Source organism: Pseudomonas sp. TSRC2-2, assembly GCF_049897785.1.
Taxonomy (GTDB): domain Bacteria; phylum Pseudomonadota; class Gammaproteobacteria; order Pseudomonadales; family Pseudomonadaceae; genus Aquipseudomonas.
This window is the reverse complement of the sequence record NZ_JAFCWZ010000003.1, coordinates 338,366-395,811: the sequence shown is the minus strand read 5'-3', so window position 1 is coordinate 395,811 and position 57,446 is coordinate 338,366. Positions and strand designations below refer to the sequence as shown.

Annotated in this window: 49 protein-coding genes and 1 pseudogene (2 of these 50 running past the window's edge); 29 read left to right on the top strand and 21 right to left on the bottom strand. The window is 60.7% G+C overall.

What is annotated here, in order from left to right; genetic code table 11:
* The 4 genes from dgcB to ACP7D9_RS07815 all read right to left on the bottom strand — a co-directional run.
* Positions 1 to 1,257, bottom strand: partial view of a dimethylglycine demethylation protein DgcB gene (gene dgcB, locus ACP7D9_RS07830; protein ID WP_426156546.1) — the 5' portion only. 693 nt of this gene lie to the left of the window's left edge; only the first 1,257 of its 1,950 coding nucleotides appear in the window; its start codon is at positions 1,255 to 1,257; its stop codon lies off the left edge, out of view.
* Positions 1,258 to 1,415: 158 nt separating this feature from the next.
* The gene (gene dgcA / locus ACP7D9_RS07825) at positions 1,416 to 3,476 is read right to left on the bottom strand and encodes a dimethylglycine demethylation protein DgcA (protein ID WP_064365321.1); all 2,061 of its coding nucleotides are present in this window, start codon (positions 3,474 to 3,476) and stop codon (positions 1,416 to 1,418) included.
* A gap of 15 nt (positions 3,477 to 3,491) precedes the next feature.
* Complete coding sequence (locus tag ACP7D9_RS07820) at positions 3,492 to 4,022, bottom strand: DUF5943 domain-containing protein (RefSeq protein WP_005792152.1); 531 nt, start codon at positions 4,020 to 4,022, stop codon at positions 3,492 to 3,494.
* Between the two features lie 78 nt (positions 4,023 to 4,100).
* Positions 4,101 to 5,078, bottom strand: coding sequence for a dipeptidase (locus ACP7D9_RS07815; protein WP_007962626.1), 978 nt, complete (start codon positions 5,076 to 5,078; stop codon positions 4,101 to 4,103).
* 231 nt (positions 5,079 to 5,309) lie between these two features.
* Here ACP7D9_RS07815 and ACP7D9_RS07810 point away from each other — a divergent pair, with 231 nt between their 5' ends.
* Together ACP7D9_RS07810 and ACP7D9_RS07805 are read left to right on the top strand one after the other, a co-directional pair.
* On the top strand, positions 5,310 to 5,711 hold the full coding sequence (locus ACP7D9_RS07810; protein WP_341638071.1) for a lysozyme inhibitor LprI family protein: 402 nt from the start codon (positions 5,310 to 5,312) through the stop codon (positions 5,709 to 5,711).
* 47 nt (positions 5,712 to 5,758) lie between these two features.
* Positions 5,759 to 6,175 carry a DUF3010 family protein gene (locus ACP7D9_RS07805; RefSeq protein WP_016772815.1) on the top strand — a complete coding sequence of 139 codons (417 nt, stop codon included), beginning with the start codon at positions 5,759 to 5,761 and terminating at the stop codon, positions 6,173 to 6,175.
* A gap of 12 nt (positions 6,176 to 6,187) precedes the next feature.
* Here the strand turns inward: ACP7D9_RS07805 and ACP7D9_RS07800 are convergent.
* A pseudogene (locus ACP7D9_RS07800) lies at positions 6,188 to 7,215 on the bottom strand (GlxA family transcriptional regulator).
* A gap of 191 nt (positions 7,216 to 7,406) precedes the next feature.
* Here ACP7D9_RS07800 and ACP7D9_RS07795 point away from each other — a divergent pair.
* The 6 genes from ACP7D9_RS07795 to ACP7D9_RS07770 all read left to right on the top strand — a co-directional run bounded on the left by ACP7D9_RS07795 (position 7,407) and on the right by ACP7D9_RS07770 (position 12,836).
* Positions 7,407 to 8,351: a choline ABC transporter substrate-binding protein gene (locus tag ACP7D9_RS07795; protein WP_101161054.1), complete on the top strand. Its 945-nt coding sequence runs from the start codon at positions 7,407 to 7,409 to the stop codon at positions 8,349 to 8,351.
* A gap of 121 nt (positions 8,352 to 8,472) precedes the next feature.
* Complete coding sequence (locus ACP7D9_RS07790; RefSeq protein ID WP_101161058.1) at positions 8,473 to 9,360, top strand: 3-keto-5-aminohexanoate cleavage protein; 888 nt, start codon at positions 8,473 to 8,475, stop codon at positions 9,358 to 9,360.
* Between the two features lie 130 nt (positions 9,361 to 9,490).
* Positions 9,491 to 10,456 (top strand): L-carnitine dehydrogenase, encoded by a 966-nt coding sequence (locus ACP7D9_RS07785; protein ID WP_426156542.1) that lies wholly within the window; start codon positions 9,491 to 9,493, stop codon positions 10,454 to 10,456.
* A 134-nt stretch (positions 10,457 to 10,590) separates the two neighbouring features.
* A complete protein-coding gene (locus ACP7D9_RS07780) occupies positions 10,591 to 11,067 on the top strand; it encodes a thioesterase family protein (protein WP_426156540.1) in 477 nt (158 codons plus the stop codon).
* 21 nt (positions 11,068 to 11,088) lie between these two features.
* On the top strand, positions 11,089 to 12,252 hold the full coding sequence (locus tag ACP7D9_RS07775; protein ID WP_426156538.1) for a gamma-butyrobetaine dioxygenase: 1,164 nt from the start codon (positions 11,089 to 11,091) through the stop codon (positions 12,250 to 12,252).
* 320 nt (positions 12,253 to 12,572) lie between these two features.
* Positions 12,573 to 12,836, top strand: coding sequence for a hypothetical protein (locus ACP7D9_RS07770; RefSeq protein WP_008083190.1), 264 nt, complete (start codon positions 12,573 to 12,575; stop codon positions 12,834 to 12,836).
* Positions 12,837 to 12,925: 89 nt separating this feature from the next.
* Here ACP7D9_RS07770 and ACP7D9_RS07765 read toward each other — a convergent pair whose 3' ends face one another.
* Together ACP7D9_RS07765 and ACP7D9_RS07760 are read right to left on the bottom strand one after the other, a co-directional pair.
* On the bottom strand, positions 12,926 to 14,029 hold the full coding sequence (locus ACP7D9_RS07765; RefSeq protein ID WP_312999553.1) for a GlxA family transcriptional regulator: 1,104 nt from the start codon (positions 14,027 to 14,029) through the stop codon (positions 12,926 to 12,928).
* Positions 14,030 to 14,578: 549 nt separating this feature from the next.
* The gene (locus tag ACP7D9_RS07760; protein WP_426156536.1) at positions 14,579 to 15,955 is read right to left on the bottom strand and encodes an L-serine ammonia-lyase; all 1,377 of its coding nucleotides are present in this window, start codon (positions 15,953 to 15,955) and stop codon (positions 14,579 to 14,581) included.
* A gap of 435 nt (positions 15,956 to 16,390) precedes the next feature.
* Here ACP7D9_RS07760 and ACP7D9_RS07755 point away from each other — a divergent pair, with 435 nt between their 5' ends.
* From ACP7D9_RS07755 to choV, 3 genes are all read left to right on the top strand, one after another.
* The gene (locus ACP7D9_RS07755) at positions 16,391 to 17,338 is read left to right on the top strand and encodes a choline ABC transporter substrate-binding protein (RefSeq protein ID WP_426156534.1); all 948 of its coding nucleotides are present in this window, start codon (positions 16,391 to 16,393) and stop codon (positions 17,336 to 17,338) included.
* Positions 17,339 to 17,415: 77 nt separating this feature from the next.
* Positions 17,416 to 18,261 (top strand): choline ABC transporter permease subunit, encoded by an 846-nt coding sequence (choW, locus tag ACP7D9_RS07750; protein WP_426156532.1) that lies wholly within the window; start codon positions 17,416 to 17,418, stop codon positions 18,259 to 18,261.
* Entirely contained in the window at positions 18,258 to 19,436 is a 1,179-nt protein-coding gene (gene choV / locus ACP7D9_RS07745) for a choline ABC transporter ATP-binding protein (protein ID WP_034153601.1), read from the top strand. Before choW ends, choV begins: the two co-directional genes overlap by 4 nt.
* A 173-nt stretch (positions 19,437 to 19,609) precedes the next feature.
* Here the strand turns inward: choV and betT are convergent, their stop codons facing one another.
* Entirely contained in the window at positions 19,610 to 21,607 is a 1,998-nt protein-coding gene (betT, locus tag ACP7D9_RS07740; protein ID WP_101161077.1) for a choline BCCT transporter BetT, read from the bottom strand.
* Positions 21,608 to 22,034: 427 nt separating this feature from the next.
* Here betT and betI point away from each other — a divergent pair, with 427 nt between their 5' ends.
* From betI to yccS, 9 genes are all read left to right on the top strand, one after another.
* A complete protein-coding gene (gene betI / locus ACP7D9_RS07735; protein WP_203419794.1) occupies positions 22,035 to 22,655 on the top strand; it encodes a transcriptional regulator BetI in 621 nt (206 codons plus the stop codon).
* Positions 22,656 to 22,716: 61 nt separating this feature from the next.
* On the top strand, positions 22,717 to 24,189 hold the full coding sequence (betB, locus tag ACP7D9_RS07730; RefSeq protein WP_093097563.1) for a betaine-aldehyde dehydrogenase: 1,473 nt from the start codon (positions 22,717 to 22,719) through the stop codon (positions 24,187 to 24,189).
* A 177-nt stretch (positions 24,190 to 24,366) separates the two neighbouring features.
* Positions 24,367 to 26,070 carry a choline dehydrogenase gene (gene betA, locus ACP7D9_RS07725; protein WP_426156528.1) on the top strand — a complete coding sequence of 568 codons (1,704 nt, stop codon included), beginning with the start codon at positions 24,367 to 24,369 and terminating at the stop codon, positions 26,068 to 26,070.
* A gap of 280 nt (positions 26,071 to 26,350) precedes the next feature.
* The gene (locus ACP7D9_RS07720) at positions 26,351 to 27,793 is read left to right on the top strand and encodes a TldD/PmbA family protein (RefSeq protein WP_426156526.1); all 1,443 of its coding nucleotides are present in this window, start codon (positions 26,351 to 26,353) and stop codon (positions 27,791 to 27,793) included.
* Positions 27,793 to 29,130, top strand: a complete 1,338-nt coding sequence (locus tag ACP7D9_RS07715) for a TldD/PmbA family protein (RefSeq protein WP_426156525.1) — start codon at positions 27,793 to 27,795, stop codon at positions 29,128 to 29,130. Before ACP7D9_RS07720 ends, ACP7D9_RS07715 begins: the two co-directional genes overlap by 1 nt.
* 150 nt (positions 29,131 to 29,280) lie before the next feature.
* Entirely contained in the window at positions 29,281 to 30,708 is a 1,428-nt protein-coding gene (gene mdtD, locus ACP7D9_RS07710; RefSeq protein WP_101161095.1) for a multidrug transporter subunit MdtD, read from the top strand.
* A gap of 80 nt (positions 30,709 to 30,788) precedes the next feature.
* The gene (dbpA, locus tag ACP7D9_RS07705) at positions 30,789 to 32,174 is read left to right on the top strand and encodes an ATP-dependent RNA helicase DbpA (RefSeq protein WP_024014613.1); all 1,386 of its coding nucleotides are present in this window, start codon (positions 30,789 to 30,791) and stop codon (positions 32,172 to 32,174) included.
* A gap of 137 nt (positions 32,175 to 32,311) precedes the next feature.
* Entirely contained in the window at positions 32,312 to 33,490 is a 1,179-nt protein-coding gene (locus tag ACP7D9_RS07700; protein WP_426156522.1) for an NAD(P)/FAD-dependent oxidoreductase, read from the top strand.
* Between the two features lie 226 nt (positions 33,491 to 33,716).
* Positions 33,717 to 35,909 carry a YccS family putative transporter gene (yccS, locus tag ACP7D9_RS07695; RefSeq protein WP_101161099.1) on the top strand — a complete coding sequence of 731 codons (2,193 nt, stop codon included), beginning with the start codon at positions 33,717 to 33,719 and terminating at the stop codon, positions 35,907 to 35,909.
* Positions 35,910 to 35,978: 69 nt separating this feature from the next.
* On the opposite strand, the gene ACP7D9_RS07690 is transcribed toward yccS, so the two are convergent.
* Positions 35,979 to 36,716, bottom strand: coding sequence for a substrate-binding periplasmic protein (locus tag ACP7D9_RS07690; RefSeq protein WP_101161102.1), 738 nt, complete (start codon positions 36,714 to 36,716; stop codon positions 35,979 to 35,981).
* Between the two features lie 255 nt (positions 36,717 to 36,971).
* On the opposite strand from ACP7D9_RS07690, the gene ACP7D9_RS07685 reads away from it, so the two are divergent.
* Complete coding sequence (locus ACP7D9_RS07685) at positions 36,972 to 37,424, top strand: GNAT family N-acetyltransferase (RefSeq protein ID WP_101161104.1); 453 nt, start codon at positions 36,972 to 36,974, stop codon at positions 37,422 to 37,424.
* Between the two features lie 113 nt (positions 37,425 to 37,537).
* On the opposite strand, the gene ACP7D9_RS07680 is transcribed toward ACP7D9_RS07685, so the two are convergent.
* Genes ACP7D9_RS07680 through ACP7D9_RS07670 form a run of 3 tightly spaced genes read right to left on the bottom strand, consistent with a single transcriptional unit; the run spans position 37,538 to position 40,517 of the window.
* Positions 37,538 to 37,834: a winged helix-turn-helix domain-containing protein gene (locus tag ACP7D9_RS07680; protein ID WP_101161107.1), complete on the bottom strand. Its 297-nt coding sequence runs from the start codon at positions 37,832 to 37,834 to the stop codon at positions 37,538 to 37,540.
* An 18-nt stretch (positions 37,835 to 37,852) separates the two neighbouring features.
* On the bottom strand, positions 37,853 to 38,347 hold the full coding sequence (locus ACP7D9_RS07675) for a M48 metallopeptidase family protein (RefSeq protein WP_312999573.1): 495 nt from the start codon (positions 38,345 to 38,347) through the stop codon (positions 37,853 to 37,855).
* Between the two features lie 46 nt (positions 38,348 to 38,393).
* The gene (locus ACP7D9_RS07670) at positions 38,394 to 40,517 is read right to left on the bottom strand and encodes a putative bifunctional diguanylate cyclase/phosphodiesterase (protein WP_101161112.1); all 2,124 of its coding nucleotides are present in this window, start codon (positions 40,515 to 40,517) and stop codon (positions 38,394 to 38,396) included.
* A gap of 315 nt (positions 40,518 to 40,832) precedes the next feature.
* On the opposite strand from ACP7D9_RS07670, the gene ACP7D9_RS07665 reads away from it, so the two are divergent.
* Both ACP7D9_RS07665 and ACP7D9_RS07660 read left to right on the top strand, forming a co-directional pair.
* Positions 40,833 to 41,501, top strand: a complete 669-nt coding sequence (locus ACP7D9_RS07665; protein ID WP_101161114.1) for a polysaccharide lyase family 7 protein — start codon at positions 40,833 to 40,835, stop codon at positions 41,499 to 41,501.
* 267 nt (positions 41,502 to 41,768) lie between these two features.
* Positions 41,769 to 42,131 (top strand): DUF6124 family protein, encoded by a 363-nt coding sequence (locus ACP7D9_RS07660; protein WP_426156518.1) that lies wholly within the window; start codon positions 41,769 to 41,771, stop codon positions 42,129 to 42,131.
* 150 nt (positions 42,132 to 42,281) lie between these two features.
* Here ACP7D9_RS07660 and fba read toward each other — a convergent pair whose 3' ends face one another.
* The 6 genes from fba to tkt all read right to left on the bottom strand — a co-directional run bounded on the left by fba (position 42,282) and on the right by tkt (position 48,648).
* Entirely contained in the window at positions 42,282 to 43,346 is a 1,065-nt protein-coding gene (fba, locus tag ACP7D9_RS07655) for a class II fructose-bisphosphate aldolase (protein WP_008081027.1), read from the bottom strand.
* Between the two features lie 264 nt (positions 43,347 to 43,610).
* Complete coding sequence (locus tag ACP7D9_RS07650) at positions 43,611 to 43,943, bottom strand: MliC family protein (protein ID WP_426156516.1); 333 nt, start codon at positions 43,941 to 43,943, stop codon at positions 43,611 to 43,613.
* Between the two features lie 56 nt (positions 43,944 to 43,999).
* Positions 44,000 to 44,221 carry a hypothetical protein gene (locus ACP7D9_RS07645; RefSeq protein WP_312999582.1) on the bottom strand — a complete coding sequence of 74 codons (222 nt, stop codon included), beginning with the start codon at positions 44,219 to 44,221 and terminating at the stop codon, positions 44,000 to 44,002.
* 34 nt (positions 44,222 to 44,255) lie between these two features.
* A complete protein-coding gene (locus tag ACP7D9_RS07640) occupies positions 44,256 to 45,419 on the bottom strand; it encodes a phosphoglycerate kinase (protein ID WP_426156513.1) in 1,164 nt (387 codons plus the stop codon).
* Between the two features lie 12 nt (positions 45,420 to 45,431).
* Positions 45,432 to 46,484, bottom strand: coding sequence for an erythrose-4-phosphate dehydrogenase (gene epd / locus ACP7D9_RS07635; RefSeq protein ID WP_426156511.1), 1,053 nt, complete (start codon positions 46,482 to 46,484; stop codon positions 45,432 to 45,434).
* A 166-nt stretch (positions 46,485 to 46,650) separates the two neighbouring features.
* Positions 46,651 to 48,648: a transketolase gene (gene tkt / locus ACP7D9_RS07630; protein WP_101161124.1), complete on the bottom strand. Its 1,998-nt coding sequence runs from the start codon at positions 48,646 to 48,648 to the stop codon at positions 46,651 to 46,653.
* Positions 48,649 to 48,908: 260 nt separating this feature from the next.
* On the opposite strand from tkt, the gene ACP7D9_RS07625 reads away from it, so the two are divergent.
* The 4 genes from ACP7D9_RS07625 to ACP7D9_RS07610 all read left to right on the top strand — a co-directional run bounded on the left by ACP7D9_RS07625 (position 48,909) and on the right by ACP7D9_RS07610 (position 53,460).
* Positions 48,909 to 49,904, top strand: a complete 996-nt coding sequence (locus tag ACP7D9_RS07625; RefSeq protein WP_426156509.1) for an ArsR/SmtB family transcription factor — start codon at positions 48,909 to 48,911, stop codon at positions 49,902 to 49,904.
* A gap of 18 nt (positions 49,905 to 49,922) precedes the next feature.
* Positions 49,923 to 51,113: a methionine adenosyltransferase gene (gene metK / locus ACP7D9_RS07620; RefSeq protein WP_024014624.1), complete on the top strand. Its 1,191-nt coding sequence runs from the start codon at positions 49,923 to 49,925 to the stop codon at positions 51,111 to 51,113.
* Between the two features lie 189 nt (positions 51,114 to 51,302).
* Complete coding sequence (ligB, locus tag ACP7D9_RS07615) at positions 51,303 to 52,967, top strand: NAD-dependent DNA ligase LigB (protein ID WP_426156506.1); 1,665 nt, start codon at positions 51,303 to 51,305, stop codon at positions 52,965 to 52,967.
* A gap of 97 nt (positions 52,968 to 53,064) precedes the next feature.
* Positions 53,065 to 53,460: a DUF1090 domain-containing protein gene (locus ACP7D9_RS07610; protein WP_016772779.1), complete on the top strand. Its 396-nt coding sequence runs from the start codon at positions 53,065 to 53,067 to the stop codon at positions 53,458 to 53,460.
* Positions 53,461 to 53,580: 120 nt separating this feature from the next.
* Here the strand turns inward: ACP7D9_RS07610 and ACP7D9_RS07605 are convergent, their stop codons facing one another.
* The gene (locus ACP7D9_RS07605) at positions 53,581 to 54,030 is read right to left on the bottom strand and encodes a c-type cytochrome (protein WP_426156504.1); all 450 of its coding nucleotides are present in this window, start codon (positions 54,028 to 54,030) and stop codon (positions 53,581 to 53,583) included.
* 128 nt (positions 54,031 to 54,158) lie between these two features.
* Here ACP7D9_RS07605 and mltA point away from each other — a divergent pair, with 128 nt between their 5' ends.
* Positions 54,159 to 55,331 (top strand): murein transglycosylase A, encoded by a 1,173-nt coding sequence (gene mltA, locus ACP7D9_RS07600; RefSeq protein WP_426156502.1) that lies wholly within the window; start codon positions 54,159 to 54,161, stop codon positions 55,329 to 55,331.
* 90 nt (positions 55,332 to 55,421) lie between these two features.
* Here mltA and ACP7D9_RS07595 read toward each other — a convergent pair whose 3' ends face one another.
* Entirely contained in the window at positions 55,422 to 55,805 is a 384-nt protein-coding gene (locus tag ACP7D9_RS07595) for an MAPEG family protein (protein ID WP_426156500.1), read from the bottom strand.
* A gap of 40 nt (positions 55,806 to 55,845) precedes the next feature.
* Positions 55,846 to 56,679 (bottom strand): EamA family transporter, encoded by an 834-nt coding sequence (locus ACP7D9_RS07590; RefSeq protein ID WP_426156498.1) that lies wholly within the window; start codon positions 56,677 to 56,679, stop codon positions 55,846 to 55,848.
* A gap of 318 nt (positions 56,680 to 56,997) precedes the next feature.
* On the opposite strand from ACP7D9_RS07590, the gene ACP7D9_RS07585 reads away from it, so the two are divergent.
* Positions 56,998 to 57,446 carry the 5' portion of an MFS transporter gene (locus ACP7D9_RS07585; protein ID WP_101161143.1) on the top strand. The gene runs 721 nt beyond the window's last position, so 449 of the gene's 1,170 nt are visible here — the first part of the coding sequence; its start codon is at positions 56,998 to 57,000; its stop codon lies off the right edge, out of view.

Sequence of the window (57,446 nt, the reverse complement as noted above, 5' to 3'; positions counted from 1 at the left end):
GACGAAGGCACGCAAGGTGCGCTGGTTGCGCATGTCGAAGGCGCCGTCGCCGACCCAGAACAGCACGTCGGTGGATTGCTTCTCGCTGAGCAGATTGAGGTTCAGGTCCGCTGCCCAGTTCATCCGCCCGCCCGGGGCGAAACCGCCGGGGTTGTCGGTGGCGATGAGGTTTTCGAGCACTTCGGCGCCCTTGTTCGGCGTCGCGCCTTTTTCCAGGGTCAGATGCCGGCGCATGTCGACGATCGCATCGACGTGCTCGATCATCATCGGGCATTCTTCAACGCAGGCGCGGCACGTGGTGCACGACCACAGGGTTTCGGCATCGACCAGGCCGTTGACGATCGGTTGATGCGGATTGCCGCCGTGTTCGCCGATCGGTTTGCCTGGATACGGGCTACCGGCGAATTTGGCATCGGTGCCGCCCGCGAGGCCGACGACCATATCCTGGATCAGTTTTTTCGGGTTCAACGGCTGGCCGGCGGCGAACGCCGGGCACGCCGCTTCGCACTTGCCGCACTGCACGCAGGCGTCGAAACCGAGCAACTGGTTCCAGGTGAAATCCTTGGGTTTTTCAACGCCCAGCGGCGCATCGGGATTGTTCAGATCCAGCGGCTTCAAACCGGTCGAGCGCCCGCCACCGAAACGTTCCGGGCGGCGGTGCCAGGCCAGATGCAGGGCACCGGCGAAGGCGTGTTTCATTGGCCCGCCCCAGGTCATGCCGAAGAACAGTTCCGACACGCCCCACAACACGCCAATACCGAGAATGGCGGCGAGCACCCAACCGCCGAAGTTTTCCGGCAGGATCCCGGCCACCGGCAGGGTCACCAGGAAAAACGACGCGGAGAAGGCCAGCAGGCTTTTCGGCAGGCGCATCCAAGGGCCTTTCGACAGACGTGCAGGCGGATTGACGCGGCGCAGGTACATGAAGATCGCGCCGACGAACATTACTGCCGACATCAGCAACAAGGCGTAACCGAGGATGCGGTTATGCAGGCCGAAACCGTGCACCAGAATCGCCAGCACGATCGACGCCACCGCACCGCCCGCCGTGGCGACGTGGGTGTTGGCAATGTATTTGTCCCGCGCCACGACGTGGTGCAGGTCGACCATGTAGCGCTTGGGCATGGCCAGCAGACCGCCGAGCAGATCGACCTTCGCCGCCCGCCCCAGGCGCCACATGTTCATCCGCCGCAACGCGCCGAGGACAGCAAGGCCCAAGGCTGCGAACAACAGGATTGGAAGAAGGGTGTTCAACATGGTGAAGCTCCCAAAGACCACACAGGTCTACCGTCAAACTGGCCCGTAATGTGGGAGCGGGCTTGCTCGCGAAGGCGGCGTGTCAGTCGATGCATCCAGTGCCTGGTACATCGCTTTCGCGAGCAAGCCCGCTCCCACATTTGACCGAGTTCACCTCGTTAGAAATCCTTGCAGAGTCGCAGGGCGTCATAGATCGCGGCGTGGGTATTACGCTGCGCCACGCAGTCGCCGATACGGAACAGCAAGTAGCCGTCGCCCGCTTCGCTCAGCGAAGGTTGCGGCTGGATCGCGAACAGCGCTTCGACGTCGATCTGGCCCTTGTTGCGCGAGCCGTCCTTGAGGGCGTAGTAGATCTCCTCGTCCGGGCGCACGCCGTTTTCGACGACCACCTGATCGACCACCCGCTCCTCTTTCGCGCCGGTGTATTCGTTCTCCAGCACCGCGATCAGCTTGTCGCCTTCGCGGTAGACCTTCTCCAGCATCATGTCGCCGGTCATGATCACTTCTTTCGGGTACATGCTGCGGTAGTAGGTCGGGAACGACGTACCGCCAATCGCCACGCCCGGCTTGATGTCGTCGGTGACGATCTCGACCTGGCTGCCCTTGTCCGCGAGGAAGTCGGCGACCGACATCCCGGTGAACTCGCAAATGGTGTCGTAGACCAGCACGTTCTTGCCCGGCGCGACCTTGCCGTCGAGCACGTCCCAGCTGCTGACCACCAGCCCTTCGGCGGCGCCCCAGTGCTCGTTCTGCTCAAGGTACGGGTGGCCGCCGACCGCCAGCACCACCACGTCCGGACGCAGGTCCATGATGGTGTCGGCATCCGCCGCCGTGCCCAGGCGCAGATCGACTTTCAGCCGCGCCAGTTCCAGCTGGAACCAGCGGGTGATGCCGGCGATCTGGTCGCGCTGCGGTGCTTTCGATGCGGTGGTGATTTGCCCGCCGATGAATTCTTTTTTCTCGAACAGGGTCACGTCGTGGCCACGCTCGGCAGCTACGCGTGCGGCTTCCATCCCGGCCGGGCCGGCACCGACGATCACCACCTTGCGTTTCGGCCCGGTGGATTTCTCGATGATGTGCGGCACGCCCATGTATTCACGGGAGGTCGCGGCGTTCTGGATGCACAGCACATCGAGACCCTGATACTGACGGTCGATGCAATAGTTGGCGCCGACGCACTGTTTGATCTGGTCGATCTGGCCCATCTTGATCTTGGCGATCAGGTGCGGGTCAGCGATGTGCGCGCGGGTCATGCCGACCATATCGACGTAACCGCCTTCAAGGATGCGCGTGGCCTGGTTCGGGTCCTTGATGTTCTGCGCGTGCAGCACCGGCACCTTGACCACTTCCTTGATCCCGGCAGCCAGGTGCAGGAACGGCTCCGGTGGATAACTCATGTTCGGAATAACGTTGGCCAGGGTGTTGTGCGTATCGCAACCCGAGCCGACCACGCCGATGAAATCGAGCATGCCGGTGTCGTCGTAATACTTGGCGATCTGCTTCATGTCCTCGTGGGACAAACCGTCCGGGTGGAACTCGTCACCGCACAGGCGCATGCCGACGCAGAAATCGTCACCGACCTCGGCGCGCACGGCTTTGAGTACTTCGAGACCGAACTTCATCCGCCCTTCGAAGCTGCCGCCCCATTCATCGGTGCGCTTGTTGACGCGCGGGCTCCAGAACTGGTCGATCATGTGCTGGTGCACGGCCGACAGTTCGACGCCATCGAGGCCACCAGCCTTGGCCCGGCGCGCAGCCTGGGCGTAGTTGCCGATCACTCGCCAGATCTCTTCCGGCTCGATGGTTTTGCAAGTGGCGCGGTGCACCGGTTCACGGATGCCCGATGGCGACATCAGGGTCGGCCAGTTGAAACCGTCCCAGCGCGAGCGACGGCCCATGTGGGTAATCTGGATCATGATCTTGGCGCCATGCTTGTGCATGGCGTCGGCCAGATTCTGGAAGTGCGGAATGATCCGGTCGGTGGACAGATTGACCGAACTCCACCATTCCTGCGGGCTGTCGATCGCCACCACGGACGAACCGCCGCAGATGGCCAGGCCGATGCCGCCCTTGGCTTTCTCTTCGTAGTATTTGACGTAGCGGTCGGTGGTCATGCCGCCGTCAGTCGCGTAGACCTCGGCGTGCGCGGTGCTGAGCACGCGGTTGCGGATGGTCAGTTTGCCGATCTGGATCGGCTGGAACATTGCTTCGAAAGCCATTTCACGGTCCTCGGCTTACAACGGCTTGACGGTGAACAAGCCGTCATCGTGGCCCTCTTCGGAGCCTCCGTAGACTTGTTCGGCCACAGTGCGAATCTTGCTGCCACGCGCTTCGAGGATCTGGTCCATGGCGCCGGCAAACCAGCCCGTGAACATGTAGTCGACCTTGCGCCCGACCTTGCCGTAGACATAGACGAACGCCGAGTGCTCGAGCTTGACGCTGGCGGTGCCTTTGTCGAGGTCGATGTCCTGGATCTTGAACAGACCCCAGCCGCGCTGCGACAGGCGCTTCATGTAGTGCTCGAACACCGCGACGCCTTCCAGGCCATGGCATTCGGCTTCCTTTTCACACCAGTGCCAGGCGGATTTGTAGCCGGCCTTGTAGAGGATTTCGGCGTAGGCGTCAGCGCCCAATACTTCTTCGATGCCCATGTGGTTGTTGACGAAAAAGTGACGCGGCACATACAGCATTGGCAGGGCGTCGGAGGTCCAGACACCGGTCTCGCTGTCGACTTCGATAGGCAATTGCGGGGCGATCTTGGCCATGGAAACTTAACTCCAGAAAATTTTGTGTGTTGCCCCCGGCGCGGATGGCCGCGGGAAAGGATTCAGAAGTGCGGCGGCTTATTCGCCCCAAACATCTTTCAAAACGTTCACCCAGTTCTCACCCATGATCTTGCGTACCACGCGTTCGGAATGGCCGCGCTTGAGCAGGGTTTCGGTGAGGTTGGGGAATTCGCCGACGGTGCGGATGCCCAGCGGGTTGATGATCTTGCCGAAGCTGGTCAGGCGGCGGGCGTAGCCCTTGTCATGGGTCAGGTACTCGAAGAAGTCCTGGCCGTGGCCCTGAGTGAAATCGGTGCCGATGCCGATGGCGTCTTCGCCGACGATGTTCATGGTGTATTCGATGGCTTCGGCGTAATCGTCGATGGTCGAATCGATACCCTTGGCGAGGAACGGCGCGAACATGGTCACGCCGACGAAACCGCCGTGGTCGGCAATGAACTTCAACTCTGCGTCGGACTTGTTGCGCGGGTGCTCTTTGAGGCCCGACGGCAGGCAGTGCGAATAGCAGACCGGTTTTTTCGATTCGAGAATGACTTCTTCAGATGTCTTGGAACCGACGTGGGACAGGTCGCACATGACGCCGACGCGGTTCATCTCGGCGACGATTTCACGACCGAAACCCGACAGGCCGCCGTCGCGTTCGTAGCAACCGGTGCCAACCAGATTCTGCGTGTTGTAGCACATCTGCACGATGCCGACGCCGAGCTGCTTGAACACCTCGACATAGCCGATCTGGTCTTCGAAGGCGTGGGCATTCTGGAAGCCGAAGAGGATGCCGGTCTTGCCCTGTTCCTTGGCGCGACGAATGTCAGCGGTGGTGCGCACCGGCATCACCAGGTCGCTGTTCTCGCGGATCAGCTTCTGGCTGGCGGCAATGTTGTTCACGGTCGCCTGAAAGCCTTCCCACACCGACACCGTGCAGTTGGCCGCCGTCAGACCGCCCTTGCGCATGTCTTCAAACAGCTCGCGGTTCCATTTGGCAATGATCAGACCGTCGATAACGATGCTGTCGGCGTGTAATTCGGCTGGGCTCATCAGGCGTCCCCTTGTTGGCGATTCATGCGCCGAATCGTCTGCCGGCGCTTTGGGGCCAGCATATGCCTAGGTGTCGGGGCGACCGGGTGCAAAAACGACAGGGGAATTGCCGAAAGCGTCAATCCGCGACAAAGGGTCGTGCCCCGCCCCGATCAGCTACCTGTTCAAGCCCGCGCGCTTGCGCCAGAATCTGCCGCAGCCTGCACCTACCCACGGATTAGAGCGACCCCAATGAAATCGATCTTCCTCGCCCTGGCATTGATTGCGACCGGCGTCCACGCCGCCGAAGAATCCGAGAACAACCCGTGCGACGCGGTGGAAAACGACATCCAGACCCTGGAATGCTCCGCCTACAGCCGCAGCACCGCCGAAGACCTGCTCAAGGACAACTACGCCAGCCTCAACGAACGCATGCAGGCCGCGTACGGCAAGAACCCGACGCAACTGGCCGACATCACCGCCAAACTGAAAACCGCCCAGCAGCAATGGCTGAAAACCCGCGACGCCGATTGCGCAGTGGAAGCGTTTCCGGCGACCGCAGGCAGCAAAGCGTTCACCATTGCGCAGAACGATTGTGTGGCGCGGATGAGTGATGAACGGTCGGAGTTTTTGGAGTCGATCGGGCAGGAGTGAGTGTTTGAGCTGTAAGCTGAACCTCTTAAGCCAGTCTAAGGATTCCCATGAACATCTGCGGCATTGAAATCAAAGGCAGCGAAGCGATCATCGCCGTGGCTGCGCTCGACGGTTCGACCTTGAGCCATGTCCCACTCGCCACGAAAAAGATTGCTCTGGATGACGATGACGAGGCGGCGAACGTGCGGCGGTTCGCGGCGCAGGTGGCGTCGTTTGTGCGCGAGAACTCGGTGGACCGGATTGCGATCAAGAAGCGCAGCAAGAAGGGTGAGTTTGCCGGAGGGCCGACGACGTTCAAGATTGAGGGCGTATTTCAGTTGCTGGATGGTTGTGAGGTGACGCTGCTGTCGCCGCAGACGATCAATGCGCAGGCCAAGAAGCACAATTTCGAGCTGCCGGGGACTTTGAACAAATATCAGCATGAGGCTTATAAAGCGGCGTGCTCGGCGTTGGTGAAAAAGTAACCAAGAGCAAGATCAAAAGATCGCAGCCTTCGGCAGCTCCTGCATTGGAATGCATTTCCCTGTAGGAGCTGCCGAAGGCTGCGATCTTTTGACTTTCAGGCCTGTGCGGTACGCCGATCCTCGCGCGGGCAGCGGGCGAAACGTGCGCGATAACTGCGGGTGAAATAAGACGGTGATTCAAAGCCGCAGGCAATGCTGACTTCCAGCACGCTCATGTCGGTCTGGCGCAACAGCTGCCGGGCCTTTTCCAGGCGCAAGCGCAGATAGAAATTACTCGGCGTATCGTTCAGATGCAGCCGGAACAAACGCTCCAGTTGCCGCCGCGTGACCTTGATCGACTCCGCCAGTTGCAGCGTGGTCAGCGGCGGTTCGCTGTGCTGCTCCATCTCGCCGATCACCTGCACCAGTTTCTTGTTGCTGATGCCGTAACGCGTGGCGACTTCCATGCGCTGGTGATCCTTGCGCGGGCGGATCCGCCCCAGCACAAATTGCTCGCTGACCTGAATCGCCAGTTGCGGGCCGTGGGCCTGGGCGATCAGGTCGAGCATCAAGTCGATAGAAGCCGTGCCACCCGCCGAAGTGATCCGCCGGCGGTCGATCTCGAACAGCTCCTGGGTCACGCTGAGCTGTGGATAAGATTCCCTGAACGCATCGATCGCCTCCCAGTGCAGGGTCAGGCGATAGCCGTCGAGCAGGCCTGCTTCGGCAATGACGAAGCTGCCGGTGTCGATACCACCGAGCGTCACACCTTCGTTGTCCAGCCGACGCAACCAGTGTTCCAGCATCGGCGTAACGAATTTCAGCGGCTCGAACCCGGCCACCACCAGCAAGGTCGCGCCTTTCTTCAGCGGCTCCAGCGCCGCATCGGCGTTGACCGACATGCCGTTGCTCGCCAGTACCGCGCCGCCATCGGCGCTGAGCACATGCCAGCGGTACAACTCGCCGCGAAAGCGGTTGGCCACGCGCAGCGGTTCGATTGCGGAGATAAAGCCGATGGCGGAGAACCCCGGCATCAGCAAAAAGTAGAAATCCTGAGACATGGGCGCACTCGGTTGGCGGGTCGCGTGGAACGTTGATACGCCGTTTGCCGGCGGCATTCAAGCGCGCAGGTCGCTACAGTGCAAATGCCAGTCGCCGCAGTGCGCTTTCACGGGCGCATAGCTGCGTAACTTGGCCTCACCGGTGCGCAGATGCCGGAAACCACAATAATCGAACTGCCGAGGAACCCGACATGAAACGACTGATCAGCAGCTGCGTTCTTGCACTCAGCGGTACCGCTTTCTTCAGCACCGGCGTGATGGCGGCCGAACCGGCGTCCTGCAAGAACGTGCGCATGGGCGTGGTCAACTGGACTGACGTGATCGCCACCAGTGCCATGACCCAGGTCCTGCTCGACGGCCTCGGCTATAGCACCAAACAGACCAGCGCCTCCCAGCAGATCATTTTCGCCGGAATTCGCGACCAGCGCCTGGACCTGTTCCTCGGCTACTGGAACCCGCTGATGACCCAGACCATCACGCCGTTCGTCGAAGCCAATCAGGTCAAAGTGCTCGAAGCACCGAGCCTGAAAGACGCCCGCGCGACCCTCGCCGTGCCGACTTATCTCGCCGACAAGGGTTTGAAAACCTTTGCCGACATCGCCAAATTCCAGAAAGAACTGGGCGGCAAGATCTACGGCATCGAGCCAGGCTCGGGCGCCAACACGCAAATCAAGGCAATGATCGCCAAAAACCAGTTTGGCCTCGGCAAGTTCCAGCTCGTCGAATCGAGCGAGGCCGGCATGCTCGCTGCAGTCGACCGCGCCGTGCGGCGCAAGGAAGCCGTGGTGTTCTTCGGCTGGGCACCGCACCCGATGAACGTCAATATCCAGATGACCTACCTGACCGGCAGCGAAGACGCCCTCGGCCCGAACGAAGGCATGGCCACGGTGTGGACGGTCACCGCGCCGAAGTACGCCGAGCAGTGCCCGAACATCGGCCGTCTGCTGACCAACCTGACCTTCACCGCCGAAGACGAGAGCCGGATGATGCAGCCGCTGCTTGACCACAAGGACGCTTTCGAATCGGCGAAGCAATGGCTCAAGGATCACCCCGAAGACAAGCAGCGCTGGCTCGAAGGGGTGACGACTTTCGATGGCAAACCGGCCGCTGAAAATCTGCAACTGACCAGCAAATAACCCCTCGATTGAAGAGCCGCTCACCCTGACCCTCTCCCCAAGGGAGAGGGGAATTTGACGACGCTTCGCAGCCCCGCCACGGGCTGCGAACAGACCCATCACGCCTGAAGGAAAACGCACCATGAACCACGACGTCATCATCACCTGCGCACTTACCGGTGCTGGCGACACGAGCGCCAAAAGTCCACACGTGCCGGTCACCCCGAAACAGATTGCCGCAGCAGCGGTGGAAGCGGCCAAGGCCGGCGCCACCGTCGTGCACTGCCATGTCCGCGATCCGCAGACCGGCAAGTTCAGCCGTGACGTGGCGCTGTACCGCGAAGTCATGGAGCGCATCCGCGAGGCGGACGTCGACATCATCGTCAACCTCACCGCCGGGATGGGCGGAGACCTGGAAATCGGCGCTGGCGAGAACCCGATGGAGTTCGGCCCGAACACCGATCTGGTCGGCCCGCTGACCCGTCTCGCCCACGTTGAGGAGCTGCTGCCGGAAATCTGCACCCTCGATTGCGGCACGCTGAACTTCGGCGACGGCGACACCATTTACGTCTCCACCCCGGCGCAACTGCGTGCCGGGGCCAAGCGCATCACCGAGCTGGGCGTGAAGGCCGAACTGGAGATTTTCGACACCGGGCATCTGTGGTTCGCCAAGCAGATGATCAAGGAAGGCTTGCTCGACAACCCGCTGTTCCAGCTGTGCCTGGGCATCCCGTGGGGCGCGCCGGCCGACACCACCACCATGAAAGCCATGGTCGACAACCTGCCGGCCGACGCGGTGTGGGCCGGTTTCGGCATCGGCCGCATGCAGATGCCGATGGCGGCGCAAGCAGTGCTGCTGGGCGGCAACGTGCGGGTCGGGCTTGAGGACAATCTTTGGCTGGACAAAGGCGTGCTGGCAACCAATGGGCAATTGGTTGAGCGCGCCACGGAAATCCTCAGCCGCCTCGGCGCTCGCGTGCTCACCCCGGCGGAAGGTCGCAAAAAAATGGGCCTGACCCAGCGCGGCTGATCCCATCACCCATTTCACCTGTAGGAGCTGCCGAAGGCTGCGATCTTTTGATTTTGATTTTTAGAAGCAAGATCAAAAGATCGCAGCCTTCGGCAGCTCGTACAGGGTCCTCGACCATCAGGGAATACCTATGCGCTTTATCACCGAAATCAAAACCTTCGCCGCGCTCGGCAGCGGTGTCATTGGCAGTGGCTGGGTCGCGCGCGCCCTCGCCCATGGCCTCGACGTGGTGGCCTGGGACCCGGCGCCCGGCACCGAAGCGGCACTGCGCCAACGCGTGGCCAATGCCTGGGGAGCTTTGGAAAAGAGCGGCCTGGCGCCGGGCGCCTCGCAGGATCGTCTGCGCTTTGTCACCACCATCGAGGAGTGCGTACGCGACGCCGATTTCATTCAGGAAAGCGCCCCCGAGCGGCTGGAGCTGAAACTCGATCTGCACAGCAAAATCAGCGCCGCGGCCAAACCCGATGCGTTGATCGGCTCCAGCACTTCAGGCCTGTTGCCGAGCGAGTTCTATGAGAGCTCGACGCACCCCGAGCGTTGCGTGGTCGGGCATCCGTTCAACCCGGTCTATCTGTTACCGCTGGTGGAAGTGGTCGGTGGCAAACACACCGCGCCCGAGGCAGTGCAAGCGGCGATGCAAGTCTACGAATCCCTCGGCATGCGCCCGCTGCATGTGCGCAAGGAAGTCCCCGGGTTCATCGCCGATCGCCTGCTCGAAGCGCTGTGGCGCGAGGCGCTGCACCTGGTCAATGACGGCGTGGCGACCACCGGCGAAATCGACGATGCGATTCGCTTTGGCGCCGGTTTGCGCTGGTCGTTCATGGGTACTTTTTTGACTTACACCCTGGCCGGTGGCGATGCCGGCATGCGTCACTTCATGGCGCAATTCGGCCCGGCGTTGCAATTGCCGTGGACGTATCTGCCCGCACCGGAGCTTACCGACAAGCTGATCGATGATGTGGTCGATGGCACCAGCGATCAGCTTGGCCGGCACAGCATTTCGGCGCTGGAGCGCTATCGTGATGATTGTCTGCTGGCGGTGCTCGAGGCGGTGAAAACCACCAAAGAGAAGCATGGGATGGCGTTCAGCGAGTAACCATTCAGCAGGTCTGGCCCCTACGCGAGCAAGCCCGCTCCCACATTGGTGTTGTGAACGACGCAGATCCAGTGTGGGAGCGGGCTTGCTCGCGAAGGCTGCAGTCCCGCCAACATCAACATCGGAGCCGTGCAATGCCCCACCTCACCACCTACCAAACCACCATCATCGCCGACTGGGTCGACTACAACGGCCACCTGCGCGATGCCTTCTACCTGCTGATCTTCAGCTACGCCACCGACGCGCTGATGGATCGTCTCGGCATAGACAGCAACAACCGCGAAGCCAGCGGCCATTCGCTGTTCACCCTCGAACTGCACCTCAATTACCTGCACGAAGTGAAGCTCGACAGCGAGGTCGAAGTGCGTACGCAGATCATCGGCCACGACAACAAACGCCTGCATCTCTATCACAGCCTGCACAAGGTCGGTGATGCGCAGGAACTGGCCGGCAATGAACAGATGCTGCTGCACGTCGACCTCGCCGGCCCGCGCTCAGCGCCGTTCAGCCCCGATACGTTGCATCGCCTGCAAGCCATCGTCGCTGACCAGACCGACCTGCCCGCCCCTGCTTACATCGGCCGCGTGATCACGCTGCCACCCGCCCGGTAATCCCTTCGATCAGGAGCCGCCATGAATACCGCTGCCGCTGTTGCCGATTTTCGTACCTATCCGTTGATCAGCGCGCTGCGTGGCGTGCAGGGTCTGGCGGATCGCGTTGTCATCGAATGGGCCGACGGGCGTGTCAGCCCGTTTCACCACGTCTGGCTGCGCGACAATTGCCCGTGTGATCAATGTGTCTACAGCGTCACTCGCGAGCAGGTCTTTGAAAGCGTCGATGCCGCCGAGGATTTGCAACCGCTGGCCACGCGCATCGACACCGATGGCGGTCTGCGCCTCGACTGGGAAGACGGTCACCTCAGCCGCTTCGACCCGGGCTGGTTGCGCGCTCACGCCTATGACGACCAATCCCGCGCCGAGCGCCTGGCCGGTAAACCGCAAAACCGTTTGTGGCACAGCGATCTGCAGTTGCCGGTGTTCGAATACACCGCGCTGATGAACGACAACGCTGCACTGCTGCAATGGTTGCTCGCCGTGCGCGACATCGGCCTGACCCAAGTGCGCGGCGTGCCGACCGAGCCCGGCTCGCTGAAATCCATCGCGCAACGGATTTCCTTCATCCGCGAGAGCAATTTCGGCGTGCTGTTCAACGTGCAGTCCAAGGCCGATGCCGACAGCAACGCTTACACCGCATTCAACCTGCCATTGCACACGGATCTACCGACTCGTGAGTTGCAACCGGGGCTGCAATTTCTGCATTGCCTGGTGAATGATGCCGAGGGCGGCGAGAGTGTTTTCGTCGATGGCTTTGCGATCGCCGATGCCTTGCGTCAGGAGGATCCGCAGCTGTTTCAGGCCTTGTGTGAAATCCCCGTGGAATTTCGCAACAAGGATCGGCACAGCGACTATCGCTGCCTGGCGCCAATCATCGCTTTGGATGCGCTGGGCCGGGTGGCGGAAATTCGCATGGCCAATTTCCTGCGCGGGGCGTTCGATACGTCGGTGGCGCAGATGCCGTTGCTCTATCGAGCTTATCGACGCCTTATCGCGATGACCCGCGAGCCGCGGTTTCGGCTGGTGCAACGGCTCAATCCGGGGGAGTTGTGGTGCTTCGATAACCGCCGCACGTTGCATGCGCGCAATGCCTTTGATCCGGCCACCGGGGCGCGGCATTTTCAGGGCTGCTATGTCGATCGGGATGAGTTGTTGTCGCGGATTCTGGTGTTGCAGAGGTAGACCTGTGGGAAGCTGGCTTGCCAGCGATGGCGTCAGCTCGATCAACATCCCGACCCCTGATTCACAGGCAAAAAAAACTCCGATCAAGCCGTGACAGGATCGGAGCTGAGGAGGGTACTGTTGAGGAGCTGCCAGGCGAGGGTGACCAAACCTTCGTGAAGCGAGCTGGAGCCAGTGTGCCTACTCGCCAAGCCAGTCGATTAGCCGAAAACGACCTGTTCATAGTCGTCCCGGCCACCGCGACAAAACGCCCTTGCCGCGTCCGGTCGGGGCCACCAGAATCGAGCCAAGACCTCCGTTGCCACAGAAGGATTTGCGTGATGATGTACGCCGATTTGATTGACCAGGAAGATCTGTTGGGCCAGCTCAAGGCCTTGGGTATTCAGGTGCCGAGCGGTACCACCGCCGAGCAGGCCTGCGAGTGTGCAGTGCGCGGCCTGGACAATGTTCGCGCATTCGAACTGCGCAAGATGGTCAAGGACATGTACACCAGTGGCGCGAGCATTCAGCCGGCGGTGCGTCAGGCGATCGACAAGCAGTTGTTGCCGGCACTCGCGGACTATCAGCAAAGTCATAGCGCCTGACAGGTCCTCTTCGCGAGCAAGCCCGCTCCCACATTTGAAATGCATTCCAATGTGGGAGCGGGCTTGCTCGCGAAGAACGATGACTCGGTTTACAGCCTTACGCTGGCAAACGTCGACTCATTACGCGCCTGACTCAACGCCGACATCGGCCCCGACAGCGGCGACATCACGATGGCCTGCGGCAGTGGCAGCATTGCCACTTGCTGGGTGGTGTTGGAGCCGACGCGCTCGTCACGCGGCGGAATGCCGAAATATTCGCGGTAGCACTTGGAGAAATGCGGCGTAGAAACGAAACCGCACACCGACGCCACTTCGATGATCGACATCGGCGTCTGCTTGAGCAGTTGCCGGGCGCGGATCAGCCGCAGCTTCAGGTAATAACGCGACGGCGAGCAGTGCAGGTATTTCTGGAACAGCCGCTCCAGCTGTCGACGCGACACCGCGACATACACCGCCAGTTCATCGAGGTCGATCGGCTCTTCCAGATTGGCTTCCATCAGCGCAACGATTTCCTGCAGCTTCGGCTGGTTGGTGCCGAGCATGTGCTTGAGCGGCACGCGCTGGTGATCCTGTTCATTGCGGATGCGTTCATAGACGAACATTTCCGAGATTGCTGCCGACAATTCGCGGCCATGATCACGGCTGATCAGGTGCAGCATCATGTCCAGCGGCGCGGTGCCGCCGGAGCTGGTGAAACGGTTACGGTCGAGGGTGAACAGGCGTGTGCTCATGGCCACTCGCGGAAACGCTTCCTGCATCGCCGCCAGACATTCCCAGTGCACGCTGCAATCGAAGCCGTCGAGCAGGCCGGCGCAGGCCAGCGCCCAGCTACCGGTACACACCGCGCCAAGCCGCTTGGACTGGCGCGCCTGGCTTTGCAGCCAGGACACATGTTCACGGGTCACGGTGCGTTGAATGCCGACCCCGCCGCAGACGATAACAATGTCCAGTGGCGGGGCTTTGTGCATGGAGGCGTCGGGGGTGATCTGCAGCCCGTCACTGGCCCAGACCTGGCCGCCGTCAACGGTGAGGGTGCTCCAGCGATACAGCTCGCGACCGGACAACTGGTTGGCCATGCGCAGCGGCTCAACGGCGGACGCCAGGGAAATCAGCGTGAAATTGTCCAGCAGCAGAAAGCCGATGGATTGAGGCGCACGGTTCTGGGGTTGGGCCCCGGAGTTGAACGTCGTCATCGCGGTATCTCCTCACACAAAGCGGGTGGTGGCCTCAGGCGGAGGCTCTTGTTATTGCCGGCGTTCTCACAAGGGAAGCAGGCTTTGTTATGACAGAGCAATTGCCATGCCTAAAGTTGGATGGCCATTCAATAACTCCTGAAAACGACCTCGCGACGTGTCTATTCGAGACCTGCGAACAGGGCATTTCGAAGTGCCATCAAGCGTCGAGAACACCCTGCTCCGCGCTCCGTGAGCAGATCGGTAGCACTTGTGGGAACAGGCCTGCAGGGGATTCGTACAAAATGTAACCACAAGCACGGACGACGGACGGTCAGCTAACGACCGACAAGTCACAAGCGACATTGGCTCTTGTCTGATTGCGACGCGCCAAAACGTGGCGCGGTTAAATGGTGGTGTTCCTTTCGTGAGCAGTTTTGACTGGTCTGGCCCCTTCGCGAGCAAGCTCGCTCCCACAATAGATCTCCAGTGGACAAAAAATTTGTGAACCCCAGGGTTTCGATGTGGGAGCGAGCTTGCTCGCGAAGCATTCAACTCGGTGCTGCTGACTCAGCACTCCACCGCACTGACCGCCAACCCGCCCCGCGACGTCTCTTTATATTTGTCATGCATATCCGCGCCGGTATCACGCATGGTGCGGATCACCCGGTCGAGCGAAATAAAGTGCTGGCCATCGCCGCGCAGGGCCATCTGCGCCGCATTGATCGCCTTCACCGCCGCAATCGCATTGCGCTCGATACACGGCACTTGCACCAGGCCGCCAACCGGATCGCAGGTCAGGCCGAGGTTGTGCTCCAGGCCAATCTCCGCCGCGTTGCACAATTGTTCAGGGGTGGCGCCAAGAATCTCCGCCAGCCCCGCCGCTGCCATCGCGCAGGCCGAACCGACCTCGCCCTGACAACCGACCTCCGCGCCAGAGATCGAAGCATTCTTCTTGCACAAAATGCCGACCGCCGCCGCGCCGAGGAAATAGTCAACGACATTGGCGTCGGTGACCGCTTCGCTGAATTTCATGAAATAGTGCAACACCGCCGGAATGATCCCCGCCGCGCCGTTGGTCGGTGCGGTGACCATGCGCCCACCGGCAGCGTTCTCTTCGTTGACCGCCAGGGCGAACAGATTCACCCATTCCATCGCGCTCAGCGTCGAGCCGATGACATTGGGTTTGTTCAGTTCCTGCAGACTGCGGTGCAACTTCGCCGCGCGCCGGCGCACGTTCAGCCCGCCGGGCAGAATGCCCTCGTGCTTCAACCCTTGTTCGACGCAATCCTGCATCGCCCGCCACAGCTTCATCAGCCCGGCGCGGATTTCTTCTTCGCTGCGCCAGACCCTTTCGTTGGCCATCATCAGTTCGGCGACGCGCAGGTTGTGCGTTTTGCACAACTGCAGCAGCTCGACCGCGCTGGAGAAGTCGTAGGGCAATTCGGTGCGATCGAGGTCGACTACACCGCTGGCCGCTTGCGCCTCGTCCACGACAAAGCCGCCGCCGACCGAATAGTAGGTGTCGCGATGCAACTCACCGTGATCCCCCTCGGCAACGATAGTCATGGCATTGGGATGGAACGGCAGGTTTTCATCGATCAGGCGCATGTCGCGCGCCCAGACAAACGGCACCGCCAGGCTGCCATCCAATAGAAGCGTGTCGGTCTCGCGCAGCGCCTGAATGCGCGGGCCGATCTGCGCCGGGTCGATTGCGTCCGGCCACTCGCCCATCAGACCCATGATCACTGCGTTGTCGCTGCCGTGACCGATGCCGGTGGCGGAAAGCGATCCGAACAACTGCACCTCGATGCGCCGCACCTGTTCCAGCTGATGCTTGCCGCGCAGCGACTCGACGAACAATGCGGCGGCGCGCATCGGCCCGACGGTGTGGGAACTGGAAGGGCCGATGCCGATTTTGAACAGGTCGAAAACGCTGATAGCCATTGCTGCGAAGCTCCTGAGAATACCGGTCCGGGCGGCAAAAGCGCCCGCTGGCGGAGCTGCTACGCTCAAGCTGCGATCCGCCGAATGCCGGCATCATCGGGCTTTTGTCGGCGCGCTCGGCGTCTGACACCGACGCAGTCATGTCCAGCAGCGTCGTTACGTTTTCGCCCCGCAAATACGCCGTTTTTATGCCGTTGAGCAGGTCATCGGGGGCGGAAAAAAGCTGTAAGCGACGTCACCGACACTGGAAGCGACCATCCCTGTACTGGATACGACCCTCCCTGTAGGCGTCAGATTTTCACTGGTACATGATCGGGATGACTCGATTGCAAGGCGCTGCGGTAGAGCTGTCGTCAGAACGCCACCAACCGCAACCCATAAGTGCGGTGGTCCACAGTCGGAACACTGCCAAAAAAAACACCAAGGAGTCCATCCATGAAAGGTTCCCCGTCGTTGTTGTTGGCCGCCCTGCTGAGTCTGCCGTTACTGGCGCAAGCCGCAGAACCGGCACAGTGCAGCCTCGTTAACTTCTCTGATGTCGGCTGGACCGACATCACCGCGACCACCGCCACCACTTCCGTTGTTCTCAACGCCCTCGGTTACAAGACCAAGACCACCATGATCTCCGTGCCCGTGACCTACAAGTCGCTGGCCGACGGCAAGAACATGGACGTGTTTCTCGGTAACTGGATGCCGACCATGGAGAACGACATCAAGCCGTATCGCGATGCCGGCACCGTCGACACCGTGCGCACCAACCTCAAGGGCGCCAAATACACCCTCGCCGTGCCGCAAGCCCTGTACGAAAAAGGCCTGCATGACTTCGCCGACATTGCCAAATTCAAGAAAGAACTCGACGGCAAGATCTACGGCATCGAGCCTGGCAACGACGGCAACCGGCTGATCCAGAGCATGATCGACAAGGATGCCTTCGGCTTGAAAACCGCTGGCTTCAAGATCGTCGAATCCTCCGAGGCCGGCATGCTCTCGCAAGTCGACCGGGCGCAGAAGCGCGACACCGCCGTGGTCTTCCTCGGCTGGGCGCCGCACCCGATGAACAAGCGCTTCAAGATTCAATACCTGACCGGCGGCGACGACTTCTTCGGCCCCGATTTCGGCGCCGCCACCGTGGCGACCAACACCCGCAAGGGTTACGCCGAAGAATGCAGCAACGTCGGTCAGTTGTTGAAAAACCTGGAGTTCACCGTCGACATGGAAAGTGAACTGATGGGCAACATTCTCGACGACAAGATGAAGCCTGACGCGGCCGCCAAGGCCTGGCTGAAAAAGAATCCACAGGTGCTCGATACCTGGCTCGCTGGCGTGACCACCATTGACGGTAAACCAGGCCTGGAGGCCGTGAAAGCCAAGCTCGCGCCTTGATTTGAAAGGCACCGCTTATGCCGGGCAGGCGTGCCTGCCCGGGCTGTTAATTTCCTTGCATGCGGACGTTCACTACCATGCTGATTGATCAGAAAATACCTTTAGGCCAGTACATCGCGGGCTTCGTCGAATGGTTGACGCAACACGGCGCCAACACCTTCGACGCAATCGCCGTGACACTGGAAACGATGATCCACGGCGTGACGTTTGCGCTGACCTGGTTCAACCCACTGGTCTTGATTGGCCTGATTGCAATCATCGCCCATCTGATTCAACGCAAGTGGGGCCTGACCGCGTTCGTGGTCGCCTCGTTCCTGCTGATCCTCAACCTGGGTTACTGGCAGGAAACCATGGAAACCCTCGCCCAGGTGCTGTTCGCCACCCTGGTCTGCGTGTTGATCGGCGTGCCGCTGGGCATCGTCGCCGCGCACAAACCGATGTTCTACACCATGATGCGGCCGGTGCTCGATCTGATGCAGACCGTGCCGACCTTCGTTTACCTCATTCCTACCCTGACCCTCTTCGGGCTGGGTGTGGTTCCGGGCCTGATCTCCACGGTGGTCTTCGCCATCGCGGCGCCGATCCGCCTGACCTACCTGGGCATCCGCGATGTCCCGCAAGAACTGATGGACGCCGGCAAGGCCTTCGGCTGCTCGCGTCGCCAATTGCTCTCACGGATCGAACTGCCGCACGCCATGCCGAGCATCGCGGCCGGCATCACCCAGTGCATCATGCTGTCGCTGTCGATGGTGGTGATCGCAGCACTGGTCGGCGCCGACGGACTCGGCAAACCGGTGGTCAACGCACTGAACACTGCTGATATTGCGCTGGGCTTCGAAGCAGGCCTGGCAATCGTACTGCTGGCGATCATGCTCGACCGTATCTGCAAACAACCCGACGCCAAAGCAGGGGGTGACGCATGAGCATAATTCGCTTCGAAGACGTCGACGTAATCTTCTCCAAGGACCCGCGCGAGGCACTCAAGCTGCTCGATCAGGGCATGACCCGCAACGAGATCCTGAAGAAGACCGGTCAGATCGTCGGCGTGGAAAAAGCCACGCTGGACATCAACAAAGGCGAGATCTGCGTGCTGATGGGCCTCTCCGGCTCGGGCAAATCGAGCCTGCTGCGCTGCATCAACGGCCTCAACACCGTGAGCCGCGGCAAGCTGTTCGTCGAGCATGAAAACCGTCAGATCGACATCGCGTCCTGCACGCCCGCCGAGCTGAAGATGATGCGCACCAAGCGCATTGCCATGGTGTTCCAGAAGTTCGCCCTGATGCCATGGCTGACGGTGCGCGAAAACATCAGCTTCGGTCTGGAAATGCAGGGTCGACCGGAAAAGGAACGCAAGAAGCTGGTCGATGAAAAACTCGAACTGGTGGGCCTGACCCAATGGCGCAACAAGAAGCCGGACGAACTTTCCGGCGGCATGCAACAGCGCGTTGGCCTCGCCCGCGCGCTGGCCATGGACGCCGACATTCTGCTGATGGACGAACCGTTCTCGGCCCTCGACCCGCTGATCCGTCAGGGTCTGCAGGATGAATTGCTGGAGCTGCAACGCAAGCTGAGCAAGACCATCGTGTTTGTCAGCCACGACCTCGACGAGGCGCTGAAACTGGGTAGCCGCATCGCGATCATGAAAGACGGCCGGATCATCCAGTACAGCGTGCCGGAAGAGATCGTCCTCAACCCGGCAGACGACTATGTGCGCACCTTCGTTGCGCATACCAACCCGCTCAACGTGCTCTGCGGCCGCAGCCTGATGCGCACACTGGACAAGTGCAAACGCATCAACGGCTCGGTATGCCTGGACCCGGGCGGCGATTCGTGGCTGGACCTGGCCGAAGGCAATACCATCAAAGGCGCACGGCAGAACGGTTCGGTGCTGAACCTGCAGAACTGGGCACCGGGGCAAGCGGTGGAAGGCCTGGAGCGCAAGCCGACGCTGGTGGACTCGAACATCGGCATGCGCGACGCGCTGCAGATTCGATATCAGACCGGCAACAAGCTGGTGCTGCATGATGACAATCATGTGGTGGGGATTCTGGGCGACAGCGAGTTGTATCACGCGTTGTTGGGCAAGAATCTGGGGTAAACCCGCAGACACGAAAACGCCGCGAGAGGATCGCGGCGTTTTTGTTTGAAGATCAAAAGATCGCAGCCTTCGGCAGCTCCTACAGGATAATGCGATCCATGTAGGAGCTGCCGAAGGCTGCGATCTTTTAAAGGAACAATGCGGTGTCTCCGGAGAAACACCGCGCTCGGTGTTTAGCTATAAACCCGACCCAGCAACTGCCGATGGCTCTCGAACTGATCCAGCACATCCCGGGTAATCTGCTCCGGCGTAAAGCCCATCAAGTCATAATCCTGGCTGCCATTGTGCAGATACACCTCAGCCCGGTAATAACGCTGCCGCGCTTCATCGGACTGCGCCGATTCGGTCGGGGTCGCCAGATAACCGTCCAGGCTGACTTCGTAAACGAAAGGGTTGCCCTCTCCCATCTCGACCCGCACGCCCATGCAACGTTTGGCCTTGCCCAGCAGCGTCTGCACTTCAATGCCCTGATTGCGCAATTGCGCGGCGGCGTCTTCCAGCGCCGGGGTGACGTGCTTGTCCATGAAACGCTGAACCACCGATTGGCTCGGTTGCAGATCCAGTTGCGTCAAGCGCTCGCTGAAACCGCGACGTCCGCGCTCGGCCAGTTGCGCCTGCTCCTGCTCGATCTGCACGTCCTGACGCATCGCCTTGTGCAGGCCGAACATGAAGCAGATCAGCACCACCGAGAACGGCAGGCCGGCCAGCACCACCATGGTCTGCATGGCTTCGAAGTTGCCGGCGAACAGCAGGCCGATGGTCACCAGCGTGATCACTACCGACCAGAAAATCCGCAGCCAGTGCGGCGCATCTTCATCGACGTTCCCGCCCTTGCACGAAAGATTCGCCATCATCACCGCGCCGGAGTCGGCCGGGGTCAGGAACAGCACGAAGCCAACGAAGATCGACACACCGATGACGACTTTCGACGCAGGGTAGTGCTCAAGCAATTGATAAATTGCCATCGACGGCTGTTCCAGTGCCGTCTTGCCCAACTCCACCGCGCCGTGGTTCATCACCAGATCCAGCGCCGAGTTACCGAAGATCGACAGCCACGCCAAAGTGAAGCCCAGCGGAATCAACAGCACGCCGGCGACCAGTTCACGCACAGTGCGACCACGGGAAATCCGCGCAATGAACATGCCCACGAATGGTGCCCAGGAAATCCACCACGCCCAGTAGAACAGCGTCCACAGGCCCAGCCAGCGATCGGACTTGGCGTTGTCGCCTTCATAGACGTACAGGTCGAACGTCTTCAGCACCACGCCGTTCAGGTAATCACCGATGTTCTGCACAAAACCATTGAGCAAGTGCAGGGTCGGGCCGAACAGCAGGACGAAAATCAGCAAGCCGCTGAACAGCACGATGTTCAGGTTGGACAGACGCCGGATGCCGTTTTCCACGCCGGACACAGCAGCGATGGTCGCCACGGTGCTCATGACGATAATCACGATCAGCAGGTTGGTGTTGCTGTGTTCCATGCCGAACAGGTTTTCCAGCCCCGACGATACTTGCAGCGAACCGATGCCCAGGTTGGTCACCAGCCCCAGCAGCGTCACGAACATGCCGAAGCCGTCAACCGCATGCCCGGCCGCGCCTTTGACCCAACGCTCGCCGACCAGCGGATACAGCGCCGAACGCAACGCCAACGGCTGGTTATGCCGATAAGCAAAGTAAGCCACGGCCAGACCGACCAGTGCGTAGATTGCCCAGCCATGCAGGCCCCAGTGCAGGAACGTCAGCTGCACCGCCTGACGCGCGGCCAGATTGCTGGCCGACGTGCCTTCCGGCGGATTGAAGTAGTGATCCAGCGGCTCGGACGCGCCGAAGTACAACAGCGAAATGCCGATGCCAGACGAGAACAGCATCCCCGCCCATGCGCCGTAACTGAAATCCGGGGTGTCGTCCTTGCTGCCCAGTTTGAGTTTGCCGTACGAGGAAAACGCCAGACCGACCACGAACACCAGGTACGCGGCGATCACCACCATGTAGTACCAGCCGAAGCTGCGCGACAACCAGGCTTGAGCCATCCCCAACACTCTGCCGGCCTCTTGCGGGGCGATGATCAGAATGGCGGTCAACAACAGAATCAACGCGGTCGAGGTGTAGAACACCCAACCGTTGACCGTCACCTTCTCGGGCGGGGTCTTTATTAGCGAGGCAGAACTCATGGCACAAATGCTCCAGGCAGTGCGAGAGAAGAACACAAGGCATCACGGAACCCGACCAATCGGTTAGTTGGCAGCCGACCGGCGGGTGATATAAAGACACTCCGAAAAAAGCCCGAACCTGCCGAAATGGCGCGCTGATCGCTTTCGTGGCCCCGGTGTGCGGACGTTCATCCGAAACCTGGTCCCGAGCGTCTTGCCCTTTCAACACGTCCATCGAATCGCGAACCGCGCCATGCCCCACGCAGGTTTCGAGCCGTTTCAGGTGTCGGTTTTTATCGTCATTACACGTAGGAAAAAGCTGTAGGCAGCGACGAATTGTCGCGGATCTTATTCTTTGTTGATTGAACGTTCAATCAAAACAAAATAGACTGGCCCTCAATCCGATCGGCGTCATTCGCCCCTCGGAAGGCCTAAGGAGATGTGCAAGATGCCCAAGGTCGGTATGCAACCCATCCGCCGTCAACAACTGATCGAAGCCACGTTGCAAGCGGTCGATCAGGTCGGAATGGGGGACGCCAGCATTGCGCTGATCGCCCGTTTGGCCGGTGTCTCGAATGGCATCATCAGTCATTACTTTCAGGACAAGAACGGCCTGATCGCCGCCACGATGCGGTACCTGATGAGCGTCCTCAGCGAGAACGTCACCGCGCGCCGTCAGGCGCTGACAGATGACAGCCCACGGGCGCATCTGCAGGTGATCATCGAAGGCAACTTCGACGCCAGCCAGGTCAATGGCCCGGCAATGAAAACCTGGCTGGCCTTCTGGGCCACCAGCATGCACCAGCCGTCTTTGCACAGGTTGCAGCGGATCAACGATCACCGTCTGTATTCCAACCTGTGCTGCGAGTTCCGTCGGGTGTTGCCGCTCGAAGAAGCGCGCAATGCCGCGCGAGGCCTGGCAGCGTTGATTGACGGCTTGTGGTTGCGCGGCGCGCTGTCGGGAGACGCTTTCGACACGGCGCAGGCGCAACGGATCGCTTACGAATACATGGATTTCCAATTGGCCAAGCAGGCAGGTCAGAGCACACAGAAACCGCTCGACGCCTGAACCCCACCGTAGCGTCATCGCGGTGGCCAAGGCCAACAACCAATGCACTTGCGAGGACACTATGGCCCGTTTCGAACTGCAAAAACTCTACATCGATGGCGCGTACACCGACGCTGGCAGCGATGCCACCTTCGAAGCCATCAACCCGGCGAACGGTGAAGTCCTCGCCCAAGTGCAACGCGCGACCAAGGAAGACGTCGAGCGCGCTGTGGTCAGCGCCGAAAAGGGCCAGAAGATCTGGGCCGCGATGACCGCCATGGAGCGTTCGCGCATCCTGCGTCGTGCCGTCGACATCCTGCGCGAGCGCAACGATGAGCTGGCCGCGCTGGAAACCCTGGACACCGGCAAATCCTTCTCCGAAACCAAGTACGTCGACATCGTCACCGGCGCCGACGTGCTGGAATACTACGCAGGCCTGGTGCCCGCCATCGAAGGCGAGCAGATCCCGCTGCGTGACACCTCGTTCGTTTACACCCGTCGCGAGCCGCTGGGCGTGGTCGCCGGTATCGGCGCGTGGAACTACCCGATCCAGATCGCCCTGTGGAAATCCGCGCCAGCCCTGGCGGCCGGTAACGCGATGATCTTCAAGCCAAGCGAAGTCACTTCGCTGACTACCTTGAAACTGGCCGAGATCTACACCGAAGCCGGCGTGCCGAACGGCGTGTTCAACGTCCTGACCGGCAGCGGCCGTGAAGTCGGCACCTGGCTGACCGAGCACCCGCGCATCGAGAAAATCTCCTTCACTGGCGGCACCGACACTGGCAAGAAAGTCATGGCCAGCGCCTCGGCTTCGTCGCTCAAGGACGTGACCATGGAACTGGGCGGCAAGTCGCCACTGATCATCTGCGACGATGCTGACCTGGATCGCGCCGCCGACACCGCGATGATGGCCAACTTCTACAGCTCCGGTCAGGTCTGCACCAACGGCACCCGCGTATTCGTACCCGCGCACCTGAAAGCCGCGTTCGAAGCCAAGATCGTTGAACGCGTTGCGCGCATTCGCGTCGGCAACCCGGAAGACGAAAATACCAACTTCGGTCCGCTGGTCAGCTTCGCCCACATGGAAAGCGTACTGGCCTACATCGAGAAAGGTAAGGAGCAAGGCGCACGCGTCCTGTGCGGCGGCGGTCGTCTGACCGACGGCGAATTCGCCAAAGGCGCGTTCGTGGCACCGACCGTGTTCACCGATTGCACCGACGACATGACCATTGTCCGTGAAGAAATCTTCGGCCCGGTCATGGCGATCCTCTCCTACGAAACCGAAGAAGAAGTGATCCGCCGCGCCAACGACACCGACTTCGGCCTCGCCGCCGGTATCGTCACCCGCGACCTGAACCGCGCGCACCGCGTAATTCATCAGCTGGAAGCCGGCATCTGCTGGATCAACGCCTGGGGCGAGTCCGACGCGAAAATGCCGGTGGGCGGTTACAAGCAGTCGGGCGTGGGCCGTGAGAACGGGATCAGCTCGCTGAACAACTTCACCCGCATCAAATCGGTACAGGTTGAATTGGGCGATTACGTCTCGGTGTTCTAAGACCCGGGTTTGTATTGCTCGCGAGGCCGCCTTCGCGAGCAGGCTCGCTCCCACAGGTTTGGTGTCATGCACCAGATCTGTGGCATCCCCGATCCCCAGTGGGAGCCAGCCTGCTGGCAATTGAGTGCGCAGCACTCGCCCGGCCTGACCTGACCAACTTCAAAGAGGGTGCATTCAATGTCCCAAGAATTCGATTACATCATCATCGGTGCCGGCTCGGCCGGTAACACCCTGGCGACCCGTCTGACTGAAGACGAAGGCGTCACCGTTCTGCTGCTCGAAGCCGGCGGTCCGGATTACCGTTACGACTTCCGCACACAGATGCCGGCCGCGCTGGCGTTCCCGCTGCAGGGCCGTCGCTACAACTGGGCCTATGAAACCGATCCAGAGCCACACATGGACGGTCGCCGCATGGAGTGCGGTCGCGGCAAGGGCCTCGGTGGTTCGTCGCTGATCAACGGCATGTGCTACATCCGTGGCAACGCCATGGACTATGACGGCTGGGCGAAACTGCCGGGCCTGGAAAACTGGTCGTACCTTGATTGCCTGCCGTATTTCCGCAAAGCCGAAACCCGTGACATCGGCCCGAACGATTACCACGGTGGCGACGGCCCGGTCAGCGTGACCACACCGAAAGCCGGCAACAACCCGCTGTTCCACGCCATGGTTGAAGCGGGCGTGCAGGCCGGTTATCCGCGCACCGAAGACCTCAACGGTTACCAGCAGGAAGGCTTCGGCCCGATGGACCGCACCGTGACGCCGAATGGCCGTCGTGCTTCCACCGCCCGTGGTTATCTCGACGTCGCCAAAAAGCGCTCGACCCTGACCATCGTCACCCACGCGCTGACCGACAAGATTCTCTTCGAAGACAAGCGTGCAGTCGGCGTGCGTTATCTGATCGGCGACGCTGAAGAGCGCGTCGAAGCCAAGGCGCGCAAGGAAGTCCTGCTGTGCTCCGGCGCCATCGCGTCGCCGCAGATTCTGCAGCGCTCCGGTGTCGGCCCGGCGAAACTGCTGGAAAGCCTCGACATCCCGGTGGTCCACGACCTGCCGGGCGTTGGTGAAAACCTCCAGGATCACCTCGAGCTGTATCTGCAATACGCCTGCACCCAACCGGTCTCGCTGTACCCGTCGTTGCTCTGGTACAACCAGCCGGCCATCGGTGCCGAGTGGCTGTTCAACGGCACCGGCATCGGCGCCAGCAACCAGTTCGAGGCCGGCGGTTTCATCCGTTCGCGTCCGGAATTCGAATGGCCGAACATCCAGTACCACTTCTTGCCGGTGGCGATTAACTACAACGGCAGCAACGGTGTGAAAGAGCACGGTTTCCAGGCGCACATGGGATCCATGCGTTCGCCGAGTCGTGGCCGCATCCAGGTCAAATCCAAGGATCCGCGCCAGCACCCGAGCATCCTGTTCAACTACATGGCCACCGAGCAGGACTGGCAGGAATTCCGCGATGGCATCCGCCTGACCCGGGAAATCATGCAGCAGCCGGCACTCGACGCGTTCCGTGGCCGAGAAATCAGCCCCGGCATTGACGTGCAAACCGATGAGCAGCTCGACAAGTTCATCCGCGAGCACGCTGAAACCGCGTTCCACCCGTCCTGCTCGTGCAAGATGGGCACCGACGAGATGGCGGTGGTCGACGGTGAAGGCCGTGTGCACGGCATGCAGAGCCTGCGCGTGGTCGATGCCTCGATCATGCCGATCATCACCACCGGCAACCTCAACGCACCGACGATCATGATGGCCGAGAAAATCGCCGACAGGATCCGTGGCCGCAAGCCGCTGCCGCGCAGCAATGCCGCTTACTACGTCGCGAACGGCGCGCCGGTCAAAGGCAAGCCGATGCGTGATATCACCCCGGTTACTCAATAAAACCGTAATACCGAGGCGCGGCCTTCGCGAGCAGCCCGCTCCCACATTGGATCCTGGTGTTCACAAATTTTGTGTTCACTGAAGATCTACTGTGGGAGCGGGCTTGCTCGCGAAGGGGCCCTCACATTCAGCACAAATTCCCCTGCTGCGCAGTAAATCCCCATACACCCCCTCTTCACTTGATCCTCCCCCCACGCAGGCCTACTCTAGACCTCGCGCAACCGTATTACCCCCTCCCCGCTGTCGCCATGCCGCTACTCCATTACAAGGAGGTTCACGAATGTTCGATTTCCACCCCCAGCTCAAGCAGCGCTTCGCTGCCTTGCGCACGGGCGCTGAATTTTTTTCCCTGCGGTATGTACGCGAGTCAGGGCAGTACCTGTCGGTGCGCAAGAACGTCGCCGAACCGCCGAGTCTGAGCCGCGATGAGGGGGCGATGCTCACCGTGCGCGTCAATGGCGTCGAAGCCTACGCGGCGACCAATGACCTCTCGCAACAAGGCCTGCAAGCCGCCCTCGAACGCGCCGAGCAACAGGCCCGCCGCCTCAAGCCGCACGCCTTGCTCGATCTGCGCGAGCAGCCGCTTTCCAGCGACCGCGCTGATTATTTTTCACCCAACCTCGAACAGCCCTTCCCGTCACTGAGCGAATGCTTCGATCTGCTTGGTGCGGAATCCGCCTCGGTGCCCAAGGATGAGCGCCTGGTCAATTGGCAGGTGAGCATTGGCATTACCCACGTTGAACAGATTTACCTGAGCAGCGCCGGGGCCCAATTGCGCCAAGCGCAGCGCTTCGTCTACCCGGGTCTCGACGTCACCGCTTACGACGGCAACGACAGCCAGACCCGCAGCCTCGGCCGCGAGAACTTCGGCCAGCAGGGTGGCGCCGATGTCATCAGCCGTTGCGGCCTGGTCGGTGCCGGTCCGCAAGTCGCCGATCAGGCCCTGCAACTGCTGCTCGCGCCAAACACCCCGCAAGGCCCGCGCGACCTGCTGCTGATGCCCGATCAAATGATGCTGCAGATCCACGAATCCATCGGCCACCCGCTGGAACTCGACCGGATCCTGGGCGATGAGCGCAATTACGCCGGCACCAGTTTCGTCAAGACCAGCGACTTCGGCAGCCTGCAATACGGCTCGAAGCTGCTCAACGTGACCTTCGATCCGGGCATTCCCGAAGAACTCGCCAGTTACGGGCATGACGACGACGGCAGCCAGGCGAGCAAACAATTCCTGATTCGCGACGGCCTGCTGCTGCGGCCACTGGGTGGGGCGCTGTCGCAATACCGCGCCGGCCTCGATGGCGTTGCCAACAGCCGCGCGTGCAGCTGGAACCGCGCGCCGATCGACCGCATGGCCAACCTCAACATCGAGCCGGGTGATCAGACGCTCGAGCAGATGATCGGTGGTATCGAACACGGCATTCTGATGAGCACCAACCGTTCATGGTCGATTGACGATGCGCGCAACAAATTCCAGTTCGGCTGTGAATGGGGCCAGTTGATCGAGAATGGTGAGCTTAAAGGCGTGGTGAAAAATCCCAACTACCGGGCCATTTCCGCGCACTTCTGGAAAAGCCTGCGCGCCGTCGGCGACGCCAACACCGTCAAGGTGCTGGGTACGCCGAACTGCGGCAAGGGCGAACCGAACCAGGTGATTCGCGTCGGCCACGCTTCGCCGGCCTGCGTATTCAGTAACATTGATGTGTTTGGGGGAGACGCCTGATGAGCATTTCGAAGCGTCAGTCCGACGCCTTCAAGGTCATGGTCAACTGGTTGCGCGACAGCGTGCGCGAGCCGGAACAGTTCACGCTCAGCTACGCCGCCGAAGCCTCGGCATTCGTGCGTTTCAATCACGCCAAGGTGCGCCAGGCCGGGCAAGTGCAGCAGGCCAACGTTGGCCTGAAACTGATCGACGACGGTCGCCATGCCGACCTGCAAATCACCTTGTCCGGGGATCCGGAAGCCGATCTGCAACGGCTCGCTGAAGGCCTGCAACAATTGCGCGAAACCCTGCCGCTGCTGCCGCAGGATCCGTACCTGCTGCTCAATCACAACAGCTGGCAGAGCACACATGTACAAGCGCATCCGCTGCCGGACACCGAACATGTCGTCGGGCAAATCTGCGCCGCCGCTAAAGGTCTCGATCTGGTCGGTTTTTATGCTGCCGGTCCGATCAGTCGCGGTTTCGCCAGTTCCGCCGGCGCGTTCGGCTGGCATGAAGCCAACAGTTTCAATTTCGACTTCAGCCTGTTCCACGAAAATGGCGAAGCGGTGAAGGCCAGCTACGCGGGGCACGACTGGAGCGACGAGGGTTTCGCCCGGCGTTTCGCCCTGGCCCGCGAACAGCTCGAGTTTCTCGGCCGACCGTTACGCACTCTGGCGCCGGGTCAGTACCGCGCCTATCTGGCGCCGGCAGCGCTGGAAGAAATCATGGGCATGCTCAGTTGGGGCGGGTTCTCGGCGCAATCGATCGCCAGCAAAAGCAGTCCACTGCAGAAGCTCTACGTCGGCGACCAGACATTCAGCCCATTGCTGTCGCTGGATGAAAAAGTCAGCGAATCGCTGAGCCCGGCGTTTTCCGCTGAAGGTTATCCGCGCAGCGATCTGCGTCTGATCATCGAAGGACGGGCCGGCGATCAACTGGTCGGTTCGCGCAGCGCTGCCGAATACGGCCTGGCGGCCAACGGTGCGGGCGGCGGCGAGATGCCCAGTGCGTTGAACATGGCCGCCGGTGATCTGTCGCAAGAAGAGATCCTCAAGCAGTTGGGCACCGGGCTGTACATCAGCAACCTGTGGTACCTGAACTACTCGGATCAACCGGCGGCGCGCATGACCGGCATGACCCGTTTCGCGACCTTCTGGGTCGAGAATGGCGAGATCCAGGCGCCGGTCAGTACCATGCGTTTCGACGACAGCGCCTACAACCTGCTCGGCTCGCAGCTGGAAGCGTTGACTGCCGAGCGCGAATTGCTGTTGTCGGCGAGTACGTACAGCCAGCGCAACACCTCGTCATCGCTGTTGCCGGGTGCGCTGGTCAGCCGACTGACCCTGACCCTGTAAACGCAAAACCTGTGGGAGCGGGCTTGCTCGCGAATGCGGTGTATCAGTCACCCTGTCTGTCGACTGAAAAACTGCATTCGCGAGCAAGCCCGCTCCCACACTGACTGCGCTAGACAATGGACATGCATTAACTCCAACAACAGAGGTTCCATGCCCAACCGCCCGCCTCTCGACGCCATCACCGCCCGCTGGTTGCCGTGGGTCGTCGCCATTGCGTTCTTCATGCAGTCCCTCGACGGGACCATCCTCAACACTGCGCTGCCGGCCATGGCCAGCGATCTGGCCGAAGACCCGCTGCGCATGCAGGGCGTGATCATCGCCTACATGCTCACCGTGGCTCTGTTAATCCCAGCGTCAGGCTGGATTGCCGACCGCTTCGGCACCAAGAAGATTTTCTTCGGCGCGATCCTGCTGTTCAGTTTTGGCTCGCTGCTCTGTGCGTTGTCCAGCAGCCTCGGCATGCTCATCGGAGCCCGCGTCATTCAAGGCCTCGGCGGTGCGCTGATGCTACCGGTCGGGCGGCTGGTGGTGCTGCGCGCCTATCCGCGCTCGGAACTGGTGCGAATCATGGGTTTCATCACCATTCCCGGCCTGCTCGGCCCACTCATCGGCCCGACCATGGGCGGCTGGATGGTGGAATACGTGACGTGGCACTGGATTTTCCTGATCAACCTGCCGGTCGGCGTGATCGGCTGTTATGCAGTGTGGAAATTCATTCCCGACCTGCGCGGCACGGAGCGCACGCGCTTCGACAGCCTCGGCTTTCTGCTGTTCGGCGCGGCGATGATCCTCATCACCATCGCCATGGAAGGCCTTGGTGAACTGCACCTGCCGCACCTGCGGGTGATGTTGCTGCTGTTCGCCGGCATGGCCTGTCTGGCGGCGTACTGGCTACGCGCCGGGCACATCGAAAACCCGTTGTTCGCGCCGTCATTGTTCAAGACCCGCACGTTCGCCGTCGGCATTCTCGGCAACCTGTTTGCGCGACTGGGCAGCGGTGCTCTGCCATTTCTGGTGCCGCTGCTGTTGCAAGTCGCGTTGGGCTATTCGCCGTCGCAAGCCGGGATGAGCATGTTGCCGCTGGCGGCGGCGGCGATGGTCGCCAAGTGGGTGGCGCGGCCGCTGATCGAACGCCTTGGCTATCGCATCGTGCTCACCGGCAACACGTTGGCGCTGGGGGTCATGCTGGCGAGCATGGGTCTGGTCAGCGAACAGACGCCGTACTGGTTGCTGCTGTGCCTGCTGGCAGTGCTGGGTGCGATCAACTCGCTGCAATTCACCGCGATGAACACGGTAACCCTGATCGATCTCGATGATGCCAGCGCCAGCAGCGGCAACAGTTTGCTGTCGGTGGTGGCGCAGTTGTCGCTGAGCCTCGGCGTGGCCTGCGCCGGCGCGCTGCTCGGCGGCTTCACCGCGAAAGTCGGCAACGATGGCGTGGAAACCGTGCTCGGTGCGTTCCAGCTGACCTTCGTCACGGTCGGGGTGATGGCGATGCTGGCGGCGACGATCTTCTCGCAGCTGTCGAAGGAAGACGGGCGCCGGGCGAAACGGCCGCAGGAGCACATCGAACATTAATCGCTGTTCGTCCAGAACTGTCGAGGAAACGGGCACGGGGCTGCTACACTGCGCGACATTTTGTTTTGCAGGCCAGTCCCGTGACCACCATCGCCACCGCTTTTAATACTCTGCCGCTGTCCGCCGCCATGCTGGCTAACCTCGAATCACTCGGTTATGCCCAGATGACGCCGATCCAGGCGCAGAGCTTGCCGGTGATCCTCAAAGGGATGGACCTGATCGCCCAGGCCAAGACCGGCAGCGGCAAGACCGCTGCGTTCGGCATCGGCCTGCTCAACCCGATCAACCCGCGCTATTTCGGTTGCCAGGCGCTGGTGATCTGCCCGACCCGCGAGCTGGCCGACCAGGTCGCCAAGGAAGTCCGCCGTCTGGCCCGCGCCGAAGACAACATCAAGGTCCTGACCCTGTGCGGCGGCGTGTCGTTCGGTCCGCAGATCGCTTCGCTGGAGCACGGCGCGCACATCATCGTCGGCACCCCGGGGCGCATTCAGCAGCACTTGCGCAAGGGTTCGCTGGTGCTCGATGGCCTGAACACGCTGATCCTCGACGAAGCCGACCGCATGCTCGACATGGGTTTCTACGACGCCATCGAAGACATCATCATCAAGACCCCGGAGCGCCGTCAGACGTTGCTGTTCTCGGCGACTTATCCAGTAGGCATCAAGCAACTGGCCTCGAAATTCATGCGCGATCCGCAGACGGTCAAGGCTGAAGCCTTCCACGACGACACGCAGATCGAGCAGCGCTTCTACGAAATCTCCCCGGAAGAGCGCATGAGCGCGGTGACCAAAGTCCTGCATCACTTCCGTCCGGCGTCCTGCGTGGCGTTCTGCTTCACCAAGCAGCAGGTGCAGGAAACCGTCGATCACCTGACCGCCAAAGGCATTTCGGCGGTCGGCCTGCACGGCGATCTGGAACAGCGTGACCGCGATCAGGTGCTGGCGATGTTCGCCAACCGCAGCACCTCGGTACTGGTCGCCACCGACGTCGCCGCCCGTGGTCTGGATATCGATGCGCTGGACATGGTGATCAACGTCGAACTGGCCCGCGATTCGGAAATCCACATCCACCGCGTCGGCCGTACCGGTCGGGCTGGCGAGAAAGGCATTGCCATCAGCCTCGTCGCGCCATCCGAAGCGCACCGCGCGCAAGCCATCGAACAATTGCAGAAGGCGCCGTTGAACTGGGATCAGATCGACAATCTCAAGTCCCAGGGCCTGGCGCCGCTGCAACCGCCGATGACCACCCTGTGCATCGGCGCCGGCCGTAAAGACAAAGTGCGTCCGGGCGACATTCTTGGCGCGTTGACGGGCGAAGCCGGCATTCCCGGCGCGCAGGTGGGCAAGATCGCGATCTTCGATTTCCAGGCCTACGTTGCCGTGGAACGCACCGTGGCCATGCAGGCCCTGCAGCGTTTGAATGACGGCAAGATCAAGGGCCGCTCGTTGCGCGTACGCATTTTGTAAGAACAACGTAACTCCCCTGTAGGAGCTGCCGCAGGCTGCGATCTTTTGACTTTGTTTTTTAAGAGCAAGATCAAAAGATCGCAGCCTGCGGCAGCTCCTACAGTTCGTTTTGTGGTGACATTTCAGAGGACACCGTTTTGCGCTCTACCGAAGTCGTGATCATTGGCGCTGGCGCCGCTGGGTTGATGTGTGCACTGACCGCCGCCGGGCGCGGGCGTCAGGTGTTGCTGCTCGATCACGCGAACAAGGCTGGCAAGAAAATCCTCATGTCGGGCGGTGGCCGCTGCAACTTCACCAACATGTACACCGAGCCGAGCAATTTCCTCTCGCAGAATCCGCATTTCTGCAAATCCGCTCTGGCGCGTTACACCCAGTGGGATTTCATCGGTCTGGTCGGTAAACACGGCGTTCCGTACCACGAGAAGAAACTCGGCCAGCTGTTCTGCGATAACAAATCCAGCGACATCCTTGGCATGCTCCTGGACGAATGCGATCAGGCCGGCGTCGAGCTGCGTCTGGACACCTCGATCCAGACCATCGAAAAAACCGACAGCGGCTACCTGCTCGACACCACCCTTGGCCAGATCCAATGCCAATCGCTGGTGATCGCGACCGGCGGGCTATCGATTCCGACACTGGGCGCCACCGGTTTCGGTTATCAGGTAGCGAAACAGTTCGGCCATGAGTTGCTGCCGACCCGCGCCGGACTGGTGCCGTTCACCATCACCGATCAGCTCAAGGAATTGTGCACAGAACTGTCCGGCACTTCGGTGGATTGCCTGGTCAGCTGCAACGACCAGAGCTTTCGCGAGAACATCCTGTTCACTCATCGCGGCCTCAGTGGCCCGGCGATTCTGCAGATTTCCTCGTTCTGGGAGTCGGGCGATACGGTGCAAATCAACCTGCTGCCGGATCACGACGCCGCGAGCTGGTTGCAACAGCTAGTCGCCGAACGCCCGAACAGCGAACTGAAAACGCTGCTCGGCGAAATCTTCACCAAGAAGATGGCCAATCTGCTGGCAGACAACTGGTTCGTCTCCAAACCGATGAAGCAGTACACCCACGCCGAACTGGCGGAGATCGCCGACAAGCTGGGCAGCTGGAAAGTCGTGCCGGCAGGCACCGAGGGCTATCGCACGGCCGAGGTGACTCTGGGTGGCGTCGATACCCGTGAAGTGTCGTCGAAAACCATGGAATCGCTGAAAAGCCCGGGTCTGTATTTCATTGGTGAAGTGCTGGATGTCACCGGCCATCTGGGCGGGTTCAACTTTCAATGGGCATGGGCCTCGGGCTACGCCGCCGCGCAGTACGTCTGATCCAGCACAAATCAAAACTGTGGGAGCGGGCTTGCTCGCGAATGCGGTGTGTCATTCAAAATCATCGTTGGCTGGCACTCTGCTTTCGCGAGCAAGCCCGCTCCCACATTTGCTCCGTGTGATGCAGTCAGGAACACTTTTTGCTGTCAGATGTGCTCGGCGCCATTGCGTCGGCGTCATTACTGGCTCAATTTAGCGGCATCGCCTCGGAAGGCCTTCGCACTTCATGTCCTCGACCTCGTTTCGTCAGTCTTTGCGGCGCCTGTGGGCGCTGGATAAATTCAGTTACAGCGTGCGGGTATTCATCGCCCTGACCGGCAGCATGGCGCTGTGCTGGCATCAGGATGAAATGGGCCTGCTGATCCCGTTGTTCCTCGGCATCATCGCCAGCGCCCTGGCCGAGACCGACGACAGTTGGCAGGGTCGTCTCAACGCTCTGGCGGTGACGCTGGTGTGTTTCAGCATCGCCGCGCTGTCAGTGGAATTGCTCTTCCCCTACCCGATCATTTTCGCCGTAGCCCTGGCGCTGGCCAGTTTCGGGCTGACCATGCTCGGTGCGCTGGGCGAGCGTTATGGGGCGATCGCTTCGGCAACCTTGATCCTTTCCGTGTACACGATGATCGGCGTCGATCAGCGCGGCGGCGCGGTTACCGATTTCTGGCACGAACCGATGCTGCTGGTCGCCGGCGCGGCGTGGTACGGCTTGCTCTCGGTGCTGTGGCAGGCGCTGTTTTCCAATCAGCCGGTGCAGCAGAGTCTGGCGCGGCTGTTCCGCGAACTGGGCCTTTACCTGAAGCTGAAATCCTCGCTGTTCGAGCCCATCCGGCAAATGGACGTCGAAGCCCGCCGTCTGGAACTGGCGCAGCAGAATGGGCGCGTGGTCGCCGCACTGAACACAGCCAAGGAAATCATCCTGCACCGGGTCGGCAACGGTCGGCCGGGCTCCAAAGTCAGCCGGTATCTGAAGCTGTACTTCCTTGCCCAGGACATCCACGAACGCGCCAGCTCCTCGCACTACCCTTACAACGCACTGGCCGAGGCGTTCTTCCACAGTGACGTGCTGTTCCGCTGCCAGCGCCTGCTGCGCCAGCAAGGCAAGGCCTGCCGCGCCCTGGCCGAATCGATCCAGATGCGCCAGCCGTTCATCTATGACGCCAGTTTCGCCGAAGCCCTGAACGACCTGCATGCCTCCCTCGAGCACTTGCGCATCCAGAGCAACCCGGCATGGCGCGGGCTGCTGCGCTCGCTGCGCGCACTGGCGGCCAACCTCGGCACCCTCGACCGCTTGCTCAGCGATGCGAGCAATCCGGATGCCCTCGCTGATGCGACCGACAGCAGCCTGCTCGACCGCTCACCGCGCAATCTCAAGGACGTGTGGATTCGCCTGCGCACGCAACTGACGCCGACCTCGCTGCTGTTCCGCCACGCTCTGCGCCTGCCATTGGCGCTGAGCATCGGCTACGGCATGGTGCACCTCATCCACCCGTCGCAAGGCTACTGGATCATTCTCACCACGCTGTTCGTCTGCCAGCCGAATTACGGCGCCACCCGGCGCAAGCTCGGCCAGCGGATCATCGGCACGGCCATTGGCCTGACGGTGGCCTGGGCGCTGTTCGATCTGTTTCCCAGCCCGGTGGTGCAATCGTGCTTCGCCATCGCTGCCGGCGTGGTGTTCTTCACCAACCGCACGACCCGCTATACCCTGGCGACTGCAGCGATCACCATCATGGTGCTGTTCTGCTTCAATCAGGTCGGCGATGGCTACGGGCTGTTCCTGCCGCGCCTGTTCGATACGCTGCTGGGTAGCCTGATTGCGGGGCTGGCGGTGTTCCTGTTCCTGCCGGACTGGCAGGGTCGGCGCCTGAACAAAGTGCTGGCCAACACACTGACCTGCAACAGCATCTACCTGCGCCAGATCATGCAGCAATACGCCGCCGGCAAGAGCGACGACCTCGCCTATCGCCTCGCCCGACGCAACGCGCACAACGCCGATGCGGCATTGTCGACGACCCTGGCAAACATGCTCATGGAGCCGGGGCATTTCCGTAAGGAGGCGGATGTCGGCTTCCGTTTTCTGGTGCTGTCGCACACGTTGCTCAGTTACCTCTCAGGCCTGGGCGCCCACCGCGAGACGCAGTTGCCAGCCGAAGTGCGTGAGCATCTGATCGAAGGCGCCGGGGTGAAACTGGCGACCAGCATCGACGAAATCGCCCAAGGCCTGGCCAGCAAGCAGCCGATTGCCATTCAGAGTGATGAAGAGGAAGCGCTGGCCAATGAGCTGGAGCAGATGCCGGACGAGATTGATGAAGGGCAGCGACTGGTGCAGACGCAATTGGCGCTGATTTGCCGGCAGCTGGGGCCGCTTCGCACGTTGGCGGCGCATTTGATCAAGGACACCAGTGAGGTCAGCGCTGGCTGAAAGAGCGCCTTCGCGGGCGGGCTTGCTCGCCAAAGGGCCACCAGCCGCACAGCAGATGCTGGATCAGCCTCACATGCCATGGCGCCGCAGCAACTTGTCATATGTCCCGTCAGCCTTCATCGCTGCAATCGCCCGATCAAACCCGGCGACAATCTGCTCATGCTGCGGATTTTTCAGACTGACCAGAATATGCAGGCTGTTCTCACTCAGCGGCTTGGGTAAAAACTCCACCGAATTGCGTACCTTGGCCGATTCCCGTGCCAGGTAATACTTGGCCACATACTCGTCTTCCAGCGTCAGCTTGACCCGGTCCGCCGCAAGCATGCGCACGCCCATGGCGAAGTTATGCACAGGCACTTTCTGCATCGCCGTGTCGGCATCGAACGGTGCGGAATAGGCATACCCGCGCACCACTGCAACAGGATAGGTGTGCAGTTGCTCAAGGTTGCTGTAGTCAATCGGTGCATCTTTGCGCTTGAGAAAGCGAATGCGGTTGATCAGGTACTCGCCGGAGAACTGGCCGATCTGCGTGCGTTCGTCGTTGTACCAGGCGTTGACCAGCACGTCGTAACGTCCTTCGCCAATCCCCAGCAACGCCCGTGCCCAAGGCACTTGCTCGTACCCGCTGGCATAACCGGCGCGAGCCAGTGCGGTGCTGACAATATCGGTCGCCAGTCCACCGTTGACCAGCGCATCGTCGGTAAACGGCGGCCAGTTATCGAACGCCAGCCGCAGCTTCTGCGCTGCAGCATCCTGGCCGAGCGACAGCAGTCCGATCAACGCAACGGCTTGAAGCAATCGCAGCATGCTTGAACATCCTCAGCGGGCACCGCCCGACGCGTCTTCACGCCAAAAACCCAAGGCCCCTTACCGGCAACACCCAACCCTTGGACATTGGCTCATGCGAGCCAGTGCCCAGCGCTTTTCAGCAGATTACACAAAGTCGCAGGCGCCGCGCGAAAGGAATGATGGCATTTTGACCTTTATCACAGACTGTTGCGCCATACAGACAGACGGAGCCAGTGCGCTTAGTATCGGGCCACATGCTCAAGGAATCGAAAAATGACAATCGAGTGGATCTGCAAACATCACAGCGATCTGGGTAAAGAGCAGCTGTACGCGCTGCTGAAGCTGCGATCGGACGTGTTCGTGGTCGAACAGAAATGCGCCTATCCGGACCTCGACGGCCAGGATCTGGAAGGCGATACCTACCATTTGATGGGCTGGGAGGACGATCAGTTGATGGCTTATCTGCGCCTGCTCGATCCGGAATCCCAGGGCGGCGACGTGGTGATTGGCCGTGTGATCACCGCGCCTGCCGGTCGGGGCAAAGGGCTGGGCCACGCAATGATGGAACAAGCGCTGAAACAGGCGCAAAAGCATTGGCCGCAGGTGCCAATCTATCTATCGGCGCAGGCGCATTTGCAGGGGTATTACGGTAGGTACGGCTTTGAAGTGGCGGGTGAGCAGTATCTGGAGGATGGCATTCCCCACATCGGAATGCGTCGCTCCTGAGGCCCTTTGCAAGCAAGCTCGCGCGCACATTTGACCATGCTCTGACTGCAGAAGCCGGTCTACTGTGGGAGCGGGCTAGCTCGCGAAGACGACAGTCTCAGGTACTGCAGACATCACGGATATTCCAGCACCGCTTTTATTTGCCGCAAATTGCGCTCGATCCACCCGCGATCAATTGCCCCCCATTCGCGAATTCGATAGCGCCCGGCATGATTGCGCGCGCCCTGTTCCTGTTCGAATTCACAAACGATATCCAGATCGGCCAGCGCGGCGATGGTGTCCTGCGCCGTGCGTCGAGGCATGCCGGTGACTTCGGTCAGCGTCGGCACACTTGGCGCCAGGCCGCTATCGATCAGATAAGCCACGTATAAACGGCGGTAGAAACTGCTCTTGGTCTTGCTGACGTCCATCCACATCTTCCTGATTGGTTAAACCTGCATATCCCGCCACGTCAGGTACACGCGCAGATCGAACTCGATCTGGTGATACCCGGGCAACATGTGCTCGCACAATTTATAGAACGCCTTGTTGTGGTCTGATTCCTTGAAGTGCGCCAGTTCGTGCACCACGATCATCTTCAGAAAGTCCGGCGCGGCGTCCTTGAACAGCGAGGCGATGCGGATTTCCTTGTTGGCCTTCAGCTTGCCGCCCTGCACTCGCGAAACCGTGGTGTGCAGACCGAGGGCGCGGTGGGTCAGGTCGAGGCGGTTGTCGAACAGCACCTTGTCGATGGCCGGCGCGTTACGCATGTACTGCTGCTTGAGATCCAGCGCGTAGCTGTACAGGGCCTTGTCGCTTTGCACGTCATGTCGCCCCGAATAGCGCTGATCGAGGTAATCACCCAGCCGCCCTTCGGCGATCAATTGGCGCACCTGATCCTGCAAACGCTCGGGATAGGCCTGGAGGTACTTCAACGCAGTCATGGGCGGGCAGCACGGTTGGAAAAAATGGTGCGCCAGTGTAGCGAATTCAGCCGGGCAGCGCGCTCCAGTCGAACGGCTCGGCGAAGCGGACGGCCTCCTCGGCGACCAGGGGTCGCGCCACCAGAAAGCCCTGCACGTATTCGCAGCCATGGGCTTGCAGCCACCGATATTGCTCGACGGTTTCCACCCCTTCGGCGATTACCAGCAGACCGTATTGCTTGCACAGGTCGATGACCATACGCACCAGTGCAGCGTCGCGCGGCGAGTCCGGCAAGCGTGCGATCACGTGGCGGTCGAGCTTCAGCGTGTCCAGTTCCAGATCACGCAGATGCGCCAGTGAGCACGGCCCGGAACCGAAGTCATCCAGCGCCACGCGCACGCCGAAATGACGCAACAGCCGCAGCTGTTTGCGGGTTTCATCGGGGTTTTGCATCAGAGCCTCTTCGGTGACCTCGACTTCCAGCTGACGTGGCTGCAGGGCATGGCGCTCCATGACCTGGCGCAACTCGGTGACCAGATTCGGCAGGCCGAACTGGGTGTTGCTGAGGCTCACACCGAGCACCAGATCATCAGCGAACAGCCTTTCCCAGGCTTTACGCTGGCCAGCGCCACGGTGATAGATCCAGCTGCCGAGGCGACTGATCAACCGCGCCTCTTCCAGCAGCGGCAGAAACAGCCCCGGCGGCACATCGCCGACACTCGGATGCTGCCAGCGCAGCAGCGCTTCGAAGCCACGAATCCGCCCACTGCCAATCGCGACCTGCGGCTGATAGACCAGATTGAAATCGCGATTCTCGATGGCCTCGCGCACGCTGTCTTCAAGCATCAGGCGCGAGCGTGCGCGGCCGTTCATTTCAGGATCATAGAAGCGATATTGCTGACGCCCGGCACGTTTGGCTTCGTACATGGCAATGTCCGAGGCGCGCAGCAAGCCATCAAGATTGCGGCCACAGTCGGGATAGGTGGCAATGCCGATGCTGGCGCCAAGGACAATATCCAGACCTTCGATCTGCTGACAGACCGACACCCGTTCGATGAGCTTCTCGGCAATTTTCGCCGCTTGCTCGGGAAACTCCAGATCCAGCAGCGCGGTAAATTCATCGCCGCCCATGCGCGCGAGAATATCGAAGGGCCGCAGGCACGCCTTCAGTTGTTCGGAGACCCAGCGCAACACACGGTCACCGGCGTCATGCCCAAGTGAATCATTGACCCGCTTGAAACCGTCGAGATCGAGATAGAGCAACACCCAACTGCTGTCGCTGCGTTCCCCGCGCAACAGCAGGTTTTCCACGGTCTGGTAGAACCCGCGCCGGTTGAGCAGGCCGGTCAGCGGGTCGGTCACCGCCTGGAACTCCAGCTGCTGGTGCAAGTGACGCACCACCGACATGTCCAGCACAGTCACCACCATCGCGTGCTGCTCCGAGGGCAGCGGCGCGCAGGACAATGCCACCGGCACTTGCTGCCCGGGCGCAGTACGCAGCAATGCATCATGCAGGCGCAGGGTTTCGCCGCGCTGGTAGCCGGCGTAGAACTCGGAATCGGCCCACAGCGCAATGTGCGGTTTCTGCAGGAAATCGAGAAACTCCTTGCCCTCGAGCTCCTTCACCGGCGCGTTGAGCAGCCGCGAAATCGCCGGATTGGCAAAGCGGATCACGCCGTCCTCGCTCAGCACCAGAATGCCTTCGGCGGCGTTATCCAGCACCGAGGCGTTGAAGGCGCGCGCCACTTCCAGGTCATGACTCAGGCGCTGCAAGGCGCGGCGATTGCGCTGGTGCTCAAGCAACGCCTGGACCTTGGGCTTGAGGATTTGCGGATCGAACGGCTTGAACAGGTAATCCACCGCACCGCTGGCGTAGCCCTTGATCACGGCATCCTGGGATTGCTCGTTGGCGGTGAGGAAAATGATGGGCGTCAGCCGCGTGCGCTGGCTGCCGCGCATCAGCCGCGCGACCTCGAAACCGTCCATGCCGGGCATCTGCACATCAAGCAGGACCAGGTCGATATCGTGTTCGAGCAAAAGGTTGAGCGCCTCGAAACCCGAGGCCGCGGTCATTACGTGCCAATCCTGCCGCTGCAGCAAGGCGCGCATGCTGATCAGATTTTCGGGGTAATCATCGACGATCAAAAGGACCGAGCTGCCTTCACCTGGCTGGGGTTGCGCGCATTCCATGCTGCTTCTCTTTTCGGGACCGGTTGCCGGCAAAAACCATAGACATACTGAGCCTTCACTCTAGTCGCGGATGCGGCAAAGCAGAAGCTGCCGCTTCGCCATCATTTGGCCAATGTTCCATCGAGCCGACTAACGGTCGCCGCTACAGCCCCCGAAAACCGGGGAGGATGGCATTTCGACAGGATGTTGACGTCAATCAACCGCCGGACGGGCATTAACAAAAATAGCCGCTACGCTTATAAAGGCGCCCCGAAAAAGGCGCGGGCTAGAGCTTCTGGCACCCGCGTTCAGGATGAATCGAGTGGAAGAACCGACATGATCGATCTCGCAACCTGGAACCTCAGCGTTCCCGTTGGCAGCCCGCCGTACACCGTCGAAACCGAAAAACTGGTGAACGGCTTCAAGGATCAATACTTCCATTCCGACACCGGCACCTTGTTTTTCTGGTCCCCGGTTACCGGGTCAAAAACCGAAAACGCCGTGTACCCGCGCACCGAACTGCGCGAAACCTACAGCAACGGCACCCTGCGCAACTGGTACTACCCGGACGCCGACAACCTGCTGCGCGCGACCCTCGCGGTAAACAAAGTGCCCAGCTCGGGCAAGATTGTCATCGGCCAGATTCATGCGTACGAGAGCCAGCGGCCGATGGTCAAACTCGAATACCAATACAAAACCAAAACCGAGACCGGCAACCTGGTGATCAAAGTGCGCATGCGCCCCGATGACGAAGAAAGCCGCGTCATCACCCTCGCCACCGGCATCAAGCTCGATCGCGAATTCAACTACCTCATCCACTTGAGCCCCGGCGGGGCGCTGGGCGTGAGTGCGGCAGGTTATCAGTGGGATTCACAGGTCAGCGCGACCTGGCGGGACAAGCCCTTGTACTTCAAGGCCGGGGTGTATGTGCAGGACAACACCGGGTACACCAGCGAGGGTGGGCAGGTGACGTTTACCAAACTGGATATTGACCACGACAAGTAACGCAAATCCTACTGTAGGAGCTCTTTTGATCTTGTTTTTGATTCTAAAAAGACAGAATCAAAAGATCGCAGCCTTCGGCAGCTCCTACCTTTAAACATCGCTGTTTAGAGCTGTCAGCGGTTACTTCCGGATGCCTACAACAGCTTGCGTCGTTGCCTACCACTACGCCAGAATTCGCCGGCTTGTGCGCCTGGCGGGCCATCGGTAACTTGATTCGTGTCACTGATTCCCAGTGATCGGGTTTAGTAGCCCGTGGTTTCAAGCGTGATGCACAAGCATCCGCCACACCCGCCGGCCACCGACCCGGCCTCGCCATACGAATCCCTCGACTCAAAAAAACTCAACGACGCCGCCGAACGCGCCCTCGACCACTACCTCAACCCCGCCGCCCTTATCATGGCGAGCACCAACGAACCCGAGCCCATGTACTTCGCAAACCCGAAATACAACACCGAATCCCTGCTGGCCAACGCCAGCGAAACCTTGGGCTCAGCCAGCGTCATGCTCAACAACTTCGCCGCGATGCTCGACAACTCGCATCGCAAAACCGCGCTGGGGATCGCGCAGGTCGTCATGCTCGGTGAACTGGCAGTGAATCAGGCACTGGATCACGTTGAGCTGAAGGCGTAGCCACTGATAAAGGACTCTTCGTCGACGAGCTCACCGTCAATCCAGCAGTCATGCCCACGCTTGAAGAGATAGCGGAAATATTTGTTTAATTAAGCCCACAAAAAACCCGCCTCTCGGCGGGTTTCTTTTTAATCAGCTCAACACTCAGGCTCAGTTGACCTTCGCGTTCAACTCACCCTTCAGATAACGCTGGTACATCGCTTCCAGCGAGATCGGTTTGATCTTCGAAGCATTACCGGCAGTACCGAACGCTTCATAACGCGCGATGCACACGTCACGCATCGCAGTCACGGTGGCGCCGAAGAATTTACGCGGATCGAACTCGCTCGGGTTGGTGGCCATCAGGCGACGCATCGCACCGGTGGACGCCAGGCGCAGGTCGGTGTCGATGTTGACTTTGCGCACGCCGTGCTTGATGCCTTCGACGATTTCTTCAACCGGCACGCCGTAGGTTTCTTTGATGTCGCCGCCGTACTGGTTGATGATCGCCAGCCACTCTTGTGGCACCGAGGAGGAACCGTGCATCACCAGGTGGGTGTTCGGAATGCGCTTGTGGATTTCCTTGATGCGGTCGATCGCCAGCACGTCGCCGGTCGGTGGCTTGGTGAACTTGTAGGCGCCGTGGCTGGTGCCGATGGCGATGGCCAGGGCGTCGACCTGAGTGCGCTTGACGAAGTCGGCGGCTTCTTCCGGGTCGGTCAGCATCTGGCTGTGATCCAGAACGCCTTCCGCGCCGATGCCGTCTTCTTCACCGGCCATGCCGGTTTCCAGCGAACCCAGGCAGCCCAGCTCGCCCTCTACAGATACGCCGCAGGCGTGGGCCATGGCCACGGTCTGCTGAGTAACGCGGACGTTGTAGTCGTAGTCGGTCGGGGTCTTGCCGTCTTCGCCCAGCGAGCCGTCCATCATTACCGAGCTGAAGCCCAGCTGGATGGAGCGCTGGCAGACGTCAGGGCTGGTGCCGTGGTCCTGGTGCATGCACACCGGGATGTGCGGGAATTCTTCGATCGCGGCGAGGATCAGGTGACGCAGGAAAGGCGCGCCGGCGTATTTGCGGGCGCCGGCCGAAGCCTGGACGATCACCGGGGAGTCAGTCTTGTCAGCGGCTTCCATGATGGCGCGCATCTGCTCAAGGTTGTTGACGTTGAAAGCTGGAACGCCGTAGCCGAACTCGGCTGCGTGGTCCAGCATCTGGCGCATGCTGATAAGTGCCATTGTGTGTGTCTCTCCCGGTTGAGGGTCGTTGATCGTGCCAGCCTGCCGGAGCGGCGGCGGCTATTCAAGTTAATGCAGATCGGGGGTTGAGGCCCGGGCTGCGAATTCGGTGATACAAAATCTCAAGAACTACAGACAACCACTGTGGGAGCGGGCTTGCTCGCGAATGCGGTTAAACATTCAACATCTTATGCGAGCTGATCCACCGCCTTCGCGAGCAAGCCCGCTCCCACATCTGGATCGCTGTGAATCAAATCAATCGTCTTACTCGGCTTTACAACCACGGCCAATCAGGTCATTGGTGGCGACCCAGTACACCAGGCCTTCGTCACCCTTGACGTGAAACGCCAGCATGCCGTCGCTGTACAGCGTGCCCGAGGCGCCCGGCTCTTCTTTCAGGCGATAGACCTGATCACCGCCGCCCAGTCGCACATCCACTTCTTTCTGACCGGCATCGGCGTAGCGCCACAGCACTTTGGCCTGGCTGTCGCAGGTCCAGGTGGCCCAGTTGTCCGCCGGGGCGGACGACTGAAACAGGTTCAACTGCGCGCAACCGCCCAACAATGCCAACGCCGCAATGGCGATCAAGCCTTTCATCCGTGTTCCTCGACTGACGGCACACGCCGCCAGCCCTGAGTTAAGAGTCAGACCCGTCAAGGACAACCATGTTCCTTGGCCGGGGTTTGCGTCTCGTATTTCTCCAGACCGTCCGGCCCGGAACGCTTGTTCAGCACCGGGTTGGTTTCGGCCTGCCAGTCGGCCTGATAACAGCCCTTGTGCGGCTCGCTCGGTGCTGGCGTCGCGTCGGCCTTCGGGGTACTCCCGCAGGCCGCCAGCGTACCGCTCAGCAACAACAGCGCTAACGACTTGACCATGTGAACACTCCTTTGCCTGGCCAAACGGGCGGCCTCAGGCCTTGGCCCGGCTTTCCAGGACTTCGACGGCCGGCAGCACCTTGCCCTCGACGAATTCGAGGAACGCACCACCACCGGTGGAAATGTAGGAGATTTGCTCAGCCACGCCATATTTATCGATCGCCGCCAACGTGTCGCCGCCGCCAGCAATGGAGAATGCCGAGCTTTCAGCAATGGCCTGCGCAAGCACTTTGGTGCCGTTGCCGAACTGGTCGAATTCGAACACGCCGACCGGGCCGTTCCACAGAATGGTTTTCGACGATTTCAGCAGTTCGGCGAAGTTGGCTGCGGTTTGCGGGCCGATGTCGAGAATCATGTCGTCAGCCGCGACGTCAGCGATCAGCTTGACCGTGGCTTCGGCGGTTTCGGCGAATTCCTTGGCAACCACGACGTCAACCGGCAGCGGTACGCTGACTTTCGCCGCGATTTCCCGCGCAGTGTCGAGCAGATCCGGTTCGTACAGCGATTTGCCCACCGGGTGACCGGCCGCCGCGAGGAAAGTGTTGGCGATGCCGCCGCCGACGATCAGTTGATCGCAGATCTGGCTCAGGCTGTTGAGCACGTCGAGTTTGGTCGAAACCTTGGAGCCGGCAACGATGGCCGCCATTGGCTTGGCCGGTGCGCCCAGGGCTTTGCCCAGTGCGTCCAGTTCAGCGGCGAGCAGCGGGCCAGCGGCAGCGACTTTGGCGAACTTGGCTACACCATGCGTCGAACCTTCGGCGCGGTGTGCGGTGCCGAAAGCGTCCATCACGAACACGTCGCACAGAGCGGCGTATTGCTGGGCCAACTCGTCAGCGTTCTTTTTCTCGCCCTTGTTGAAGCGCACGTTTTCGAACAGCACGATGTCGCCGGCCTTGACGTCAACGCCGCCAAGGTAATCGGCCATCAGTGGTACTTCGCGGCCCAGCGCCTTGCTCAGGTAGTCGGCGACAGGCTTGAGGCTGTTCTCGGCAGAGAACTCGCCTTCGGTCGGACGGCCAAGGTGCGAGCAGACCATCACTGCCGCGCCTTTTTCCAGGGCCAGCTTGATGGTCGGCAGCGAAGCCAGGATGCGCGCGTCGCTGGTGACAACACCGTCCTTGACGGGGACGTTGAGGTCTTCGCGGATCAATACGCGCTTACCTTGCAGATCGAGGTCGGACATCTTCAACACGGTCATGGGTCGCACTTCCTACGGTTTTTTTGAAGTTGCTGTTTGCAGATAGTGGTCTGCAACGTCCAGCATTCGGTTGGCAAAACCCCATTCGTTGTCGAACCAGGCCAGAATGTTCACCAGTTTGGGGCCGGAGACACGGGTCTGGCTGGCATCGACGATGGCCGAATGTGGGTCATGGTTGAAATCACAGCTGGCGTGCGGCAATTCGGTGTAGGCCAGCAGGCCTTTGAGCGGGCCGCTGATGGCGGCTTCGCGCAGGATCCGGTTGACCTCATTGGCGTCAGTCGCGGTGGCGGTCTGCATCGTGATGTCGAGGCAGGACACGTTGACTGTCGGCACACGCACGGCTTTGGCCTGAATTCGCCCGGCAAGTTCCGGCAGCAGGCGCTCGATACCGCGCGCCAGACCAGTGGACACCGGGATCACCGACTGGAACGCCGAACGGGTGCGGCGCAGGTCTTCGTGGTGATAGGCGTCGATCACCGGCTGATCGTTCATTGCCGAGTGAATCGTGGTGATCGACACGTAATCGAGGCCGATCGCCTGATCGAGCAGACGCAACAACGGCACGCCGCAGTTGGTGGTGCACGAGGCGTTGGACACCAGCAATTCGTCGCCGGTCAGGCAGTCCTGATTGACGCCGTAAACGATGGTGGCGTCGACATCCGCCTCGCTGGCCATGGGCTGCGAGAACAACACGCGTGGCGCGCCAGCGTCGAGAAAACGCCGGCCGTCTTCACGGGTGTTATAGGCACCGGAGCATTCGAGCACCAGATCGACGCCCAGCGACGCCCAATCGATGCCTTCGGGGGTGGCACTGCGCAGGACCTTCACGCAGTCGCCATTAATATGCAGACAATCGCCTTCCACCCGCACTTCGCCGGGAAAACGGCCGTGGGTGGAGTCAAAGCGTGTCAGGTATTCGATGCTGGCCATGTCGGCCAGATCGTTGATCGCGACAATTTCAAACCCGGCCTTGTCGCCGCGCTCGAACAACGCCCGCAAGACGCAACGACCAATGCGGCCGTAGCCGTTGAGTGCAACTTTGTAGGGACGCGGTTGAGGCATGGGGTTCTCGATAGAATTCACTGACACACAACCCCTGCAGGAGCTGACGAGTGAAACGAGGCTGCGATCTTTTGATCTTGTTTTTCAAGATCAAGATCAAAAGATCGCAGCCTTCGGCAGCTCCTACAGGAGAACGCGGCAGCCGTAGCCACCGCATTCCTGCTGCTTAGTCTTCCAGCAGCTCTTCAGCCTGACCAAGGATGTTTTCCAGGGTAAAGCCGAACTCTTCGAACAGTGCCGAAGCCGGCGCCGACTCACCGTAGGTGGTCATGCCGATCACGCGACCTTCCAGACCCACGTATTTGAACCAGAAGTCGGCATGGGCCGCTTCGATGGCGATACGTGCGCTGACCTGCAGCGGCAGAACCGACTGCTTGTACTCCGCGTCCTGAGCATCGAACGCGCTGGTGCACGGCATGGAAACCACGCGGACCTTGCGGCCCTGCTCGGTCAGCTTGTCGAAGGCCTGCACGGCCAGACCGACTTCCGAACCGGTGGCAATCAGGATCAGCTCAGGCTCGCCTGCGCAGTCCTTGAGCACATAACCGCCACGGCTGATGGCGGCAATCTGGCCGGCATCGCGTTCCTGGTGCTGCAGGTTCTGCCGCGAGAAGATCAGCGCCGACGGGCCGTCCTTGCGTTCCAGAGCGTTTTTCCAGGCCACCGCCGATTCAACGGCATCGGCTGGGCGCCAGGTGTCGAGGTTCGGCGTGCTGCGCAGGCTGGTCAGTTGCTCGATCGGCTGGTGCGTCGGGCCGTCTTCGCCCAGACCGATGGAGTCGTGGGTGTAGACGTGGATCACGCGCTTCTTCATCAGTGCCGACATACGTACGGCGTTGCGCGCGTATTCCATGAACATCAGGAAGGTGGCGCCGTAAGGCACCAGACCGCCGTGCAGGGCGACGCCGTTCATGATCGCGGTCATGCCGAATTCGCGCACGCCGTAGTACATGTAGTTGCCGCTGGCGTCTTCAGCGTTGACGCCCTTGCAGCCTTTCCACAGGGTCAGGTTGGAACCGGCGAGGTCAGCCGAACCGCCAAGCATTTCCGGCAGCAGCGGGCCGAAGGCGTTGAGGGTGTTCTGGCTGGCTTTGCGGCTGGCGATGGTTTCGCCCTTGGCCGCGACTTCGGCGATGTAGGCCGAGGCTTTTTCCGAGAAGTCAGCCGGCAGCTCACCGCTCAGGCGACGGATCAGCTCGTTGGCTTCGGTCGGGAATGCAGCGGAGTAGGCAGCAAAACGCTGATCCCACTCGGCTTCGACCGCGCGGCCTGCTTCTTTGGCATCCCACTCGGCATAGATGTCGGCCGGGATTTCGAACGGGCCGTGGTTCCAGTTCAGCGCCTGACGGGTCAGGGCGATTTCCGCGTCACCCAGTGGGGCGCCATGGCAATCTTCCTTACCCTGCTTGTTCGGCGAACCGAAACCGATGGTGGTCTTGCAGCAGATCAGCGTCGGCTGGGCGCTCTTGCGCGCGGTTTCGATAGCGGTCTTGATCTCTTCCGGATCGTGGCCGTCGACGTTGCGGATCACCTGCCAGTTATAGGCTTCGAAACGCTTCGGCGTGTCATCGGTGAACCAGCCTTCGACTTCACCGTCGATGGAAATGCCGTTGTCATCGTAGAAGGCAATCAGCTTGCCCAGGCCCAGCGTGCCGGCCAGGGAAGCGACTTCGTGGGAAATGCCTTCCATCATGCAGCCATCACCGAGGAATACGTAGGTGTGGTGGTCGACGATGTTGTGGCCGGGACGGTTGAACTGTGCGCCCATGACCTTTTCTGCCAGCGCGAAGCCGACGGCGTTGGCCAGACCCTGACCCAGCGGGCCGGTCGTGGTTTCGACGCCTGGGGTGTAGCCGAATTCCGGGTGGCCCGGAGTGCGGCTGTGCAGCTGGCGGAACTGCTTGAGGTCGTCGATCGACAGGTCGTAACCGGTCAGGTGCAGCAACGAGTAGATCAACATCGAGCCGTGGCCGTTGGACAGCACGAAGCGGTCACGGTCGGCGAACGACGGGTTGCTCGGGTTGTGCTTGAGGTAGTCGCGCCACAGCACTTCGGCAATATCTGCCATACCCATAGGGGCACCGGGATGGCCGCTGTTGGCTTTTTGCACGGCATCCATGCTGAGGGCACGAATGGCGTTGGCACGCTCACGACGGCTAGGCATCGCTGATCTCCTGGGTGTGAATAGACTGAAACGGAAAAAAGGAGGGCATTTTCCCTCACCCATGCGCCTCGGGGCAATGACAGATAGTCATCGGCAGGCGTTTTTCCAATCGATAGCACAGGTTTCGCTTGGTGAAACCTTTCCGCTATTCGTTTTGTAGAGACTGCCTTGCGCTGAGAAGTGCCATTTATCGAGCAATATCAAAACTTTTTGATATTGGCCTTGCGATGCTATCCCCCCGTCTCTAGACTGCCTGCCCTATGAACCTACGCGTGCCTTCCATTCGCCATGACGATTGCGACGAGCTGGCGGCCCTGTGCAAAGCCGGCGGCGATCCGCTGCGGCTGAATGTCTTGCGCGCGCTGGCCAACGATTCGTTCGGCGTGCTGGAGCTGGCGCAGATTTTCGGCATCGGCCAGTCCGGCATGAGCCATCACCTGAAAGTGTTGGCACAAGCCGATCTGGTAGCGACACGCCGTGAAGGCAATGCGATTTTCTATCGTCGCGCCCTGCCCCACAGCGAATTGCTCGGCGGCAAGCTGCACGCGGCATTGTTGGAAGAAGTCGACAATCTGGACCTGCCTGATGATGTGCAAGCGCGCATCGAGCAGGTTCACGGCCAGCGAGCCGCCGCCAGTCAGGACTTTTTCGCCCGGGTGGCGGAAAAATTCCGAGCCCAGCAAGACTTGATCGCAGGCCTGCCGCAATACCGTGACAGCGTGCTGGCCCTGCTCGACAAACTGAACTTCAATGTTGCAGCCACGGCCATTGAAGTCGGCCCCGGCGATGGTGCTTTTCTGCCGGAACTGGCCCGTCGCTTCGGCACCGTGACCGCGCTGGACAACAGCCCGGCGATGCTCGAACTGGCGCGTCAGGTGTGTGAACGTGAACAGCTGGCTAACGTCAGCCTGCAATTGGCCGATGCATTGAACGGCACAAGCCTTCAGGCCGATTGCGTGGTGTTGAACATGGTGTTGCACCATTTCGCCGCCCCGGCCGATGCGCTCAGGCACATGGCCGACCTGCTGCAACCGGGCGGTAGCCTGCTCGTGACAGAGTTATGTAGCCACAACCAGAGTTGGGCCAGGGAGGCCTGCGGTGATCTCTGGTTGGGGTTTGAACAGGACGATCTGGCCCGTTGGGCCACCGCTGCGGGACTCGTTCCCGGGGAAAGCCTCTATGTAGGCTTACGTAATGGTTTCCAGATCCAGGTTCGCCACTTTCAGCGACCGGCTGGCGACACTCACCATCGGTAAATTCAGGAAAACATCGAGATGAGCGAATACTCCCTCTTCACCTCCGAGTCCGTGTCTGAAGGACATCCGGACAAAATCGCCGACCAGATTTCCGATGCGGTGCTGGACGCCATTATTGCCCAGGACAAACACGCTCGTGTGGCCGTGGAAACCCTGGTCAAGACCGGCGTGGCCATCGTTGCCGGTGAAGTGACCACCAGCGCCTGGGTCGACCTGGAGCAGATCGTTCGTGACGTGATTTGCGACATCGGCTACACCAGCTCCGAAGTCGGCTTCGACGGCGCGACCTGTGGCGTGATGAACATCATCGGCAAGCAGTCCCCCGACATCAACCAGGGCGTTGACCGTGCCAAGCCTGAAGATCAGGGCGCCGGCGACCAGGGCCTGATGTTCGGCTACGCCAGCAACGAAACCGACGTGCTGATGCCAGCGCCGATCACCTTCTCGCACCAACTGGTGCAGCGTCAGGCTGAAGCGCGCAAGTCGGGCCTGCTGCCTTGGCTGCGTCCGGACGCCAAGTCGCAAGTGACCTGCCGTTACGAAGGCGGCAAGGTTGTCGGTATCGACGCAGTTGTTCTGTCGACCCAGCACAACCCTGAAGTGTCGTACAAAGACCTGCGCGAAGGCGTGATGGAGCTGATCGTCAAGCACGTACTGCCTGCCGAACTGCTGAGCAAGGACACCCAGTTCCACATCAACCCGACCGGCCAGTTCATCATTGGCGGCCCGGTAGGTGACTGCGGTCTGACCGGTCGCAAGATCATCGTCGACAGCTACGGCGGCATGGCCCGTCACGGCGGCGGCGCGTTCTCCGGCAAGGATCCATCGAAGGTTGACCGTTCGGCTGCCTACGCTGGCCGTTACGTGGCCAAGAACATCGTCGCGGCCGGCCTGGCCGAGCGTTGCGAGATTCAGGTTTCCTACGCGATCGGTGTGGCCCAACCGACTTCGATCTCGCTGAACACCTTCGGCACCGGCAAGATCAGCGATGACAAGATCATCAAACTGGTGCGTGAAGTGTTCGACCTGCGTCCATACGCCATCACCACCATGCTCGACCTGCTGCACCCGATGTACCAGGAAACCGCAGCCTACGGCCACTTCGGTCGCGCGCCGCAGACCAAGACCGTTGGCGAAGACAGCTTCACCACGTTCACCTGGGAAAAAACCGACCGCGCCGACGCCCTGCGTTCTGCCGCTGGTCTGTAAAACCCTGGCTGCATGAAAGCCCCGCACGGTTCGCGCCGTGCGGGGCTTTTTCATGCAAGAGCAAAAGTTCGCAGCCTTCGGACGATCATTTGACTTTGATCTAACGAAATACCCCGCAAAACACCCGCCCGACCTTGCTCGAAATTCTGACTAGCCTTCAAGAACTATCCCTGAGCAAGGATGCTCAAGATGCGCTCGCTGCTTGCCTTACTGCTGATTGTTATTGCCCATCCGACGCTCGCCAGCTGCCCCGACTGGACGGCTCTCAAAGCGCAAAAGCAAATCACCACCCTGCAGACCCAGATCGACCAATGGGACAACGCCTATCATCGCGAAGGCCGTTCATTGATCACCGACGAACTCTACGACCAGTCCCTGCTGCGACTGGAAGAATGGCGAGCCTGCTTCAACCAACCGTCATCACCGCAGCCGTTGCGCACCGCGTCCGGCACGGTTACCCACCCGATCGCCCACACCGGTCTGGACAAGCTGCACAAAGCCGAAGATGTCGCCAACTGGCTACGCGATCGCCAGAACGTCTGGGTGCAGCCCAAGGTCGACGGTGTGGCTGTCACGCTGATCTACCGCCAGGGAATATTGCGCCAGGCCATCAGTCGCGGTGACGGGGTCACTGGTCAAGACTGGACAGTCTCGGCGCGCAAGATCGCGACCATTCCGCAACGCCTGACGCAGCCACGGGATCTGCTGGTGCAGGGTGAACTCTACTGGCGCTTGAATGCACATGTGCAAGCCAGGTCCGGCAGTATTAATGCCCGCGCCACCGTGGCCGGCCTTATGGGGCGTAAAACCCTCGATGCCGAACAGGCCGCCGGGATCGGCCTGTTTGTTTGGGACTGGCCGCAAGGCCCGATAGACCTTCCTGAACGCTTGTCAGAACTGCAGACGCTGGGATTCGCGACAACCCAGACCTATACACAACCCATCACCCGATTCGAAGACGCAAAAAAATGGCGCGAACACTGGTATCGCTCGCCGCTGCCCTTTGCCAGTGACGGCGTGGTGTTGCGCCAGAACCAGCGGCCACCTGCGCACCGTTGGCAGCCCAAGGCACCTTATTGGGCGATTGCCTGGAAATACCCGTTCGCCCAGGCATTGGCCGAAGTGCGCAAGGTCAATTTCAACATCGGCCGCACCGGGCGCATCACGCCGGTACTGGAACTGCTGCCGGTCAGACTCGATGACCGCGAGATCAAACGGGTCAGCGTCAGCTCGCTCAAACGCTGGCAAACGCTCGACATCCGTCCGGGCGACCAGGTGGCAATCAGTCTGGCCGGGCTGACCATTCCACGTCTGGACAGTGTCGTGCTGCGCACCAGCGAACGGGCAGACATCCGCATTCCCCATGCCGGCGACTACCACGCCCTGAGCTGCTGGCAACCAACGCCCGGGTGTGAAAGCCAGTTTCTCGCGCGCCTGACCTGGCTCAGTGGCAAGCAGGGTCTGGCCATGCACCATGTCGGGCGTGGCACCTGGGAGAAACTTTTGGAAACAGGCCGCCTGAAACACCTGCTGGATTGGCTGACCCTCGACGCGTCAGAGCTTGCTAACATTGCCGGCCTCGGCGAGCGCAGCAGCGCACGCCTGATCCACAGTTTTCACGGCGCACGGCAACAGCCGTTCGCTCACTGGTTGAAAGCGCTGGGCATGCCACCGACCGGACAGGCACAACTGGAAGATTCATGGCAGGCCCTGGCACAACGCGACACTGAACAATGGCAGGCAGAAGCCGGCATCGGCCCGGGACGCGCGGCACAGCTGAGCGCATTTTTTCGCGATCCGCAGGTGCTGGCTTTGAGTGACACTCTCAAAGCCGCCGGAATCGACGGCTTCTGAATCTGCAATCCCCGCCTTGCGGGAACCCAACGGCCGGGCAGACGCTCCAACAGCGCAGTGCCCTCCAACCCCGATTGCCTATGCACATGGAGCTTTTATGAAATTTCTCGCACCGCTCGCCCTGCTTACTCTTTGCGGTGTCATGGCCGCTCCGGTCATGGCCGAAGAAGATGGCCCGGGCCTGACCGGTTGCGCTGCCAAGAAGCAGGGCATCATCAATCAGATCGAACAGGCCAAATCGCGCGGCAACATGGAGCAGCAGGCAGGTCTGGAAACCGCACTGCGCGAAGTGAACGAACACTGCACCGACGCCGGTTTGAAGAAAGAACGCGAAAACAAGGTGCTGGAGGCCAAGCATGAGGTGAGCCAGCGTCAGGCGGACCTCGACAAAGCCATGAAGAAAGGCGATCCGGAGAAGATCAACAAGCGTAAGGAAAAACTGGCAGAGTCGCGTAAAGAGCTGCAGGAAGCGCTGGACGAGATCGACAAGTAAGACTTTGGTTTCGTGGCGAATGGCAAACCGCGTTCGCGAGCAGGCTCGCTCCCACATGAACCACCTGGTCAACGGTGGGAGCGAGCCTGCTCGCGAAGGTGTCAGCTCAAGCAATACAAATCAATGATCGCGAAACTCTTTATGGCAAGCACTGCAGGCATCTTCAACTTTCTGCACGGCCGGCCCGAGATTGCTGACCTTGTACGGCTGAACCTGGCTGGCAACCACCAGTTCACCGGTGGCGGCTTCAAGTGCGCGGGCCAGTTGCTGAAAACGCGCCTGTTTCTGCCAGACATCATCTTTGGCGCTGGTGTGATCTTCTTCGCGCACCTGCGGAAAATGCTTCCACGGTTCATGAGACAACGTATCAAGTCTGACCGCGCCCTCGGCAAATGTCGGCCCGTCGAACGCAATGCGCCCGCGCAACATGCCGCCCAGGTCTTCGCTGGTCTTGAGCATCTGCTTGAAGATGGCCTTGCGCTGGCCCAGCGGCGAATTCGGGTCAACGCCGCCACAGGCGGACAGGGTCAGGCAGGCCAGCAATACAACAGCAATTCGTTTGAGGGTCATGGCGGCTTCAGGTCGCGGAAATCGGCGGCCAGTATCCTCGCGTCACCGTCAAACACCAATAGCCCTATTAAAAATACGGGTTGCCTGAGCGCATGGAGCACTTGGGCAACCGGCACAGGAATCACTCCATGAATCGCCGTTTCCAGGCCTGGCGTCACCCACTGCTTGCCACCCTTCCCCTGCTGGCCGCACTCACTGGCTGCACCGGCGGTGACAGCGACAAACCGAAAACCCATGCACTGGCCACCTACTCAAGCGCCACTTGGGAAGCCCTGCCCGCTGTGTCTGACAGCGACCTGGTCGCCGGTTTCGGTTCGTGGCGCAGCGCCTGCACCCGTCTCAAAACCGACGCAGTGTGGGCCCCGACCTGCGCAGCGGCGGCCAATGTGCCGCAAAGCGCCGCCGAGATTCGCGCATTTCTCAAGCAGAACCTCGATGTCTTCGGCCTGCGCGCCGAAAACGACAACCCCAACGGTCTGATCACGGGCTACTACGAACCGGTCTACCCCGGCAGCCTGACGCCGACCGCGTCAGCAAACGTGCCAGTGTATGGCGTGCCCGAGGACATGATCATTGTCTCGCTCGACAGCCTCTATCCGGAACTCAAAGGCAAGCGCCTGCGCGGCCGCCTCGAAGGTCGCGTGCTCAAGCCTTACGACGACGCGGCGACGATTGCATCCAAAGGCGTGAAAGCGCCCGTCGTTGCCTATCTGACTGATCCGATGAACCTGCAATTTCTGCAGATCCAGGGGTCGGGCCGGATTCAGACCGAGGACGGCAAACAGTTGCGCATCGCTTACGCCGACCAGAATGGCCACCCGTACCGGCCGATCGGTCGCTGGCTCGTCGAGCAGGGCGAGCTGAAGAAAGAAGACGTGACCATGAGCGCGATCAGCAATTGGGCCAAGGCCAACCCGACGCGCATCCCTGAGCTGCTCGCCAGCAATCCGAGCTACGTGTTTTTCACTCGCAACCCGGACAGCAACGAAGGCCCGCGCGGCTCGCTGAATGTGCCGCTGACCGCTGGCTACAGCGCGGCGGTGGATCGCAAGGTGATTCCGTTGGGCAGTCTGTTATGGCTGTCGACCACCAAACCTGATGGCACACCGCTGGTACGCCCGGTCGCGGCGCAGGACACCGGCGGCGCGATTGCCGGTGAGGTGCGCGCGGATCTGTTCTGGGGCACCGGCGATGCGGCCGGGCAACTGGCCGGAGACATGAAGCAGCAAGGGCAGATCTGGATGCTCTGGCCCAAAGGGGCAGCGTTGCCGCAAGTGCCGCAGGTGGCTGACAAACCCTAAAAGCAAAAGATCGCAGCCTTCGGCAGCTCCTACAGGAGTACGCATTCCTCTGTAGGCGCTGCGGCAGGCTGCGATCTTTTGATCCTGCTATCAGATAGACAAAAAGAAGAACGAAGCAATCAACCCCATCCCGATAAACCACACCACCGAACGCAGTGCAGCCCAGTCGGCCAGGTAGCAAATGATGTACAGCAGACGACTGGTGATAAACAGCACCGCCAGCACATTGACCGTTACCAGCTCCGCAGTGCCGACCAGATGTGCAACGATCACCGCTGCGGCAAAGGCCGGCGTCACTTCAAAGCTGTTCAGTTGCGCAGCATAGGCGCGACGGGCGACGCCATCGACGCTGTCGAGAAAATCCCTTGGATCGTAATTGTCCTTGAGGCGGAAACCGCCGGTTGCCTTCGCCACGATCGTGCACACGTACGGCAGAAAAATCGCGATCAACACACACCACAGAGCCACCGTCATAACGTCGTCCTTTTTTTCGATTCGAGTAATTGGCGAGCGGTCAGAACTTCATCACCAGCATGCCGATCAGCACCAGCCCACAGGCTAAGAGCCGCGGCCGGCCGAAAGGTTCTTTCAGGTAACGCATGCCGAACAGCACCACCAGAATCACGCTGATTTCGCGCAACGCCGCCGCTTCGGCGATCGACCCCAACTGCATCGCCCACAGCACCAGAGCGTAGCTGAACAACACACAGAACCCGACCGCCAGGCCCAGTCTCCATTGCTCGCGCCAGAACAGCAGGAATGCCGGGCGCCGGGCGACCCATGCCAACAGCGGAAACGGCCAGGCACTGAGCAACGTGACCCAGACCAGATAATCCAGCGGATGCGACCAACGCCGCAGCGCCTGACCATCGATGTAGGTATAGCAACCAATGCACAGGCCGATCAGCGCCACGACCGGCAGCATTGACCACGGCAAACGGCCGCCGCCACCGCCCTGCCACAGCAGGCAGACCATGCCCAACGGGATCAGCATGATTCCGAAAATCTGCTGCGTGCTGAGCTCCTCACCGGCGAACATCAGGGTCAACGCCAGCACTACCAGCGGCGAAAGCCCGCGCATCAACGGATAGACCAGACCCAGATCGCCCACGCGATAAGCCTGAATCAACAGATAGCGATACAGCAGCTCAAACGCCGCCGAAGCGAGAATCCATGGCCAGATCTCCGCAGGCGGCAAACTCACGAAGGGCAACGCGAGGGCGACGAACAACAGCGCCACGGTGTCCATGCACGCCACCACCAGCAGCCGCTCGGCACTGAACTTGATCAGGGTATTCCACGCCGCATGCAACAGCGCCGCCACCAATACCAGAGCTGTTGCCAGCACAATTGACTCCTTTGTTTTTATTATCTTGTTGGAGCGGCCGAGGGCTGCGATCTTTAGACCTTGTCTGTCAAAACCAAAAGCAAAAAACCGCAGCCTTCGGCAGCTCCTGCAGTGGACATAAAGTAATCCGCACGACAACCAGTCAGATTATTGATTCGCCATGTGTCAGCAGCTGTTTATACTGCAACCCACCACGCCGTACTCAGTTGCACACCAAAAAAAACCAATAAAAGCTGCCTGCTCCGCTTTCTCCGAAAACGGTCGCTGGCAGGCGTATGCCTGATCAAAGCGTCAAGACGACTGACAGAGACCTTGCGCATGCCCCTCGCTTTGCTTGCACTCGCCGTTGCCGCGTTCGGCATCGGCACTACCGAATTCGTCATCATGGGCCTGCTACCCGATGTGGCCCGCGACCTTGCCGTGAGCATTCCACATGCTGGCCTGCTGATCACCGGTTACGCCCTGGGCGTGGTGTTCGGTGCACCGATTCTGGCGATCGGCACCGCCAACATGCCGCGCAGAGCAACGCTGTTGGGCATGACGCTGATGTTCATTCTAGGCAATGTGCTTTGCGCGCTCGCGCCGAACTACGCAACGCTGATGGCGGCGCGCGTCGTCACGGCACTGTGTCATGGCGCGTTTTTCGGCATCGGCTCGGTGGTCGCCGCCGGGCTGGTCGCGCCAAACAAGCGCGCGCAAGCCATTGCGATGATGTTCACCGGCCTGACATTGGCCAACGTCCTCGGCGTGCCCTTGGGCACGGCGCT

Excerpts from the sequence above, each read along its gene's own strand:
- dgcA (WP_064365321.1), bottom strand. The coding sequence starts at position 3,476 with ATGGCTTTCGAAGCAATGTTCCAGCCGATCCAGATCGGCAAACTGACC.
- ACP7D9_RS07820 (WP_005792152.1), bottom strand. The coding sequence starts at position 4,022 with ATGGCCAAGATCGCCCCGCAATTGCCTATCGAAGTCGACAGCGAGACC.
- ACP7D9_RS07815 (WP_007962626.1), bottom strand. The coding sequence starts at position 5,078 with ATGAGCCCAGCCGAATTACACGCCGACAGCATCGTTATCGACGGTCTG.
- ACP7D9_RS07810 (WP_341638071.1), top strand. The coding sequence starts at position 5,310 with ATGAAATCGATCTTCCTCGCCCTGGCATTGATTGCGACCGGCGTCCAC.
- ACP7D9_RS07805 (WP_016772815.1), top strand. The coding sequence starts at position 5,759 with ATGAACATCTGCGGCATTGAAATCAAAGGCAGCGAAGCGATCATCGCC.
- ACP7D9_RS07795 (WP_101161054.1), top strand. The coding sequence starts at position 7,407 with ATGAAACGACTGATCAGCAGCTGCGTTCTTGCACTCAGCGGTACCGCT.
- ACP7D9_RS07790 (WP_101161058.1), top strand. The coding sequence starts at position 8,473 with ATGAACCACGACGTCATCATCACCTGCGCACTTACCGGTGCTGGCGAC.
- ACP7D9_RS07785 (WP_426156542.1), top strand. The coding sequence starts at position 9,491 with ATGCGCTTTATCACCGAAATCAAAACCTTCGCCGCGCTCGGCAGCGGT.
- ACP7D9_RS07780 (WP_426156540.1), top strand. The coding sequence starts at position 10,591 with ATGCCCCACCTCACCACCTACCAAACCACCATCATCGCCGACTGGGTC.
- ACP7D9_RS07775 (WP_426156538.1), top strand. The coding sequence starts at position 11,089 with ATGAATACCGCTGCCGCTGTTGCCGATTTTCGTACCTATCCGTTGATC.
- ACP7D9_RS07770 (WP_008083190.1), top strand. The coding sequence starts at position 12,573 with ATGATGTACGCCGATTTGATTGACCAGGAAGATCTGTTGGGCCAGCTC.
- ACP7D9_RS07765 (WP_312999553.1), bottom strand. The coding sequence starts at position 14,029 with ATGACGACGTTCAACTCCGGGGCCCAACCCCAGAACCGTGCGCCTCAA.
- ACP7D9_RS07760 (WP_426156536.1), bottom strand. The coding sequence starts at position 15,955 with ATGGCTATCAGCGTTTTCGACCTGTTCAAAATCGGCATCGGCCCTTCC.
- ACP7D9_RS07755 (WP_426156534.1), top strand. The coding sequence starts at position 16,391 with ATGAAAGGTTCCCCGTCGTTGTTGTTGGCCGCCCTGCTGAGTCTGCCG.
- choW (WP_426156532.1), top strand. The coding sequence starts at position 17,416 with ATGCTGATTGATCAGAAAATACCTTTAGGCCAGTACATCGCGGGCTTC.
- choV (WP_034153601.1), top strand. The coding sequence starts at position 18,258 with ATGAGCATAATTCGCTTCGAAGACGTCGACGTAATCTTCTCCAAGGAC.
- betT (WP_101161077.1), bottom strand. The coding sequence starts at position 21,607 with ATGAGTTCTGCCTCGCTAATAAAGACCCCGCCCGAGAAGGTGACGGTC.
- betI (WP_203419794.1), top strand. The coding sequence starts at position 22,035 with ATGCCCAAGGTCGGTATGCAACCCATCCGCCGTCAACAACTGATCGAA.
- betB (WP_093097563.1), top strand. The coding sequence starts at position 22,717 with ATGGCCCGTTTCGAACTGCAAAAACTCTACATCGATGGCGCGTACACC.
- betA (WP_426156528.1), top strand. The coding sequence starts at position 24,367 with ATGTCCCAAGAATTCGATTACATCATCATCGGTGCCGGCTCGGCCGGT.
- ACP7D9_RS07720 (WP_426156526.1), top strand. The coding sequence starts at position 26,351 with ATGTTCGATTTCCACCCCCAGCTCAAGCAGCGCTTCGCTGCCTTGCGC.
- ACP7D9_RS07715 (WP_426156525.1), top strand. The coding sequence starts at position 27,793 with ATGAGCATTTCGAAGCGTCAGTCCGACGCCTTCAAGGTCATGGTCAAC.
- mdtD (WP_101161095.1), top strand. The coding sequence starts at position 29,281 with ATGCCCAACCGCCCGCCTCTCGACGCCATCACCGCCCGCTGGTTGCCG.
- yccS (WP_101161099.1), top strand. The coding sequence starts at position 33,717 with ATGTCCTCGACCTCGTTTCGTCAGTCTTTGCGGCGCCTGTGGGCGCTG.
- ACP7D9_RS07690 (WP_101161102.1), bottom strand. The coding sequence starts at position 36,716 with ATGCTGCGATTGCTTCAAGCCGTTGCGTTGATCGGACTGCTGTCGCTC.
- ACP7D9_RS07685 (WP_101161104.1), top strand. The coding sequence starts at position 36,972 with ATGACAATCGAGTGGATCTGCAAACATCACAGCGATCTGGGTAAAGAG.
- ACP7D9_RS07680 (WP_101161107.1), bottom strand. The coding sequence starts at position 37,834 with ATGGACGTCAGCAAGACCAAGAGCAGTTTCTACCGCCGTTTATACGTG.
- ACP7D9_RS07675 (WP_312999573.1), bottom strand. The coding sequence starts at position 38,347 with ATGACTGCGTTGAAGTACCTCCAGGCCTATCCCGAGCGTTTGCAGGAT.
- ACP7D9_RS07670 (WP_101161112.1), bottom strand. The coding sequence starts at position 40,517 with ATGGAATGCGCGCAACCCCAGCCAGGTGAAGGCAGCTCGGTCCTTTTG.
- ACP7D9_RS07665 (WP_101161114.1), top strand. The coding sequence starts at position 40,833 with ATGATCGATCTCGCAACCTGGAACCTCAGCGTTCCCGTTGGCAGCCCG.
- ACP7D9_RS07660 (WP_426156518.1), top strand. The coding sequence starts at position 41,769 with ATGCACAAGCATCCGCCACACCCGCCGGCCACCGACCCGGCCTCGCCA.
- fba (WP_008081027.1), bottom strand. The coding sequence starts at position 43,346 with ATGGCACTTATCAGCATGCGCCAGATGCTGGACCACGCAGCCGAGTTC.
- ACP7D9_RS07650 (WP_426156516.1), bottom strand. The coding sequence starts at position 43,943 with ATGAAAGGCTTGATCGCCATTGCGGCGTTGGCATTGTTGGGCGGTTGC.
- ACP7D9_RS07645 (WP_312999582.1), bottom strand. The coding sequence starts at position 44,221 with ATGGTCAAGTCGTTAGCGCTGTTGTTGCTGAGCGGTACGCTGGCGGCC.
- ACP7D9_RS07640 (WP_426156513.1), bottom strand. The coding sequence starts at position 45,419 with ATGACCGTGTTGAAGATGTCCGACCTCGATCTGCAAGGTAAGCGCGTA.
- epd (WP_426156511.1), bottom strand. The coding sequence starts at position 46,484 with ATGCCTCAACCGCGTCCCTACAAAGTTGCACTCAACGGCTACGGCCGC.
- tkt (WP_101161124.1), bottom strand. The coding sequence starts at position 48,648 with ATGCCTAGCCGTCGTGAGCGTGCCAACGCCATTCGTGCCCTCAGCATG.
- ACP7D9_RS07625 (WP_426156509.1), top strand. The coding sequence starts at position 48,909 with ATGAACCTACGCGTGCCTTCCATTCGCCATGACGATTGCGACGAGCTG.
- metK (WP_024014624.1), top strand. The coding sequence starts at position 49,923 with ATGAGCGAATACTCCCTCTTCACCTCCGAGTCCGTGTCTGAAGGACAT.
- ligB (WP_426156506.1), top strand. The coding sequence starts at position 51,303 with ATGCGCTCGCTGCTTGCCTTACTGCTGATTGTTATTGCCCATCCGACG.
- ACP7D9_RS07610 (WP_016772779.1), top strand. The coding sequence starts at position 53,065 with ATGAAATTTCTCGCACCGCTCGCCCTGCTTACTCTTTGCGGTGTCATG.
- ACP7D9_RS07605 (WP_426156504.1), bottom strand. The coding sequence starts at position 54,030 with ATGACCCTCAAACGAATTGCTGTTGTATTGCTGGCCTGCCTGACCCTG.
- mltA (WP_426156502.1), top strand. The coding sequence starts at position 54,159 with ATGAATCGCCGTTTCCAGGCCTGGCGTCACCCACTGCTTGCCACCCTT.
- ACP7D9_RS07595 (WP_426156500.1), bottom strand. The coding sequence starts at position 55,805 with ATGACGGTGGCTCTGTGGTGTGTGTTGATCGCGATTTTTCTGCCGTAC.